Origin of the sequence: Kitasatospora sp. NPDC007106 (genome assembly GCF_040634455.1) — a bacterium.
In the GTDB taxonomy this organism is placed as follows: domain Bacteria; phylum Actinomycetota; class Actinomycetes; order Streptomycetales; family Streptomycetaceae; genus Kitasatospora; species Kitasatospora arboriphila.
Window position 1 is genome coordinate 1 of record NZ_JBEYFP010000016.1, and the last position, 40643, is coordinate 40643.

Annotated in this window: 40 protein-coding genes; 20 read left to right on the forward strand and 20 right to left on the reverse strand. The window is 73.2% G+C overall.

From position 1 onward, the window contains the following. Positions 1-471: 471 nt before the first annotated feature. A complete protein-coding gene (locus ABZ641_RS03510; RefSeq protein ID WP_344625739.1) occupies positions 472-1056 on the reverse strand; it encodes a (deoxy)nucleoside triphosphate pyrophosphohydrolase in 585 nt (194 codons plus the stop codon). 147 nt (positions 1057-1203) lie between these two features. Continuing rightward, positions 1204-2016, reverse strand: coding sequence for a methyltransferase domain-containing protein (locus ABZ641_RS03515; protein WP_359978867.1), 813 nt, complete (start codon positions 2014-2016; stop codon positions 1204-1206). A gap of 134 nt (positions 2017-2150) precedes the next feature. On the opposite strand from ABZ641_RS03515, the gene ABZ641_RS03520 reads away from it, so the two are divergent. From ABZ641_RS03520 to ABZ641_RS03540, 5 genes are all read left to right on the forward strand, one after another. After that, on the forward strand, positions 2151-2735 hold the full coding sequence (locus tag ABZ641_RS03520) for a pyridoxamine 5'-phosphate oxidase family protein (RefSeq protein WP_344625741.1): 585 nt from the start codon (positions 2151-2153) through the stop codon (positions 2733-2735). Positions 2736-3026: 291 nt separating this feature from the next. After that, complete coding sequence (locus tag ABZ641_RS03525) at positions 3027-3710, forward strand: dihydrofolate reductase family protein (protein ID WP_344625742.1); 684 nt, start codon at positions 3027-3029, stop codon at positions 3708-3710. Beyond that, complete coding sequence (locus tag ABZ641_RS03530) at positions 3707-4174, forward strand: deaminase (protein ID WP_344625743.1); 468 nt, start codon at positions 3707-3709, stop codon at positions 4172-4174. Before ABZ641_RS03525 ends, ABZ641_RS03530 begins: the two co-directional genes overlap by 4 nt. 88 nt (positions 4175-4262) lie before the next feature. Beyond that, entirely contained in the window at positions 4263-4919 is a 657-nt protein-coding gene (locus ABZ641_RS03535) for an HAD-IA family hydrolase (protein WP_344625744.1), read from the forward strand. A 334-nt stretch (positions 4920-5253) separates the two neighbouring features. Next, complete coding sequence (locus tag ABZ641_RS03540) at positions 5254-6624, forward strand: FAD-binding oxidoreductase (protein WP_344625745.1); 1371 nt, start codon at positions 5254-5256, stop codon at positions 6622-6624. Positions 6625-6651: 27 nt separating this feature from the next. Here ABZ641_RS03540 and ABZ641_RS03545 read toward each other — a convergent pair whose 3' ends face one another. Next, entirely contained in the window at positions 6652-7875 is a 1224-nt protein-coding gene (locus ABZ641_RS03545; RefSeq protein WP_359978872.1) for a serine hydrolase domain-containing protein, read from the reverse strand. A 429-nt stretch (positions 7876-8304) separates the two neighbouring features. Here ABZ641_RS03545 and ABZ641_RS03550 point away from each other — a divergent pair, with 429 nt between their 5' ends. Continuing rightward, entirely contained in the window at positions 8305-8574 is a 270-nt protein-coding gene (locus ABZ641_RS03550) for a type II toxin-antitoxin system Phd/YefM family antitoxin (RefSeq protein WP_359978874.1), read from the forward strand. Continuing rightward, positions 8567-8830, forward strand: coding sequence for a type II toxin-antitoxin system RelE/ParE family toxin (locus tag ABZ641_RS03555; protein WP_344625747.1), 264 nt, complete (start codon positions 8567-8569; stop codon positions 8828-8830). The genes ABZ641_RS03550 and ABZ641_RS03555 overlap by 8 nt, the downstream gene beginning before the upstream one ends. Positions 8831-8963: 133 nt before the next feature. Here ABZ641_RS03555 and ychF read toward each other — a convergent pair whose 3' ends face one another. Both ychF and ABZ641_RS03565 read right to left on the reverse strand, forming a co-directional pair. Continuing rightward, positions 8964-10037: a redox-regulated ATPase YchF gene (gene ychF / locus ABZ641_RS03560; protein ID WP_344625748.1), complete on the reverse strand. Its 1074-nt coding sequence runs from the start codon at positions 10035-10037 to the stop codon at positions 8964-8966. Positions 10038-10110: 73 nt separating this feature from the next. After that, complete coding sequence (locus ABZ641_RS03565; RefSeq protein ID WP_344625749.1) at positions 10111-10491, reverse strand: glyoxalase; 381 nt, start codon at positions 10489-10491, stop codon at positions 10111-10113. 181 nt (positions 10492-10672) lie between these two features. On the opposite strand from ABZ641_RS03565, the gene ABZ641_RS03570 reads away from it, so the two are divergent. Beyond that, entirely contained in the window at positions 10673-11236 is a 564-nt protein-coding gene (locus tag ABZ641_RS03570) for a DUF6542 domain-containing protein (RefSeq protein WP_359978879.1), read from the forward strand. A gap of 195 nt (positions 11237-11431) precedes the next feature. Here the strand turns inward: ABZ641_RS03570 and ppgK are convergent, their stop codons facing one another. Then, the gene (ppgK, locus tag ABZ641_RS03575; protein WP_344625836.1) at positions 11432-12178 is read right to left on the reverse strand and encodes a polyphosphate--glucose phosphotransferase; all 747 of its coding nucleotides are present in this window, start codon (positions 12176-12178) and stop codon (positions 11432-11434) included. Between the two features lie 202 nt (positions 12179-12380). Further along, positions 12381-13355: a 4-hydroxy-3-methylbut-2-enyl diphosphate reductase gene (locus ABZ641_RS03580; RefSeq protein ID WP_344625835.1), complete on the reverse strand. Its 975-nt coding sequence runs from the start codon at positions 13353-13355 to the stop codon at positions 12381-12383. A 174-nt stretch (positions 13356-13529) separates the two neighbouring features. Between ABZ641_RS03580 and xseA the strand changes: the two genes are divergently transcribed. Beyond that, positions 13530-14741, forward strand: a complete 1212-nt coding sequence (gene xseA, locus ABZ641_RS03585; protein ID WP_344625834.1) for an exodeoxyribonuclease VII large subunit — start codon at positions 13530-13532, stop codon at positions 14739-14741. A gap of 26 nt (positions 14742-14767) precedes the next feature. Here the strand turns inward: xseA and ABZ641_RS03590 are convergent, their stop codons facing one another. After that, positions 14768-15244 carry a hypothetical protein gene (locus tag ABZ641_RS03590; RefSeq protein WP_344625833.1) on the reverse strand — a complete coding sequence of 159 codons (477 nt, stop codon included), beginning with the start codon at positions 15242-15244 and terminating at the stop codon, positions 14768-14770. Positions 15245-15252: 8 nt separating this feature from the next. Further along, positions 15253-15732 carry a helix-turn-helix domain-containing protein gene (locus tag ABZ641_RS03595; protein WP_344625832.1) on the reverse strand — a complete coding sequence of 160 codons (480 nt, stop codon included), beginning with the start codon at positions 15730-15732 and terminating at the stop codon, positions 15253-15255. 186 nt (positions 15733-15918) lie between these two features. Here ABZ641_RS03595 and ABZ641_RS03600 point away from each other — a divergent pair, with 186 nt between their 5' ends. The 3 genes from ABZ641_RS03600 (at position 15919) to ABZ641_RS03610 (ending at position 17654) form a co-directional block, all read left to right on the forward strand. Beyond that, on the forward strand, positions 15919-16590 hold the full coding sequence (locus ABZ641_RS03600) for a sigma-70 family RNA polymerase sigma factor (RefSeq protein ID WP_359978884.1): 672 nt from the start codon (positions 15919-15921) through the stop codon (positions 16588-16590). 49 nt (positions 16591-16639) lie between these two features. Next, complete coding sequence (locus ABZ641_RS03605) at positions 16640-16894, forward strand: exodeoxyribonuclease VII small subunit (protein ID WP_359978886.1); 255 nt, start codon at positions 16640-16642, stop codon at positions 16892-16894. 166 nt (positions 16895-17060) lie between these two features. Next, positions 17061-17654 (forward strand): malonic semialdehyde reductase, encoded by a 594-nt coding sequence (locus ABZ641_RS03610; RefSeq protein WP_344625829.1) that lies wholly within the window; start codon positions 17061-17063, stop codon positions 17652-17654. A 104-nt stretch (positions 17655-17758) separates the two neighbouring features. Here ABZ641_RS03610 and ABZ641_RS03615 read toward each other — a convergent pair whose 3' ends face one another. Then, entirely contained in the window at positions 17759-18280 is a 522-nt protein-coding gene (locus ABZ641_RS03615; RefSeq protein WP_359978889.1) for a DUF4245 domain-containing protein, read from the reverse strand. Between the two features lie 216 nt (positions 18281-18496). Here ABZ641_RS03615 and glpX point away from each other — a divergent pair, with 216 nt between their 5' ends. Beyond that, a complete protein-coding gene (gene glpX, locus ABZ641_RS03620; RefSeq protein WP_344625827.1) occupies positions 18497-19537 on the forward strand; it encodes a class II fructose-bisphosphatase in 1041 nt (346 codons plus the stop codon). 57 nt (positions 19538-19594) lie between these two features. On the opposite strand, the gene ABZ641_RS03625 is transcribed toward glpX, so the two are convergent. Both ABZ641_RS03625 and ABZ641_RS03630 read right to left on the reverse strand, forming a co-directional pair. Further along, entirely contained in the window at positions 19595-19924 is a 330-nt protein-coding gene (locus ABZ641_RS03625) for a WhiB family transcriptional regulator (protein WP_344625840.1), read from the reverse strand. 314 nt (positions 19925-20238) lie between these two features. Continuing rightward, complete coding sequence (locus ABZ641_RS03630; protein ID WP_344625826.1) at positions 20239-20976, reverse strand: DUF1707 domain-containing protein; 738 nt, start codon at positions 20974-20976, stop codon at positions 20239-20241. Between the two features lie 160 nt (positions 20977-21136). Between ABZ641_RS03630 and ABZ641_RS03635 the strand changes: the two genes are divergently transcribed. Continuing rightward, a complete protein-coding gene (locus ABZ641_RS03635; protein ID WP_344625825.1) occupies positions 21137-22801 on the forward strand; it encodes a fumarate hydratase in 1665 nt (554 codons plus the stop codon). 62 nt (positions 22802-22863) lie between these two features. On the opposite strand, the gene ABZ641_RS03640 is transcribed toward ABZ641_RS03635, so the two are convergent. Then, complete coding sequence (locus ABZ641_RS03640) at positions 22864-23064, reverse strand: hypothetical protein (RefSeq protein WP_263103841.1); 201 nt, start codon at positions 23062-23064, stop codon at positions 22864-22866. Between the two features lie 208 nt (positions 23065-23272). Here ABZ641_RS03640 and ABZ641_RS03645 point away from each other — a divergent pair, with 208 nt between their 5' ends. From ABZ641_RS03645 to ABZ641_RS03655, 3 genes are all read left to right on the forward strand, one after another. Then, positions 23273-26248: a BTAD domain-containing putative transcriptional regulator gene (locus ABZ641_RS03645; protein WP_359978893.1), complete on the forward strand. Its 2976-nt coding sequence runs from the start codon at positions 23273-23275 to the stop codon at positions 26246-26248. A gap of 422 nt (positions 26249-26670) precedes the next feature. After that, positions 26671-27393 carry a class I SAM-dependent methyltransferase gene (locus ABZ641_RS03650; protein ID WP_344625822.1) on the forward strand — a complete coding sequence of 241 codons (723 nt, stop codon included), beginning with the start codon at positions 26671-26673 and terminating at the stop codon, positions 27391-27393. A 48-nt stretch (positions 27394-27441) separates the two neighbouring features. Next, positions 27442-29232 carry an ATP-binding SpoIIE family protein phosphatase gene (locus ABZ641_RS03655; protein ID WP_359978896.1) on the forward strand — a complete coding sequence of 597 codons (1791 nt, stop codon included), beginning with the start codon at positions 27442-27444 and terminating at the stop codon, positions 29230-29232. Positions 29233-29253: 21 nt separating this feature from the next. On the opposite strand, the gene ABZ641_RS03660 is transcribed toward ABZ641_RS03655, so the two are convergent. The 3 genes from ABZ641_RS03660 to ABZ641_RS03670 all read right to left on the reverse strand — a co-directional run bounded on the left by ABZ641_RS03660 (position 29254) and on the right by ABZ641_RS03670 (position 32015). Further along, complete coding sequence (locus tag ABZ641_RS03660; RefSeq protein WP_344625820.1) at positions 29254-29994, reverse strand: HNH endonuclease; 741 nt, start codon at positions 29992-29994, stop codon at positions 29254-29256. Continuing rightward, positions 29991-30974 carry an AAA family ATPase gene (locus ABZ641_RS03665; protein WP_359978899.1) on the reverse strand — a complete coding sequence of 328 codons (984 nt, stop codon included), beginning with the start codon at positions 30972-30974 and terminating at the stop codon, positions 29991-29993. Before ABZ641_RS03665 ends, ABZ641_RS03660 begins: the two co-directional genes overlap by 4 nt. An 87-nt stretch (positions 30975-31061) precedes the next feature. Then, complete coding sequence (locus ABZ641_RS03670) at positions 31062-32015, reverse strand: LysR substrate-binding domain-containing protein (protein ID WP_344625839.1); 954 nt, start codon at positions 32013-32015, stop codon at positions 31062-31064. Positions 32016-32155: 140 nt separating this feature from the next. On the opposite strand from ABZ641_RS03670, the gene ABZ641_RS03675 reads away from it, so the two are divergent. Further along, a complete protein-coding gene (locus tag ABZ641_RS03675) occupies positions 32156-32707 on the forward strand; it encodes a peroxiredoxin (protein ID WP_030273601.1) in 552 nt (183 codons plus the stop codon). Positions 32708-32710: 3 nt separating this feature from the next. After that, entirely contained in the window at positions 32711-33247 is a 537-nt protein-coding gene (locus tag ABZ641_RS03680) for an alkyl hydroperoxide reductase (protein WP_344625818.1), read from the forward strand. Positions 33248-33366: 119 nt separating this feature from the next. Here the strand turns inward: ABZ641_RS03680 and ABZ641_RS03685 are convergent, their stop codons facing one another. The 4 genes from ABZ641_RS03685 to ABZ641_RS03700 all read right to left on the reverse strand — a co-directional run bounded on the left by ABZ641_RS03685 (position 33367) and on the right by ABZ641_RS03700 (position 38537). After that, the gene (locus ABZ641_RS03685) at positions 33367-34668 is read right to left on the reverse strand and encodes an AI-2E family transporter (protein WP_344625838.1); all 1302 of its coding nucleotides are present in this window, start codon (positions 34666-34668) and stop codon (positions 33367-33369) included. Between the two features lie 415 nt (positions 34669-35083). Continuing rightward, positions 35084-35767: a lytic transglycosylase domain-containing protein gene (locus tag ABZ641_RS03690; RefSeq protein WP_344625817.1), complete on the reverse strand. Its 684-nt coding sequence runs from the start codon at positions 35765-35767 to the stop codon at positions 35084-35086. Positions 35768-36193: 426 nt separating this feature from the next. After that, positions 36194-37528 carry a PhoH family protein gene (locus ABZ641_RS03695; protein ID WP_359978903.1) on the reverse strand — a complete coding sequence of 445 codons (1335 nt, stop codon included), beginning with the start codon at positions 37526-37528 and terminating at the stop codon, positions 36194-36196. A 214-nt stretch (positions 37529-37742) separates the two neighbouring features. Beyond that, complete coding sequence (locus ABZ641_RS03700) at positions 37743-38537, reverse strand: isoprenyl transferase (RefSeq protein WP_344625815.1); 795 nt, start codon at positions 38535-38537, stop codon at positions 37743-37745. A 375-nt stretch (positions 38538-38912) separates the two neighbouring features. Here ABZ641_RS03700 and ABZ641_RS03705 point away from each other — a divergent pair, with 375 nt between their 5' ends. Further along, positions 38913-40505: a glycosyl hydrolase family 18 protein gene (locus ABZ641_RS03705; protein ID WP_359978906.1), complete on the forward strand. Its 1593-nt coding sequence runs from the start codon at positions 38913-38915 to the stop codon at positions 40503-40505. Positions 40506-40643: the final 138 nt, after the last annotated feature.

Sequence of the window (40643 nt, forward strand, 5' to 3'; positions counted from 1 at the left end):
CGGGCGCGGGCGGCGGCGCTGCCTGCTGCGGCGCCGGTGGTACGGCCGGGCACGCCGGGGGTGGCCGTGCGCTGCGATCCGCGCCGGGGGAGGCGACGGGCCCGCCGCTCTCCCCCGCCGTTTCCCGTGGTCGACACCGACGGCGCCTCCGGCTCGTGGGCTGGGCACCGCGGCCGGGGCCGGGTGCGGGAGGGGTCGGCGGGGCGCCGCCGCGCCCCGCCGGTCCCGATGAATTCTGCCGAACTGTGACATACCCCATGCAATGGGTTGATATCCCGGCAAGCGGGTCGACTTTCCGATTCGGCCGCGATCCGGCGGCTGCGGTTCGGCTGCGTGGAGCAATCGGCGGCGGGACGGCCCCACCGGTCCCGTACCCGGTCCGGGGGCGGCTCAGCCCCGGACCGGCCGGCTCCGGTCGGCGGGCCACGGCCGGCCGGGCCCCGGGGTGGCCACGGCCGGCCGGCTGCGGGCTCAGTCCTCGGCGAGCAGCGCGGCGACGTGCGGGAGGACCTCACGGTCGTGGGCGAGCCAGTCGACGTCGTCGAGTTCGCCCGGGCCGAGCCAGCGCAGCTCGGAGTGGTCGGCGAGCGGGCGGGGCTCGCCGGAGAGCAGTTCGGCGGCCCAGATCCGCAGTTCCAGGCCGGCCCGCACCGACCAGCTGCCGGGCAGCGGGCGCAGCGCGCGGGCCCGGATGCCGAGCTCCTCGGCGAGTTCGCGTTCCAGGGCCTGCTCCTGGGTCTCGCCGGGTTCGGCCTTGCCGCCGGGGAACTCCCAGTAACCGGCGACCTCGGGGGGCGAGTTGCGGCGGGCGGCGAGCACCCGGCCGCGGTGCACCAGGGCGCCGCCGACCACGTACCGGACCTCGGGCCGTTCCTGCTGCGGGGTGTCCGTCCGCTGCGGGGTGCGGGGTTCGACGGCCTCGACCCAGTACAGCTGCTTGTGGCCGCGGGCCTCGAACTCGGCGGCGAGCGCCTCGGCCTCGGCCCGGCCGAGCCCGGTGGCGACGAGGTAGCGGTTGCCGTTGTCGTCCTGCCGCATCACCCGGTGATCGTCCATGCCGCCACCGTAACGGGCCCGGCCCGGTGGGGGACAGGCCGGACCCGAGCGCCGACCGTAGGCCGCCATTGCTACCGGCCGGTACGGGAGTGGTTAACGGCGGGTAAGACGGTGGGCACCCACCGCGGCGGCGCCCACCGTCACCGCTCAGCGGCGGGCGAGCAGTTCGCCGTGCAGGACGGCGAACCAGCCGTCCGGGTCGGCGGCCCAGCGGCGCCAGCCGGCCGCGATCCGGGCCAGGTCGCCGGCGTCGGCCAGGCCCTCGGCGAGGGCGGTGGCGGCGGTGGCGGACCGCTCGGTGCGCTCGGCCCAGGTCTCGCCCCACCACTGCCGCCGCTCCGGGTCGGCGAAGGTCCAGCTGCCGGAGCCGGCGGTGAGGTCGGTGAACCCGGCGGCGCGGGCCCAGGCGGCCAGCCGGCGGCCGGCGTCGGGCTCGCCGCCGTTGGCCCGGGCGATCCGCCGGTACAGCGCGGACCACTCGGCCAGCTCCGGGAGCTCCGGGTACCAGGCCATCGCGGCGTAGTCGGCGTCGCGGACGGCGACCAGGCCGCCGGGTGCGGTGACCCGGCGCATCTCGCGCAGGGCGGCCACCGGGTCGGCGACGTGCTGGAGCACCTGGTGGGCGTGCACCACGTCGAACGCGCCGTCGGCGTACGGCAGCCGGTGCACGTCGGCGACCTCGAAGACCACCGTGCCGATCCCCCGTTCCGCGGCGTGCGCGGCGGCCTGCGCGAGCACCTCGGCGGAGGTGTCGACGGCGACCGTCCGGCCGTCGGGGCCGAGCCGTTCGGCCAGGTCGGCGGTGATCGTGCCCGGCCCGCAGCCGACGTCCAGCAGTCGCTGCCCGGGGCGGAGTTCCGGCAGCAGGTAGGCGGCGGAGTCCGCGGCGGTGCGGCTGCGGTGCGAGCGCAGTACGGACTCCTGGTGGCCGTGGGTGTAGGCGGCCCGACGGTTCGTCATGTTCGGCTCCTCTCGGCTCCTCACGATGCGCCGAGCGTAGACCCGTCTCGCTTGACGAGAAATATCGTCCCGCTATTCAAGATGATGGAGCGTCGGCGTGGCCACCGCAGGGGCCGTGCGACGACAATCGGAGCATGGGAAAGACGTACGAACGCATCGACGGCCGGCTGCGCGCCTTCATCGAGAGACAGCCGGTCTTCTTCACCGCCACCGCTCCGCTGGCCGGCGACGGGCACGTCAACCTGTCCCCCAAGGGCCGGGCCGGCACGCTCGCCGTCCTGGACGAACTCACCCTGGCCTACCTGGACTTCGGCGGCAGCACCGCCGAGACCCTGGCCCACGTGCGGGAGAACGGCCGGATCACGCTGATGTGGTGCGCCTTCGACGGCCCGCCGACCGTGGTGCGGGTGCACGGCCGCGGCGAGGCCGTCTTCCGCGACGACCCGCGCTTCGCCGAGCTGATCGGGCACTTCGACCCGGCGGCGGACGGCTCCGCGCTGCGGGCCGTGGTGCTGGTGCACGCCGAACGGGTCAGCGACTCCTGCGGGTTCGCCGTGCCGTTCATGGACTACCGCGGCGACCGGGAGCTGCACGCCCAGTACTTCGACCGCAAGACCGACGAGGAGTTCGGCGTCTACTGCGAGGGCAAGGAGTACGTCGGCACCAGCATCGACGGCCTGCCCGCGCTGCCGCTGCCGCTGCCGCCGCGGACCGGCTGAGGGCCCGCGGAGGCGGGGGCGGCGGCGACGGGGACGGAGGCGAGCACGAACGCGGCCGCGGCGAGCGCGAGCGGACGGTGACCGGACACGGGTGGTGGGCCCTTCGACGGGGTTGGGCGAGGACCGGACCAGGGTGGGGGCCGTACCCGAACTCCGGCCGTACGGCACCCGGCCGAACGGCGAACGGCACCGCTCGAAGAACGTACGCAGGATGCCGTGGACATGGCCGGTCACCTGGTCGTACGGGCGGTGACCGTACGGTGGAGCGGTAGCCGACAGATCGGAGACCCCGTGTCCCGCCGCCCGTACGTCCTGCTGAGCGCCGCCGTCTCGCTCGACGGCCACCTCGACGACGCGTCACCGGAGCGGCTGCTGCTCTCCAACCCGGCGGACTTCGACCGGGTGGACGAGGTCCGGGCCGGCTGCGACGCACTGCTCGTCGGCGGCACCACGCTGCGCCGCGACAACCCGCGACTGCTCGTCAACTCACCCGGGCGGCGGGCCCGGCGGGTCGCTGACGGCCGCCCGGAGTACCCGCTGAAGGTCACCCTGACCGCGAGCGGCGGCCTCTCGCCCGCGCTCAACTTCTGGCACACCGGCGGTGCCAAGGCCGTCTACACCACCGACGCCGCCGCCCCCGCACTGCGCGGCGCGCTCGACGGGCTCGCCGAGGTCGTCGCGCTCGGCGCCGAGGTCGGGCTCGGCGCCCTCCTCGACGACCTGGGCGGCCGCGGCGTGCAGCGGCTCATGGTCGAGGGCGGCGGCAGCATCCACACCCAGTTCCTCGCCCAGGGCCTCGCCGACGAACTCCAGCTCGCCGTCGCCCCGCTGCTGGTCGGCCAGCCCGGCGCCCCCCGCTTCCTCGGCCCGGCCGACTACCCGGGCGGACCCGCCCGGCGGATGCGGCTGCTGGAGGCACGTACGGTGGGCGACGTCGTCCTGCTCCGCTACGCCCCGAAGGAGTCCGCCCCGTGACCAGCGACGCCGTCCCCGGCACCGACCTGTACTGGCTCGCGCGCGCCGTGGAGCTCTCGCGCCGCTGCCCGCCCTCCGCGACGGCCTTCTCGGTCGGCGCGGTGGTCGTCGGCGCCGACGGCGAGGTGCTCGCCGAGGGCTACAGCCGCGAGGTGGACGAGAAGAACCACGCCGAGGAGGCCGCGCTCGCCAAGCTGCCGGCCGGCGACCCGCGGCTGCGCACGGCCACCGTGTACAGCTCGCTGGAGCCGTGCGGGCAGCGCGCCTCGCGGCCGCGCACCTGCGCCCAGCTGATCGTCGCGGCCGGGGTGCCGCGGGTGGTGGTCGCCTGGCGCGAGCCGGACCTCTTCGTGCAGGCCTGCCAGGGCACCGCGCTGCTGGAGGCGGCCGGTGTGGAGGTCGTGGAGCTGCCGGAGCTCGCCGGGCCGGCCCGCGAGGTCAACGCGCACCTGCTGGGCGGCTGATCCGGCCCGGGCCGTCCGTCCCGGCCCGCTTCGGCGGCACTTTTGTATCCTGGAGAGACAAACACCCGTTTCCGAGGAGCCGCCCCGCATGCCTGCCACGACGCTCACCACCCGCGCCCTGCTGCTCGACATGGACGGCACCCTGGTCAACTCGGACGCGGTAGTCGAGCGGTGCTGGCGCCGCTGGGCGGCCCGCCACGGCCTCGACGGCGACGCCGTCATGCGGGTCGTGCACGGGCGCCAGGGCCACCTGACCATGGCCGTGCTGCTGCCCGACCGCCCGGTGGAGATCAACCTCGCCGAGAACCGGCAGCTGCTGGCCGAGGAGACCGCCGACACCTACGGCGTCGTCCCCGTCCCCGGCGCCGAGGCCTTCCTCGCCGCGCTCCGCGGGCAACCGCACGCCCTGGTGACCTCCGCCGACGAGCCGCTGGCCCGTGCCCGGATGGGCGCCGCCGGACTCCCGCTGCCGCAGACCATGATCACCGCCGGCTCGGTCGGCGCCAGCAAGCCCGACCCGGAGGGCTTCCTCAAGGGCGCCGCCGCCCTCGGCTTCGCGCCCGCCGACTGCCTCGCCTTCGAGGACTCCGAGGCCGGCATCACCGCCGCCCTCGCCGCGGGCATGCCCGTGGTCGGCATCGGCCCGCGCGCCCTGCCGCACCCCGCCACCGTGCACGCCGAGGACCTGGAGCAGGTCGCGGTCGCCCCGCAGCCGGACGGCTCGCTGCGGATCACCGTCGGCTGAGCCCGGCCGCCCGGGGCGCCCTCCCCTGCAGCACCCGGGTGCCGTCCCGGTGCGTCACCTCCCGGCCCGTCACCGCCCGGTACGAGGCGGCCAGTTCCCCGGGGCCGACGCGATCCGGCCCGGCGGCGCTCGGCGACAGGGCGATTCCCCCTGACGATCCGCGGCCGTCGTCCGCACCTTGCTCCGGGCCTTGCTCCGGGCCTGCGGGTGCCTGCGCCCGCCGGGTGGGGCACGCCCGCGAGTCGTACCGTGGAGGGAGGCCGACCGGGATCGTCGACCCTCGCTCCGTGCCCGGTCCGGCCCAGGGGGTCGGCACGGTCAGGAGCTTCTTGTCATGGGCAGCAAGACGATCGAGGAACTGGCGGGCGCAGTCCACGGAAGTGTGGTCGCGCCCGGCGACGAGGACTACGACGAGGCCCGCACGGTCTACAACGCGATGATCGACCGCAGGCCGGCGGCCGTGGTGCGCTGCGCCAACGCCGGCGACGTGATGGCGGCGGTCGACTTCGCCAGGAACAACGGGATGCCGCTGGCCGTCCGCGGCGGCGCGCACAGCGTCCCCGGGTACGGCACCTGCGACGGCGGCGTGGTCGCCGACCTCACGGGCATGCGCGGCGTCCGGGTCGACCCCGTCCGCCGCACCGCCCGGGTCGAGGGCGGCGCCACGCTCGGCGACCTCAACGCCGCCACCTACCCCTTCGGGCTCGCCGTCACCGGCGGCATCATCTCGACCACCGGCGTCGGCGGCATCACCCTCGGCGGCGGAATCGGCTACCTCGCCCGCAAGTTGGGGCTCACCTGCGACAACCTGCTGTCCGCGGACGTGGTGACGGCCGACGGCCGGCTGCGGGTCGTCAACGAGAAGGAGGAGCCGGACCTCTTCTGGGCCCTGCGCGGCGGCAGCGGCAACTTCGGCGCGGTCACCTCCTTCGAGTTCGCGCTGAGCCCGGTAAAGGACGTCTTCGGCGGTCCGATGCTCTTCGAACTGGAACACGCCGAGGCCGTCCTGAAGCGCTACCGCGAATACATCGAGGAGGCCCCGGAGGACCTCGGCGTCTTCCCCGGCTTCCAGATCGCCCCGCCGCTGCCGTTCATCCCGGAGGACCGGCACGGCGACACCTTCGCCCTCGTGGTGGCCTGCTGGGCGGGCCCGATGGAGGAGGCCGAGGCGGCGATCCGGCCGATGCGCGAGGTCGCGCCGAGGGTCGCGGAGATGGTCGGCCCGATGCCGTACCCGGCGATCAACAGCGCCTTCGACCCGCTGGTGCCGCCGGGCCTGCAGCACTACTGGAAGGGCGTCTTCTCGACCGAGCTCACCGACGACGCGATCGCCGCCCACCTGGTGCACGGGCCGAAGGTGCCGGCCGTGAACTCCACGATGCACATCTACTCGATCAACGGGGCCTGCCATCGGATGGCACCCGGGGACACCGCCTTCGCCCACCGCGAGGCCACCTTCGCCACCGTGATCGCCGGCATGTGGCCCGACCCGGCCGAGAACGACGCCAACACCGCCTGGGTGCGCGACTACTACGCCGCCGTCGCCCCGCACTCCGAGGCCGGCGGGTACGTCAACTTCATGGCCGACGACGACCAGCACCGGGCCGCCGACAACTACGGCTCCAGCTATCCCCGGCTGGTGGAGGTCAAGCGGGCCTACGACCCCGGCAACCTGTTCCGGGTCAACCACAACATCAAGCCGTAGCCGGGTCGGCGGCCGGGGCCACGGCCGTCAGCCGAAGACGGCGCCGGCCAGCTGCATGATGACCGGGGTCTCGGCACCGTCCATGCCGGTCGGGTTGAGCGAGTAGACCACCGTCCGGGAGAGGTCCCGGGTGGCGAACACGCCGTTCGTCCAGCCCGGCCGGGAGCCGGTCTTGCCCCAGATCTCCACGCCGCCGACCTTCGTCCGCTCCAGGCCCATGCTCATGCAGGCCCGGCCGGCGTCCGGCCCGGTCTCGCAGTGGCTGCTGTGGCGGGTCGGCACGTCGGGGACGGTGAACAGCGCCTCCTGCTGGGCGGGCGGCAGCAGGCGGCCCCGGAACAGCGCGGTGACGAAGCGGTCCAGGTCGGCGGCGCTGGAGATCAGTCCGCCCTCCGCCCACGGCCAGGGGCTCTGCTCGGTCACGTCCACCTGCCGCGGGGTGCCGTCCGGGCCGGGCACGGTGAGCCGGGGGCGGGCGGCCGGGTGCCGCAGCGCGGGGTCGTCCGCGGCCGGCACCGAGGTGTCGTGCAGCCCGAGCGGGCGGACGATCCGCTGCTGCACCTCGTGCGCGTAGTCGTGCCCGGTGACCTGCTCGACCAGCAGGCCGGCCACGAAGGTGTTCATGCCGTTGTACTGCTGCGCGGTGCCGGGCGCGAAGGCCATCTCCTGACCGTCCATGGTGGCCACCACGCGCTCCGGCGACCAGGACTCGAAGCGGTGGTCGACGAACCACGCGGCCGTGCCGTCGCCCCACGGGCCGTCGGCGCCGTTCGGGAGCCCGCTGGTGTGGTTCAGCAGCTGCCCGACCGCGATCGGCGGGAAGGCGGCCGGCAGCAGGCCGGGCAGGTAGTGCTGGACGGGGGTGTCGAGGTCGAGGCGGTGCTCGGCGGCCAGCTGGAGCACCACCGTCGCGGTGAACACCTTGGAGATCGAGCCGATCCGGAACCGCCCGTCGGTGTCCGGGGCCCGGCCGGTGGCCGGGTCGCCGATGCCGCCCACCGCGTCCAGCCGGCCGGCCCGTCCGGAGACGTGCACCAGCGCCCCGGACACCTCGGCGGTCGGCAGCCCGGCGAGCACCCGGCGGACGGCCGCCCGGTCCAGCGGCGGCACCGCCGCGTCCTGCCGCACCACGGCCGCCGGCCCGGCGGCGGCCGAGGCGGGTCCGGCCGCGGTGCCCACCGCCAGTGCGGCGAGCACCGCCCCGGCGGCGGCGACGGCGGTCCAGCGGGTACGGCGCACAACAGCGGTCACGGCAGCATCTCCTGATGGTTCGTCGGCACGGGCCGGTCCACCCGGCCCCGCACAGGAGTCTGGCGAAACCGGCCCGCCGATCCATCGGGGACGAACCCCCACCCGCCCCCGATCCCCCACCCGGGACAACCCCGACCCCGGCCCGGGCGCCCCTCCGGGACGGAGGACCGGCGAAGGGGCCGGCCCCCGGAGGAGCCGGCCCCTTTCGAGCCGCATGTCCGCCGCGTACCGACGCGGCGCCGGACGGTCAGACGTCGAAGCGGAACATCCGGAACAGTGCTCTGACCTGCAAAGAAGAGGCCTCGACGGCTCGCATCCAGCACCGATCCAGCACGGTAGGGGTCCTTCAGCACACGCGACCGCGACGAGGCGGGTCGCCCACCACTGCGGGCGTTGTGTACACATGGGGCACTCGGTACGCTTGAGCGCATGACGCAGCCACTGCCCATAGAGTCCATCCGCGACGTGCGTGCACACTTGGCGGAGGTCGTGGAACGCGCCGACCGCGACGACGTGCCCACGGTGATTACGCGCCGGGGCAAGGAAGTCGCCGCCGTCGTCTCCATCCAGGTGCTGCGCAAGTACCAGGAGTGGGAAGAGCGCGAGATCAACCGGATCATCGATGAGCGCATGGCCAACCCCGCACCCGGCATCCCGATCGAGGACATCATGAGGGAGACGCTGGCGCGCAGTGAGTGAGCACCGAACCGTCTTCCGCCCCGAGGCGCAGACCGAACTCCGGAAGATCCCTCGCCAGATAGCACTGCGCATCCTCGCCAAGCTGACCGAACTGGAGACCGACCCTCTCGGTTTCAACACCACCGCGCTCGCATCCCAGCCCGAACGTCGCCGACTGCGGGTCGGTGACTACCGCGTCGTCTACACGATCGACAACGGGGAACTGGTGGTCTGGATTGTTCACGTGGGACATCGATCCACCGTTTACGAGACCTGATCGCAACTGACCCTGCGTCGGAATATCCAGTACCCATCCAGCGCGGCGACAACGAAGGGGTCGGACTCGACAGAGTCCGACCCCTTCTGATCTGCACGCTTGACCAATCACCTAACGTGCAGCATGCGCACGACTACACGTTGAAGCGGAACTCCACCACGTCGCCGTCCTGCATGACGTACTCCTTGCCCTCGATGCGGGCCTTGCCCTTGCTGCGGGCCTCGGCGATGGAGCCGGTCGCGACCAGGTCGTCGAAGGAGATGACCTCGGCCTTGATGAAGCCCTTCTGGAAGTCGGTGTGGATGACACCGGCGGCCTCGGGGGCGGTGGCGCCCTTCTTGATCGTCCAGGCCCGGGTCTCCTTGGGGCCGGCGGTCAGGTAGGTCTGCAGGCCGAGGGTCTCGAAGCCGACCCGGGCGAGGGTGGCGAGGCCGGGCTCGTCCTGGCCCATGGACTGGAGCAGCTCCAGCGCCTCCTCGTCGTCGAGCTCGATCAGCTCGGACTCGATCTTGGCGTTGAGGAAGATCGCCTCTGCGGGGGCGACCAGGGCGCGCTGGGCGTCCTTGAAGTCCTCGTCGGCGAGCTCGTCCTCGTCCACGTTGAAGACGTAGAGGAACGGCTTGGCGGTGAGCAGGTGCAGCTCGCGGATCGGGTGGGTGTCGAAGCCCGCCTCGAAGAGGGTCTTGCCGGTCTCCAGGATCGCCTTGGCGGCCTCGGCGGCGGCCAGCACCGACGCGGTGTCCTTCTTGAGGCGCGCCTCCTTCTGCAGGCGCGGCAGGGCCTTCTCCACGGTCTGCAGGTCGGCGAGGATCAGCTCGGTGTGGATGGTCTCGATGTCGTCCTTGGGCGAGACCTTGCCGTCGACGTGCACCACGTCCGGGTCGGTGAAGGCGCGGACGACCTGGCAGATCGCGTCCGACTCGCGGATGTTGGCGAGGAACTTGTTGCCCAGGCCCTCGCCCTCGCTCGCGCCGCGGACGATGCCCGCGATGTCGACGAAGTCGACGGTGGCCGGCAGGATGCGCGCCGAACCGAAGATCTCGGCGAGCTTCGCCAGCCGCGTGTCGGGGACACCGACGACGCCCACGTTGGGCTCGATGGTGGCGAACGGGTAGTTGGCCGCCAGCACGTCGTTCTTGGTCAGGGCGTTGAACAGGGTCGACTTGCCGACGTTCGGCAGGCCGACGATTCCGATCGTGAGCGACATGAAGCGATGTCCCGTGGGCTTGGAGGGCGTGGAGCGGCCGGAGGCGGCCGATCCCCCAGTCTACGGGGCGCGCTCAGCCCGTCCGGTCGGGCTCCAGGAACTCCAGCCCGTTGCCGAGCGCGTCGGCGCTGTGGAAACGGCGACGACCCGGGACGGAGTCGTCCCACCGGACGGGGTGGCCGTGCTCCTCCAGCCGGGCCGCGAGCGCGTCCAGGTCGTGCACCAGGATGCCCGGGTGGGCCTTGGGCGAGGGCGCGAAGTCGGGGACGACGCCGAGATGCACCTCCACTCCCCCGCTGCGGAACCAGCAGCCGCCGCGCGCCGCCAGCACCGGCGGCTTGGCCAGCTCGGTCATCCCGAGCACCCCGGCCCAGAACGCCCGGCAGGCCGGCTCCGCACCGGCCGGGATGTCGAGCTGCACGTGGTGCAGCCGCTCGAAGCCGAAGTCCGTCATCGCACCCCTCCACCGGTGACCGCCCTCGGTCACCCTGCTCCGGTTCGTCGCCGTCCGATCCCCGCCGGGCCCGGCGGCGGACCGCGTCGGTCGTGGACGACGCTACTCCTGCCGCGGACACGCCCGGCCCGGAATTCCGGCATTACACACTGTGGCGATGATCGGACCGTACGTTGGGTGGGTGGAGCAGCAGAGCATCCGTACCCAGCCCCCCGGGCCCCGGCGGCAGCCGCCGTCCGGCGCCGACCGGGCCGCCGTCCCGGGCCCCGCCGCGCCCGTCGACTCCCGGTTGCGCTCGGCCTCCGGCGGCGCGCCGGCCCGCCGTCCGCGCCTGCCGTGGGCGGGCCGCGGACGGGAGCGGACGGGGCGTCCGGCCCGGCTGACGGCGGTGGGCACCGGGGTGGCCGCGGTCGCCGGGACCCTGCTGGTCGCCGGGGTGGACCGGACGCTGTTCGGCGGCCTCGGCGTGCTGTTCGGCCTGGGCTACCTGGTGCTCTGCTTCCAGCTGGCCGTCCGGGTGCGCTACCCGGACCTGCCGGCGGCGCCGATCGCCGGGCCGATCGCGTTCGCGCTGGCGCTGGCGCTGCTGCAGCCGGCCACCACCTCCGGGCTGACCGGCCGGGTGGTCTCGCTGGCGAGCGGGCTGGCGGTACGGGCGGGCTGGCTGTTCGCCGGGACGGGCCTGGCGGCCGTGATCGTGGCAGCCCGGTTCGTGGCCCAACGCCGGATCCGCCGCACCCGTTAGCTCCGCCCGGGGCAGTCGTGTCAGGGGCGCGTGGGGGCACCGCCCGGCCGAAGGCTGGGGGAGAACTGCGCAGTCCGGGGGCGGGTGTCACAACAGCACGGGCCAAGCCGTGATGCCTACGGTGGCCCACATCCGAGTTGCGCAGTTCCCCCGCGCCCCTGATGGTGCACCCCCCGGTGGTGCAGCCGCCCGGCCCTAACTCGCGTGGGCCGCGGCGGCCATCGCGGCGCCGACGATGCCGGCGTTGTTGCGGAGTTCGGCGGGGAGGACCTCGGCGTCGCGCTTGCGCAGCAGCGGCAGGAACTTCTCGTGCTTGCGGCTGACACCGCCGCCGATGATCATCAGCTGCGGCGAGAACAGCATCTCGACCAGGTCGAGGTACTCGTCGACCCGCACCGCCCACTCGGCCCAGGACAGCCCGTGCCGTTCCCTGGCGGCCGAGGAGGCGCGCCGCTCGGCGTCCTTGCCGCGCAGTTCGAGGTGGCCGAGCTCGGTGTTGGGCACCAGGGCGCCGTCGACGAAGAGCGCGCTGCCGATGCCGGTGCCGAAGGTGAGCAGCAGGACGGTGCCGCCGCGGCCGCGGCCGGCCCCGTGGGTGACCTCGGCGATGCCGGCCGCGTCCGCGTCGTTGACGACGGTGGCGGGCAGGTCGAGGGCCTCGCGGAAGAGCCCCTCGGCGTCCATGCCGATCCAGTCCTTGTCGACGTTGGCGGCGGTGCGGGTGCGGCCGCGGACGACCACCCCGGGGAAGGTCAGGCCGACCGGCCCCTGGTGGCCGAAGTGCCGGACGACCTCGACGACCGCCTCGACCACCGCGTTCGGCGAGGACGGCTGCGGGGTGAGCACCTTGAAGCGCTCCTCGGCGAGCCCTCCCCCGGCCAGGTCGACCGGGGCGCCCTTGATGCCCGAGCCGCCGATGTCCACGCCGAATACCGTCGTCATTCCGCAGTTCCTCCCTCGAAGCGTCGTCCACAGCCTGTGCACAAACCACGGGCTGCGCACCAACCTACGGGGGCGGGGCCGCCCCCGCCCGCCGTGCCGTCCCTCCGGTACCCGGTGGCGGGCAGCACGAAGCCCGGGCGTCCGCGGTGTGCGGGCACCCGGGCTCGGGGCGGGCCGGGGCCTCAGGGCCCCGGTGCGCGGGTCAGAGCTTGCCGGCGGCCTCGGCGCGCAGGTCGCGGCGGAGCTCCTTCGGCAGCGAGAACTGCAGGTGCTCCTCGGCGGTCTTCACGGTCTCGACGTCGGCGTAGCCGCGCTCGGCGAGGAACTCCAGGACGCCGTCGACGAGGATCTCGGGCACCGAGGCGCCGCTGGTGAGGCCGACGGTGGTGACGCCCTCCAGCCAGGCCTCGTCGATCTCGTCGGCGAAGTCGACCAGGTGGGCGGCCTTGGCGCCGTACTCCAGACCGACCTCGACCAGGCGGACGGAGTTGGAGGAGTTCTTGGAGCCGACGACGATCAGCAGGTCGGTCTCGGGCGCAAGCTTCTTCACCGCGACCTGGCGGTTCTGCGTGGCGTAGCAGATGTCGTCGCTGGGCGGGCTGACCAGCAGCGGGAAGCGCTTCTGCAGCTCGCCGACGGTGGCCATGGTCTCGTCCACGGAGAGGGTGGTCTGGGAGAGCCAGACGACCTTGGACTCGTCGCGGACCTCGACGTTCGCGACGTCCTCGGCGCCGTCCACGAGGTGGATGCGGTCCGGGGCCTCGCCCATCGTGCCGATGACCTCCTCGTGGCCCTCGTGGCCGACGAGCAGGATGTCGTAGTCCTCCTCGGCGAAGCGCACGGCCTCCTTGTGCACCTTGGTGACCAGGGGGCAGGTGGCGTCGATGGTGGCGAGCTTGCCGGCCTTCGCCTCGTCGTGCACGGACGGGGCGACGCCGTGCGCGGAGAAGACCACGATCGCGCCCTCGGGCACCTCCTCCGTCTCGTCGACGAAGATCGCGCCCTTCTTCTCGAGGGTCTGCACGACGTACTTGTTGTGGACGATCTGCTTGCGGACGTAGATCGGGGCCCCGTACTGCTCCAGGGCCTTCTCCACGGCGATGACGGCGCGGTCGACGCCCGCGCAGTAGCCCCGGGGGGCGGCGAGCAGGACACGGCGCTGTGCAGTGGTGGACATGGCTCCATCGTACGGGCGCCCCGTCGCGGCGCCCGACGCGCAGGGGGCCGACGCGCGCGGGGGCGATGTGCGGGGGCCGATGTGCGGGGGGCCGATGCGTGGGGGGCCGATGCGTGGGGCCGGGCCGCGCCGGGCGCGGCGGCGGCGTCACCGGGCGGCGCTAGCCTCGTGGGCATGGCGAACAGCAGCTCCCCCGAGGCGCCCGTCCCGGTCGGCAGGGTGTCGGCGATGATCGGCGGTTGGATCGACCGGCTGGGCGAGGTCTGGGTGGAGGGGCAGATCGCGCAGCTGAGCAGGCGGCCCGGCGCGGGGATGGTGTTCCTGACGCTGCGCGACCCGGAGCGGGACGTCTCGCTCACCGTGACCTGCTTCCGTTCGGTCTTCGAACAGGTGGCGGAGGCCGTCCAGGAGGGCTCGCGGATCGTCGTCCACGCCAAGCCCGAGTGGTACACCGCACGCGGCACGCTCTCGCTGCGGGCGTCCGAGATCCGGCTGGTCGGGCTGGGCGAGCTGCTGGCCCGGCTGGAGCAGCTGAAGCGCAAGCTCGGCGCGGAGGGGCTGTTCGACGCGGAGCGCAAGCGGCCGCTGCCGTTCCTGCCGCACTGCGTGGGCCTGGTGACCGGCCGCGGCTCGGCGGCCGAGCGGGACGTCCTGGAGAACGCCCGGCGGCGCTGGCCGGCCGTCCGCTTCGAGGTGCGCAACGTGCTGGTGCAGGGCCCGAACGCGGCGGCGCAGGTGGCGGCCGCGGTGCGGGAGCTCGACGAGCACCCGGAGGTGGACGTCATCGTGGTGGCCCGCGGCGGCGGCAGCGTGGAGGACCTGCTGCCGTTCTCGTCCGAGGAGCTGGTGCGCACCGTGGCGGCGGCCCGCACCCCGGTGGTCAGTGCGATCGGCCACGAGCCGGACCAGCCGCTGCTGGACTTCGTCGCCGACTTCCGGGCGTCGACGCCGACCGACGCGGCGAAGCGGGTGGTGCCGGAGGTGGGCGAGGAGCTCGCCCGGGTGCGCCAGCTGCGGGACCGCGCCCGGCGCTGCGTGGTGGGCCGGGTCGAGCGGGAGCTGCACGGGCTGGAGGGGGTGCGCAGCCGTCCGGTGCTGGCCGCGCCGCACCGGCTGGTGGAGGACCGGGCGGCGGAGGTGACGGCGCTGGTGGAGCGGGAGCGGCGGGCGCTGGGGAACCGGCTGGACCATGCGCAGACGGACCTCGGGCACGCGCTGGCCCGGGTGGTGGCGCTGTCGCCGCTGGCCACCCTGCAACGCGGCTACGCGGTGCTGCAGCGGGCGGACGGGGCTGTGGTGACGGACCCGGCGCAGGTGGCGGCCGGGGACGAGTTGCACGCGCGGGTGGCGGAGGGCGGCTTCGGGGTGACCGTCGTACCGGAGTGAGCGCGGGCCGCGTCGCGCGACCGGACTCATTCGACCGGTGTGCGGGCGTGCGGGGGACGGCTCATGGTCTCCTGCACGAGGGTGTTCCACTCGCGGCTGAGGTCGGCGAGCTCGGCCTGGGCCCGGTCGGCCGCCTCGTGGGCGTGCCGCAGTTCCCGGTGCACGGCCTCCAGCAGGCGCAGCAGGGCGTCGGCGCCGAGCTGTCGGCCGTCGGCGAGCGGCGGTGCGGGGGGCGGCGGTATCCCGGGCGGCGCGGCCGGCGGCAGGGCGGCCGCGCGGGCGGCGACGAGTTCGGCCTGACGGGCCGTCCTGGCCTCGGTCTCGCGCATCCACCGCCTGGTCCTCGCCAGGGCGTACTCGGTGGTGGACAGCGCCGCCACGGCCAGGCAGCCGAGGAACGGGATCCAACGGGTGTCGTAGGTGCCGGCGACGATCAGTGCTGTTCCGCCGACCGCGCCCACCGCTCTGAGCGCGTCGGCCGCCACCGGAGAGAATCTCGGCATTACTGGCCTCACCTCTGCATGTGCACTGCCCCTCCCCCGCGGTTCTCGTCCGGCGGAAAAGAACCGCGCTCGCTTTCCTGCTGCAGGCCGATCGCCTGGGCGATGGAGGCGAGAAGGAATTTCCGGATCATGGGGTGGGTTACACCCCAGGCGTCCAACGCTTCCTCAGGGGTGATGGGTGAGCGTACTCCCCGGGGGAGATCGTTTGCGGATTCCTCGGAAATCACTCCGCCGCGCACCAGCAGCTCGTGCAGGTCCAGGTGGACGACCTGCGCGATTCTCTGGAATTGGGAGGGGCGGGGAAGGGTCTCGCCGCGCAGCATGCGCCCGACCGCGGAGGCGCTCATGCCGGTGTCCCTGGCGAGGGCGAGCCGTCCGCCGGAGCCCGGGGTGAGGTCGTAGCCCGCGCGCCGGGCGGCCTCGTGAACGACGGCACCGAAACGTTGGGCGGGGGTGGTCTCCGAGGCGGTGTCCTCAGTCGGCTGCATGGCGGGCAAGGCTAGCGCGTGTCATGTCCCAGATGCATCTACTTGCATGAGTGCAAGCCAATGACGATCAGTCAGGTCCCGCCAAATCTGGATGGCAGTGAGGCGAACTGACGGAATTTCGGAATCGCTTGCACGCATGCATGCCCGCTCGTATCGTTGCGGGACCTGCTCTCCGGGAGGTCCGGTATGGATGGGACGCCGCGTGGAACGCTGCGTGGAACACCGCACCTGATCGAGGCCGCCAAGGCCGGCGACCGGGACGCCTGGGCGGAGTTGTACCGCCGATATCGGGGGCCGGTCCTGGCCTTCCTCACGCGGCGCACCGGGAATCGCGCACTCGCCGAGGACCTGACCCAGGACACGTTCGTCCGCGCAATGGCGTGCATTGACGGGTTCCACTGGACGGGGAAGGACATGGGGGCGTGGATTTTCACCATCGCCCGGAACATCATGTTCGACCACGACAAACGGCGGGCCACCCGCAGCGAGTCGACGGTGGCCGCGGTCGCGGATTCCGATGCGGGAATCTGCGTCGAGGACCAGGTGGTCTCCCTCGTCGAGGCCGAGCGCGTTTTCGCCGCGCTCGCGACATTGACCGAGCACCAGCGGACGGCGCTCACGCTGCGCTACTGGGACGACCTCAGTTCGCGGGAGGTGGCGGACGCGATCGGCATCCGGGTGGGCGCCGTGAAGACCCTCACCTGGCGGGCCCGCAGCACCCTGCGCCGCACCCTCGTCGCCCCCGCCGCCGTCTCCGCCGAGCGCTGCGGCCCCGCGGAGCACCGCGCCCCGGCCGAGCGCTGCGCCGCGGCCGAGCGCCGCAGCCCGTCCGCCCGGCGGCCGGTCAGCCCGCGCTGACGGCGGGCGACCGCACCGGCCTGTCGTCCGCAGCCCCTACGCTGGCGGCATGGCAGATCAGCAGCAGGACGGTCAGACGGTCCGGGGTGCGGCCGACAGCGACGAGGCGCTCGGGTACGAGCAGGCCAGGGACGCGCTGCTGGAGGTCGTCCGGCAGCTGGAGACCGGCGGCACCTCGCTGGAGGAGTCGCTGGCGCTGTGGGAGCGCGGCGAGCGGCTGGCCAAGGTCTGCCAGCGCTGGCTGGACGGCGCCCGGGCCCGGCTGGACGCGGCGCTGGCCGCCGAGGAGTCCGCCGACGGGTGAGCCGCCGCCGGCGACGGCGGGCGACCCGGGACGCATCGCGCAGGTGTGACGGGGGTCACGCCCGCCTGCGGAATAGTTTAAGTTTCACCCAACGTTGGAGCCCGGTGAACGGTCCTCCCGGCCGTCTCGACCGCTTTCCCGTCTTCCGTTTGAGGTGGATTCCGCAATGACTCTGGCACTCGACGCCGCCGCCCAGGACCTGCTCTTCCGCGAGGCCCGTACCGCCAACACCTTCACCGACGAGCCGGTCAGCGACGAGCAGGTCCGGGCCATCTACGACCTGGTCAAGTTCGGCCCCACCGCGTTCAACCAGCAGCCGCTGCGCATCGTGCTCGTCCGCACCGACGAGGGCCGCGAGCGCCTGCTGCAGCACATGGCCGAGGGCAACCGCGCCAAGACCGCCACCGCCCCGCTGGTCGCCATCCTCGCGCAGGACAACGAGTTCCACGAGGAGCTCCCGACCCAGCTGCCGCACTTCCCGCAGGCGAAGGACATGTTCTTCTCCGAGCGCCCCGTCCGCGAGGCCTCCGCCACGCTGAACGGCGCCCTGCAGGCCGCGTACTTCATCATCGGCGTGCGCGCCGCCGGCCTGGCCGCCGGCCCGATGACCGGCTACGACGCCGCGGGCCTGAACAAGGAGTTCTTCGGCGACGGCGAGCACTCCGTGCTGGCCGTGGTCAACATCGGCAAGCCCGGCGAGGACGCCTGGTTCCCGCGCTCCCCGCGCCTGGAGTACGACGAGGTCGTCACCACCGTCTGATCCCGCTCCGGGTCGCGCACGGCCCGGGCAGGACGAAGGCCCCCGCGGTTCGCCGCGGGGGCCTTCGCCGTACGTCCTCGGGGCGCGCGCACCGGCGCCGCGCGCTACTTCAGCGCGGCGGCCAGCTGGGCCAGCTCGTCGTACGAGGCGGAGCCGGTGACGACCGTGGTGGCGGTGCCGGCCGGGGTGGCGAGGCCGCGGTACTTGGTGCCCTGGAAGCGCTGCCAGTCCTGGCCGGCCACCGGTGCGCTGCCGTCCGGCTTGCCGCCCGGCACCACGGTGCCGATCACGTCGTCACGGGTGGCGTTGGACTGCTCCACCGCGGCGTACTGGCCGGACGGGGTCACGAAGCCCAGGTGCCACACGGCGTTGCCCTTGCCGTCCTTGCGGTACTCGACCGAGGTCGCCCGCCACTGCTCGGAGAGCCCCTGCGGGCCGAGCACCGGGTAGGGCGCGGCGCGCTTCGCCGAGGCCAGCGCCGAACGGTAGTCGACGACGTGCACGCCGTCGCCGCCCTCGTGCGGGATGAAGAGGTATCCGAAGAAGCCCACGACACCGACCGCCAGCATCGACAGGATCATGTCCCGTACCGTCTGCCGGCCTCTCTTGCTGCTGCTGCCTGCCACCCGTCCATGGTGGACCATGCCCCCCGCGCCCCCGACCACCGGGTACCCCCCGGCGGGGTGAAGCCGGACGAACCGCCGCATACCGGCTGGTCGCGCCGGGTGTGCCACAGACACCCGTCCGGGTGCCGGATACGATCGCACCAACCCTCACCACGGCGTTCCGACCTGGCAGTAGTCGGGCGCTCACTGGCCGTCGCGTACAGAGAGGTAACGACGATGACCACGCAGTACCCGCACCACCTCCCCAGCTCACTGGAAGTCGCTCCGGAGGCCCCGGACCGCAACCTCGCCCTGGAACTCGTCCGCGTCACCGAGGCCGCCGCGCTCGCGGCGGGCCGCTGGGTCGGCCGCGGCGACAAGAACGGCGCCGACGGCGCGGCCGTGAAGGCCATGCGCACCCTCGTCTCCACCGTCTCGATGAACGGCGTCGTCGTCATCGGCGAGGGCGAGAAGGACGAGGCGCCCATGCTGTACAACGGCGAGCGGGTCGGCGACGGCACCGGCGCCGAGTGCGACGTCGCCGTGGACCCGGTCGACGGCACCACGCTCACCGCCAAGGGCATGCACAACGCGGTGGCCGTCCTCGCGGTCGCCGACCGCGGCACCATGTTCGACCCCAGCGCGGTCTTCTACATGGACAAGCTGGTCTGCGGCCCGGAGGCCGCGGACTTCGTCGACATCTCCGCACCGACGGCCGTCAACATCCGCCGGGTCGCCAAGGCCAAGGGCATCGCCGTCGAGGACGTCACCGTCGTGGTGCTGGACCGGCCCCGCCACCAGGGCCTGGTCAAGGAGATCCGCGAGGCCGGCGCCCGGATCAAGTTCATCTCCGACGGCGACGTGGCCGGCGCCATCATGGCCGCCCGCGAAGGCACCGGCGTCGACCTGCTGATGGGCGTCGGCGGCACCCCGGAGGGCATCATCGCGGCCTGCGCGATGAAGTGCATGGGCGGCGTCATCCAGGGCCGGCTGTGGCCGAAGGACGAGGCGGAGCGGCAGAAGGCGCTGGACGCCGGCCACGACCTCGACCGCGTCCTCACCACCGACGACCTGGTCTCCGGCGAGAACGTCTTCTTCGTCGCCACCGGCATCACCGACGGCGAGCTGCTGCGCGGCGTCCACTACCGCCAGGAGACCGCCACCACCAGCTCGCTGGTGATGCGTTCCAAGAGCGGCACGATCCGGCGCATCGACTCCACCCACAAGCTGTCCAAGCTGCGGGCCTACAGCGCCATCGACTTCGACCGCGCCAACTGACGCGGCACGTCGCGAACGGCGGCCCCGGGCGTCCGCGCCCGGGGCCGCCGCCGTGCGTCAGCCGGCTATCCGGCCCGTCGGCACCCGCCGCGCCTCGCGCAGCTCCGCCTCCCGACGCCGCCGCCGGGCCAGCACCACCCGCCGCTCGGCCGCGGTCAGCCCGCCCCACACCCCGTACGGCTCCGGCATCGCCAGCGCGTGCTCGCGGCACTCCAGCAGCACGGGGCACCGGGCGCAGACCTGCTTGGCCTGCTCCTCACGCGAGAGCCGGGCCGCCGTCGGCTCCTTGGACGGCGCGAAGAACAGCCCGGCCTCGTCGCGGCGGCAGGCCGCCCCGGTGTGCCACGGGTTGTCCTCCAGCGGGTCCGCAGGGGCCCCCACCGCCACCGGACTGCGGCGGACGGCGGCGGAGCCGGTGGCGCTGGACTCGATGGGATGCAGCACGGCTACTCCTGACGCGGTACGGGACTCGGGGAAGCTCGTCCCTGCCCGACTGCCCCGTGCCCACCCGCCGCGGCGCCGCCGCCGTACGGGATCACAGCCGTAACAGGAACCGATGTGCGTGGGGAACTACCCCCTCGCCCCCCGATTCATGCACACCGCACGCAACCGACTACTCCCTGCACTCGACACAACGACGAGTGCCCGCAGCGCAGTTGGCCGGGCGGCAGACTCCCGCCCGGCCCCGCACCCGGCGCCGCTCAGCGGTCGAGCTGCTTGCGTGCCCACTCCCGCAGCTTCTTCCCGCGGCGCGGCTTGGCCTCGCAGCCGCCGAAGATCGCCGCGCCCTTCACCCGCACCACCGGCGCGTACGGGTCGGCCGCGGTCTGCTCGCGCACCGAGAACCCGCCGAAGATGCCCACCCCGCCGCCGTGCAGGCTGACGTTCTCCGGCACCTTGATGTCCACCCCGCCGAAGATCGCGGTCACCTCGATGACCACCTCCGGCGACTCGAAGACCGCGTCGGTGAGGTCGATCTCCACCCCGCCGAAGACCGCGACGGCCTTCAGGTGCGGCCCGACCCGCCAGCGGCCCTTGCGCTCCGCCCCGCCGAACACCGCCACCATGGTCGGCGCCTCCTGGCGGGCCGGCGGCAGCGGCGCGCGCTGCTGCTGCAGCGGCGGCTTCACCATCGACAGCGGCGCACCCTCGGTGGCGGCCGGCAGGTCCCGGGTGAGCGGGACGAGGTCGCCGAAGGTCTTCGCGGCGTACGCGGCCTCGATCCGTTCCGAGTGCTCCTCCACCGTCAGCCGGCCCTCGGCGTACGCGTCGCGCAGCAGGTCGGCGACCCGCTCGCGGTCCGCGTCCGAGCACCGCAGATCGGCCTCGGCGACCGGCGCGGCGACCGCGGGCTGCGCCTGCGGGACGGGGGCCGGCTCCTGCTTGGTCATGGGTACGGGCTGCTGCCCCTGGTCGTCGGGCGACGGCGAAGTGTCCACGCCCAAAGCCTAGCCATCGGGATCACTCCGAACGAGAGTTCGCCGGAGAAAGGCGTGAGCCCCGTCACGCAGGCTCACCTGCGCTCCGCCGCCGCGCCGCCTGCACCTACATTGGAGGGTGCTTCGCAGACGCAGCCGACCTCGCTAAGGATCTCCCCCCATGGCCACCCCGGAATTCGAGTACCGCGACCTCCTCCCCCTCGGTGCCGACCCCACGCCGTACCGGAAGCTCACCTCCGAGGGCGTCTCCACCTTCGAGGCGGACGGCCGCACCTTCCTCAAGGTCGAGCCGGAGGCGCTGCGGCTGCTCACCGCCGAGGCGATGCACGACATCTCGCACTACCTGCGCCCGGACCACCTCGCCCAGCTGCGCCGCATCCTGGACGACCCGGAGGCGAGCCCCAACGACCGCTTCGTCGCGCTCGACCTGCTGAAGAACGTCAACATCTCGGCCGGCGGCATCCTCCCGATGTGCCAGGACACCGGCACCGCCATCGTCATGGGCAAGCGCGGCCAGAACGTCCTCACCTCCGGCCAGGACGAGTCCGCGATCGCCCGCGGCGTCTACGACGCGTACACCAAGCTGAACCTGCGCTACTCGCAGATGGCGCCGGTCACCATGTGGGACGAGAAGAACACCGGCAACAACCTGCCGGCCCAGATCGAGCTGTACGCCACCGACGGCGACGCCTACAAGTTCCTCTTCATGGCCAAGGGCGGCGGCTCCGCCAACAAGTCGTACCTGTACCAGGAGACCAAGGCGATCCTCAACGAGTCGTCGATGCTCTCCTTCCTGGAGCAGAAGATCCGCTCGCTGGGCACCGCGGCCTGCCCGCCGTACCACCTGGCGATCGTGGTCGGCGGCACCAGCGCCGAGTTCGCGCTCAAGACCGCCAAGTACGCCTCCGCGCACTACCTCGACAACCTGCCGACCTCCGGCGACGCGAAGACCGGCCACGGCTTCCGCGACCTGGAGCTGGAGCAGAAGGTCTTCGAGCTCACCCAGAAGATCGGCATCGGCGCGCAGTTCGGCGGCAAGTACTTCTGCCACGACGTCCGCGTGATCCGCCTGCCCCGCCACGGCGCCTCGCTGCCGGTCGCGATGGCCGTCTCCTGCTCCGCCGACCGCCAGGCGCTCGGCAAGATCACCGCCGAGGGCGTCTTCCTGGAGCAGCTGGAGACCGACCCGGCGAAGTACCTGCCGGACACCACCGACGCCCACCTCGACGACGAGGTCGTCAAGGTGGACCTCAACCAGCCGATGGCCGACATCCGGGCGCAGCTGTCCAAGTTCCCGGTGAAGACCCGTCTCTCGCTCAGCGGCACCCTGGTCGTCGCCCGCGACATCGCCCACGCCAAGATCAAGGAGCGCCTCGACGCCGGCGAGGGCATGCCGCAGTACATGAAGGACCACCCGGTGTACTACGCCGGCCCGGCGAAGACCCCCGAGGGCTACGCCTCCGGCTCCTTCGGCCCGACCACGGCCGGCCGGATGGACTCCTACGTCGACCAGTTCCAGGCGGCCGGCGGCTCCATGGTCATGCTCGCCAAGGGCAACCGCTCCAAGCAGGTCACCAAGGCGTGCAACGAGCACGGCGGCTTCTACCTCGGCTCGATCGGCGGCCCGGCCGCCCGCCTCGCCCAGGACTGCATCAAGAAGGTCGAGGTGCTGGAGTACCCCGAGCTCGGCATGGAGGCCGTCTGGCGCATCGAGGTCGAGGACTTCCCGGCGTTCATCGTCGTGGACGACAAGGGCAACGACTTCTTCGCCGAGGTCACGGACGGCCCGCTGATCACCAGCCTGCGGGTCCGCTCCGCGGAGTAGGCGCACGACGGCGCGCGCCCCGGTCCGCGAAGGGCCGGGGCGCGCGCCGTGCGTGCTTCAGGTCAGGGGCAGCTGGTCACGTTGCCGAGCGGCTCGAAGGTCTCGTCGGTCTTCGGGTCCGCCTTGACCGGCTGCTCGCCGGCCGGCTCCTCCGGCTGCTCGGCGAGGACCGAAAGCGCCTGCTCGATCGCGTTCGGGTCGACCGGAGCAGCGGTGTGCTCGGCGGCGACGGGCTCGGTCGGGGTGGTGGTCTCGTCGGCCATGGTGCGCCGCCTTTCAGGTCATCAGATATCGGCGCTCTGGATCGTCCCGGGCGCCAGCCCAGTATCGTAGGGGTCGTTAAATGTCTTATAAACGTCCCGTCCTGCGCACGGTTCGCGGATGTTTGCGCGCTTCCTCATAAGCTGACGCCCCGCCATTCGGCCGGGAGACGCCACAGGGAACCACCGACATACGCCTTCGGGGGAGGACATGGAGCTTCAGGGGACGGCGCCGGCCGATGCGCTGCGCTTCCAGGTGCTCGGCCCCGTCCAGGCCTGGCGCGGGGACGAGCAGCTCGCGCTGGGTTCGCCGCAGCAACAGGCGGTACTGGCGGCCCTGCTGCTCAACCGGGGCCGGCCGGTGACCACCGACGACCTGGTGGACGGCATCTGGGGCGACCGTACCCCGCCACAGGCCGTGGCCGCGCTCCGCACGTACATTTCACGCCTGCGGTCGGTCATCGAGCCCAACCGGGCCGTACGCAAACCGGCCGAGATCCTGGTCTCGGTCAGTGACGGCTACGCGCTGCGCATCCCGGACAGCTCGCTCGACCTCGCGGCCTTCGAAAGCCGGGTCGCGCGGGCCGCCGACGCCCGGGCCGACGGCGACTTCCGCACCTCCCACGAATCGCTGCTGGCGGCGCTCGCCCTGTGGCGCGGCAGACCGCTGCCGGGCATCCCCGGCCCCTATGCGGAGACCCAGCGCACCCGACTGTCCGAGCGGCAGCTCACCGTTGCGGAGGAGCGCTGCGCGACCGCGCTCGAGGTCGGTCTGCACGCCGAGGTGGTGTCGGAACTCAGCGCACTGGCCGCGGCACACCCGCTGCGCGAGCGGCTGCGCGAACTGCTGATGCTCGCCCTGTACCGGTGCGGCCGGCAGGCGGAGTCGCTCGGTGTCTACGCGGACACCCGCAAGTTGCTCATCGACGAGCTCGGTGTGGAGCCCGGCAGCGGACTCGCCGCCATGCACTCCCGGATCCTGGCCGGCGACCCGGCGCTGATGCCTGCCGTGGCGGCAGCCGTACCGCTCACCGACGAGGAGCCGTCGACCTTCGTCCCACCCGCCCAACTGCCCGCCGACGTCTCCGACTTCAGTGGCCGCAGCAAGATCGTGAGCGAGCTCCGGGACGTGCTGCGCGGCGGCTCCGGCCAGGCCGTGGTGGTCACCTCGCTGGCCGGCATCGGCGGCGTCGGCAAGACCACGCTCGCCGTGCACGTCGCGCACCGCCTGCGTCCGGACTTCCCGGACGGCCAGCTCTACGTGGACCTGCGCGGGGCTGGTGCCACCCCGGCCGACCCGGCCGTGGTGCTGGGCGATTTCCTGCACGCGCTCGGCGCCACCGACACTCCGGACTCCCTCGACCAGCGCTCGGCGCTCTACCGCTCGCTGCTGGCCGACAAGCGGATGCTGATCCTGCTGGACAACGCCAGGGACGCACGGCAGCTGACACCGCTGATCCCCGGCGTCTCGGGCAACGCGGTGATGGTGACCAGCCGCTCGCGGCTGGCCGAGATCCCCGGCGCCCACCTGGTGGACATCGAGGAACTCAGCCCCGACGAGGCGCTGGCCCTGTTCTCCGCGATCGTCGGCCATGACCGGGTGGCGGCCGAACCGGCGGCCGCGCTGGCCGTGGTGACCGCCTGCGGCTTCCTGCCGCTCGCCGTCCGCATCGCCGCCGCCCGGCTGGCGAGCCGCCCCCGCTGGAGCGTCTCCGATCTGGCCCGTCGGTTAGCCGACCAGCGCAACCGCCTCCAGGAGCTCCAGCTCGGCAACCTCGCGGTGGAGACCACCATCGGCCTCGGCTACGCCCAGTTGCAGCCGGACGAGGCCCGGGCCTTCCGGCTGCTCTCCGTGGTGGACTCGCCGGACCTGCCGCTGCCCGCCGTTGCTGCACTGCTCGGCACCGACGAGCGGACGGCGGAGGACCTGGCCGAGGCCTTGGTCGAGGCCAACATGCTGGAGTGCTTCACCCCGGGCCGCTACCGCTATCACGACCTGCTCCGGCTGTTCGCACAGCGGCAGAACGAGAAGCTCGGTGACTCCGGCACCCAGCAGGACGCCCTGTCCCGGCTGTTGGACCTCCTGCTCGCCAGCCTGCAGAACGCCGCCCGGGTCATCGAGCCGGACGACGAGCTGACGGAGCTGCTGCACACCCCGGCCACTGCGGGCCTGCTGATGGACGACAGTGCCTCGGCCCGGGAATGGCTGCGGGCCGAACTCTCCCTGGTGCTGAGCGCCGTGGAGCGGGCCGTTCGGGAGCCGGTGGAGCTGCTCCGACCCGGGGTCGACCTGGTGCTCGTCCTGCGCGCCCTGGTCGAGGACCCGACGCTCGGGCGGCGGATCGGCGAGGCGCTGCGGACGGCTGCGGCCAATGCGCAGCAGTACGAGGACACCGATGCCCTGGCACGGATCCACTACGCGCTGGGCCATCTCCAGCAGATGGCGGGCGAGCTCGGGGAGGCCGAGTCCTCGCTACGGCAGAGTCTTGCGCTCCAGGAGCCGGAGGCCTGCACCCACCTACGGATCTCGGCGGCCAACGAACTCGCCGTGGTGCTGATCCTGGCCGGGCGCCCTGCCGAGGCATTGCCGTTCTACCAGCAGGCCCACGAGATCAGCCGCAGCCTCGGCGCGGCGATCGGCGAGGCGCGGCTGCTGGCGAACATGGCACGGGCCTACGTGGGTCTCGACCGGCACGAGGAGGCCGTCGACTCCGCACGGGCCGCGGTCGCGGCCGCCCGGACCTCCGGCAACACGCCCTGTCTGGGCGACACGCTCTACCAGCTCGGCGTGGTGCTGCGGGCGACCGGCTCCACGGCGGAGGCGGCGGAGGTCCTCCGGGAGGCGCACCAGCTCTTCCAGTCCCAGCAGTACCGCTTCTGGGAGGGCTACTCGCTGGCCCGGCTGGCGGCCTGCCTGGTGGACGAGGCGCAGTACTCGGAGGCGGCCGCCGCGGCCGGGGAGTCGCTGTCGATCGCGCAGGAGATCGACGCCGCCTACTGCCAGGGCCTGGCCAATGCCGCGCTGGGCGAGGCGCTCCTGGAGCTGGGGCAGCCCGCTCGCGGGCTGGCCTGTCTCCAGGAGGCGCACTCGGTCTTCAGCCGGCTCGGTGTGCCCGAGGCCCAGCCCGTGCGGGACCTCATCGCGGTGCAGGAGCACACCGAGCCCTTCTCTCCCCCCGCGCCGTAGGCCGTCCGTCCCCCCGACGGGCGGCCCCTCCCCCTTGGGGCGCCGGCGCTCCCGCAGCCCCCCGGCTGCGGGAACGCTTTGACGCTTCCCCGGCGCTGAGAACACTCTGGCAGTTGCCGATTGACGTTCGATAAACGCCCAGATGCACGACGTTTCCGCAGGTCAGAACAGTTGTCCGGCGCACGCCGACAACTGCACCACCCTGGTCCGCTCCGGTGTGCCCCCGCGGCCCGGGCCCGTTTCGTCCGAAACGCGGCCAACTGCGTCCGACTGCGGCGAGTTGGCCGGAAAGGGGCCCCACGGCGCAGTGATCACGCTTATCCTCGAAGGCCAGCAGACACATCGACAAACCGACGCGGGGGCGGACACTGTGGCGGGCCTCGCCCGCCGGGGAGCCAGGTGGAGAGAGAGGTACCCAGGGCGTGACAACCGGACAGATCTCGGACCCGGCACACACCGGGCACCGGCGCCGTTCCGAACGGGCCCTGCAGGCCGTCGCCTTCGACGCGATCGGCCCGCGCTACGACGAGGTCTTCCCGGACCGCACCGGCCAGACCGCCTGCGGCGACTGGCTGCTCAACGAACTCGCCCTCGGCGCCCGGGTGCTGGACGTCGGCTGCGGCACCGGCGAGCCGACCGCCCGCCAACTCGCCGACGGCGGACTGCGGGTGACCGGCATCGACCTCTCGGACGGGATGCTGGCGACCGCCCGCCGGGCCGTGCCGGAGGCCGAACTGCACCGGATGGACATGTACGACCTGGCGACCCCGCGGGCCGCCGCGGCCTGGGGCGTGCCGCAGCTCGGCCCCGACGCGGCCGGCTCCTTCGCCGCCGCCACCGCGTTCTTCTCGCTCGTCCTGCTGCCGCGGGCGGAGATCGCCGCGGTCCTGGGCCGGGTCCGCACCCTGCTGCGGCCGGGCGGGCTGCTGGCGCTCGGCATGGTCGAGGCCGACCTCGACGACGCGCCGCTGCCGTTCCTCGGCCGCGAGCTGCGGATCAGCGGCTACCTGCGCGAGGAGCTGGCCCAGACGCTGGCCGCGGCCGGGTTCGAGGTCGAGGCCTGCACCGGCCACCCGTACGCGCCCGCGTCGACCGCCCTGCCGCCGGAGGAACAGCTCTTCCTGCGCTGTCGGCGCACCACCTGAGAGACCAGCCGGCCCGACCACCCTCGACATCTCAAGAACGGGCAGCCCGTGCGCGACCACTCCTCGCCCCAGGCAGGGCGGCCGACCGCCGCCGTGCCACTGGTCGGCGCCCAGCGCTCCGCACCGCCGCACCGGGACGAACGGCCCGGCCTCGCCGAACGGCTCGGGTACCTGGAGACGGCCACCCGGCGGATCAACGGCTCGCTGGACCTGCGCACCACCCTGCGCGACCTGGGCCGCTCGCTCGTCCCGGCCCTCGCGGACGCCGCCGTGGTGCACCTGCGCGACCCGCTGCCGCCGGTCGAACGCGACCCCGGTCCGCCCACCGCACTCCGCCTGCACCACGGCCACGGCACCCGGCTCGGCCGGCGCTCCCGGCTGTGCCGGCTGGCGCCCGGCGGCCCGCTCGCCCGGATGCTGGCGGGCCAGGCGCCGTACGGGCCCGCGGTGCTCGGCACCCCGGCCGCGGACCGGCTGCGCCCGCTGCTCACCGAGCTGTACGGCGCCCGCACGTTGGGCCGGCTCGCCGCCGGCACGGCCCTGCTGCTCCTGCCGCTGCGCGGACGCAAGGCCGTGCTCGGCCTGCTGCTGCTGATCCGCCGCCCGGGCAAGGCGGGCCCGGCCCGTTTCGAACCCGACGACACCGCGATGGCCCGCCACCTGGCCACCCAGGCCGGCCTCGCGGTGGACACCGCGCTGCGCTACGCCCGGGAGTTCGAGACCGCCCGCGAGCTGCAGCGCCGGATGCTGCCCGCGCACCTGCCGCAGCCGCACGGGGTACGGCTCGCCCACCGCTACCTGCCCGGCGAGCGCGGCGCCCAGGTCGGCGGCGACTGGTACGACTCGGTCGAACTGCCCGGCAACCGGGTGGCGCTGATCGTCGGCGACGTCATGGGCCACTCGCTGACCTCCGCCGCCGTCATGGGCCAGCTGCGCACCAGCGCGCAGACCCTGGCCGGCCTCGACCTGCCGCCGCACGAGGTGCTGTACCACCTCGACGAGCAGGCCCAGCACCTCGGCGCCGAACAGCACCTGGCCACCTGCGTCTACGCGGTGTACGACCCGATCGCCAACCGGGTGGTGGTGGCCAACGCCGGCCACGTGCCGCCGGTGCTGATCGGCCCGGACGGCACCGCGGAACTGCTCGACCTGCCGCCGGGCGCGCCGATCGGCGTGGGTGGCGTCGACTTCACCTCCACCGAACTCCCGGCGCCGCCCGGCTCCGCCCTGCTGCTGTTCACCGACGGCCTGGTGGAGAGCCGGCGCCGCCCGCTGACGACCGGCCTGGAGAAGCTGCGCGCCCGGCTCGCCGCCGCCCACCGGCACTCCCCCGAGCACGTCTGCCAGGAGGCGCTGCGGGTGCTGCCGCCGGGCGAGCGCGCCGACGACATCGCGCTGCTCGCCGCGGCCTTCGACGGCATCCCGGCCGAGGACGTCTCCTACTGGTACCTGCAGCCCCGGCACGAGACGCCCGGCCGGGCCAGGCGCCTCGCCGCGCACGCACTGCGCCGCTGGGGGCTGGAGGAGCTGTCGGAGACCACCGAGCTGATGGTCAGCGAGCTGGTCACCAACGCGATCCGGCACGCCACCCGGCCGGTGACGCTCCGCCTGGTGCGGACCTCGCGGCTGCGCTGCGAGGTCGGCGACGACAGCCCGGCCCTGCCGCGCGCTCGCCGGGCCGGGCCGGACGACGAGCACGGCCGGGGCCTGCAGATAGTCGCCCGGTGCGCCGACGACTGGGGTGCCACCCGGCTCGGCGCGGGCAAGGTGGTCTGGTTCGAGCAGCGCCTGCCGACCCGCTGCCGGGCCGTCCCCACCCGGGCCCGGGACACGGCGTAGCCCCCTGGGCCGGCGGGCGGTTCAGGGACGTTCGAACTCCGGGTGGGTGCGGACGAGTTCGCCGAGGGTGGCGGCCAGGTCGGGGCCGAGGACGGCGTCGGCCAGCGGCGGGGTGCGGCGCAGGGCGAGGACGGTGCGGAGCACGTCGGCGTGGTGCAGCAGCCGCAGGGAGTCCAGGTATTCGCGCTGCTCGGCGGTGCGGCCCGCGGCACCGGCGGTGCGCCAGGCGGTGAGCAGCGACTTGACCACGGTGAACATCATCCGGCGGCCGCGGACGAGCTCGGGGCGGGCGTTCAGGCCGAAGACGTCGATGGTGGCCTCGCCCTTGGCGGTGAGCGGGTCGTAGGCGCCGGACTCCAGGTACAGCACCAGGTGTTCGGCCGGGTCCTCGCGGGCCGGGTCGACCAGCAGGTGCTCGCCGGTGACGGGGTCGCAGGGGAACCGGTCGCGCTTCTGGTTGCTGTTGCAGTGGGCGCAGGCGAGCAGGTGGTTCTGCCAGTCGAAGGTCCGCAGCGGGTCGCGGGCGATCGGCTCGAAGTGGTCGATGTCGGTGCCGAGGTTGTCCCCGCAGTACATGCAGCGTTCCAGGCCGGGCGCCATCCGGCGGAGCATCAGGCGGAGTTGGGCCTTGGGCTGGCGGGCGGTGCGCCAGGCGGCGCGGCCGGCCGCGGTGGTCGGGCCGGCGGTGCGGATGGCGGCGGTGCGGCGGGCCAGTTCGGCGGCGAGGGCGGGGGCGAGCGGCGGCCGCTGCAGCGGGATCACGGCTGGTCGCCCAGCAGCCGGGCGGCGAGTTCGTCCGCGCGGGCGCCGAGGGAGCTGTTGAGCTTGGCGCCGAGGCGCCGGTAGGCGTCGAGTTCGGCGCTGGTGGCGCGGCCGCTGTAGAGCTTGCGCTCCAGCCGGATCAGCAGGCGGCGCTCGGCCTCGGCGGCGGCGGAGTAGGCGCTGGGCAGGCCGAAGAGTTCGGAGAGCGCGGTGTCGTCGCCGCTGCCGTACAGGACGCGCTGGTGCAGGTCCTCGTCGAGGACGCGGGGCGCCTCGTCGGTGCCGGGCGCGGCGAGGCGGACGAGGGTGCCGGGGTCGGCGGCCTGGCAGACGTACGGGCTGTGCGTGGCGACCAGGAACTGCGTCTGCGGGAAGCGGGTGGTGAGCCAGCCGCCGATCTGCTGCTGCCGGACGGGGTGCAGGTGGAGGTCGACGTCGTCGATCAGCGCGATGCCGGGGCGCGGCACGGTGGTCGTGCCGTTCGCGGCCTCGGTGCGGGCGTCCCCGGCGAGGGTGCAGACGATCGCCGCGAGGGCGGCGGTGCCGCTGCCGAGTGCGGTGAGCGGCCGGGCGGGTCCGTCCGGCGGTGCGACCAGGGCGCGGCCGGGGTCGGTGATGCGCCAGCCGTCGGGGAGCAGCCCTTCCGCGAGCAGGGCGGCGGCGGCCGCGGTGAGGGCGGTGGGCGGGGTGCGGTCGGCGCCGAGGTGGTGGGCGCGGGTGCGGCCGTGGCGGGCCGGTTCGCCGCTGCCGTCCCACCGGCCGAGGCCGGGCAGGTCGACGGTGCCGGGGGCGCCGCCGGCGGGCTCCGGGCTGCCGGGGGCGCCGAGGGTCCGGGCGAGGGCCTGCAGCAGGGTGGTCTTGCCGGAGCCGTTCGGCCCGGCGAGGACGGTCCAGCCGGGGCCGGGGTCGACGGCGAGGTCGGCCGTGCGCGGGCCGTCGAAGCACCCGAGGCCGGTCACCCTGATCCGCGACACGTACACGCGCCCACCCCCTTCGTTCGGATCTTCGAGGGAGGTATGCCCAACGCGGCGTGCCGCGATGCCGACGGCGGTGCGTCGACGGAGGAGCTACTCGACGATGCGGACGGGGAGGTCGCGCAGGACGTTCCTGAGGGCGGCGGCGAACCGGTCGTACTCGTCGGTGCGGGCGGAGCCGGGGCGGGTGGCGAGGCCGATCCGGCGGCCGGGGGCGGGGGCGGCGAAGCGGGCGGCGGCGAGCCGGTCGGAGCGGCCGGCCTCGACGTCGAGGGCGGTGACCGGCAGCAGGGTGGTGCCGAGTCCGCCGGCGACCAGTTGGACGAGGGTGGAGAGCCCGGCGATCCGGGTGGTGCCGGCGGCGGTGTCGGCGCCGACCTCGCGGCAGATGTCGAGGGCCTGGTCGCGCAGGCAGTGGCCCTCCTCGAGCAGCAGCACGTCGAGGTCGAGCAGGACGTCCCGCGGGACGTCGGTGCGGTCGGCGAGCTCGTGCCCGGGCGGGGTGACCAGGACGAAGTCCTCGTCGAAGAGCGGGATGTCCCGGGTGGGCGCGGCACCGCCGGCGGGCAGGGCGAGCAGCAGCACGTCGAGCCGCCCGGCGGCGAGCCCGTCGAGCAGCGAGGGGGTGCGCTCCTCGTGGACGTGCAGTTCCAGCTCGGGGTAGCTGTCGCGGACCAGCCGCAGCACGGTGGGCAGCAGGTACGGGGCGACGGTGGGGATCACGCCGAGGTGGAGCGGCCCGGTGAAGGGGCGGCGGGCGGCCTCGACCGCCTCGGTGAGGGAGTGCAGCGAGCCGAGGACGCGGCGCGCGTGCTCGGCGACGCGCTCGCCCAGCGGGGTGATGATGACGCGGCGCGTCGTACGCTCGACGAGCTGGGCGCCGAGGGCGTCCTCCAGGGCGGCGACGGCGCCGGACAGGGCGGGCTGGCTGGTTCCGGTGGCGGCGGCGGCCTCGCGGAAGTGCCGGTGCTCGGCGACGGCGACGAAGGCGCGCAGCTGGGCGACGCTGGGGGTGCGGGGCTTGCTGTGGTGCTGGGCAGTACTGATAGCTCTCTCCGATCAGATGCGACGATTCTAGCTATTTCCCCGATCAGTCCGTGGTGTGCGAGGGTGGGTGGCGTCCGAATACGTCGAACCATAGGCAATTCGGGTACTTTCCCTCATATCTCAAACCAGGAGAAGCGAACGTGCTCACGATCGGTGACAAGTTCCCCGAGTTCGAACTCAACGCCTGTGTCGACCTCGACGCCGCGAACGCCTTCGCCGAGATCAACCACAAGACCTACGAGGGCAAGTGGAAGATCGTCTTCTTCTGGCCGATGGACTTCACCTTCGTCTGCCCGACCGAGATCGCCGCGTTCGGCAAGCTGAACGAGGAGTTCGCCGACCGCGACGCGCAGGTCCTGGGCGTCTCCGGTGACTCCGAGTTCGTGCACCACGCCTGGCGCAAGGACCACAAGGACCTGCGCGACCTGCCGTTCCCGATGCTGGCCGACGTCAAGCACGACCTGATGCGCGCCTGCGGCGTCGAGGCCGCCGACGGCACCGCCCAGCGCGCGGTGTTCATCGTCGACCCGAACAACGAGATCCAGTTCGTCATGGTGACCGCCGGCTCCGTCGGCCGTAACCCCAAGGAGGTCCTGCGGGTGCTCGACGCGCTGCAGACCGACGAGCTGTGCCCCTGCAACTGGACCAAGGGCGAGGACACCCTCGACGCCCAGGCCCTCCTGGCGGGCTGACCCATGGCCCTCGACGACCTCAAGGCGGCCCTGCCCGAGTACGCCAAGGACCTCAAGCTCAACCTGAGCGCGGTCATCGGCAACTCGGACCTGCCCGAGCAGCAGCTCTGGGGCACCGTGCTGGCCTGCGCGATGGCCACCCGCTCCCCCGCCGTGCTGCGCGAGCTGGAGCCCGAGGCGAAGGCGAACCTCAAGCCGGAGGCGTACAACGCCGCCAAGGGCGCCGCCGCCGTGATGGGCATGAACAACGTCTACTACCGGACGCTGCACCTGCTCTCCGACAAGGAGTACGGCAGCATGCGGGCCGGCCTGCGGATGAACATCATCGGCACCCCGGGCGTCGAGAAGGCCGACTTCGAGCTGTGGTGCTTCGCGGTCTCCGCGATCAACGGCTGCGGCCAGTGCCTGGACTCGCACGAGGCCGTCCTCAAGAAGGCCGGTGTCGAGCGCGAGGTGATCCAGGCGTCGATCAAGATCGCTTCGGTGATCCAGGCGGTCGCCGCCACCCTCGACTCCGAGGCCGCGATCGCGTCCATCTGACGCACCGGCACGGAACAGGGGCGCGGAGAACTGCGCGGAACGGAAGACGGCTGAGCCCAGCCTCTCCCGCCGCGCGCAGTTCCCCGCGCCCCTTGTGCGTCTCCCGGGCGTTCGGCCCCCTACTTCTGGCGGGCGTTCTCCAGGGCTTCGAAGACCTCCAGGCCGGCGGCGTTGCGGCGGCGGAGGTGGGAGACGACGGTGTTGGTCACCGCGATCAGCGGGACGGCCACGATGGCGCCGCCGATGCCGCCGACGATCGAGCCCGCGGCCACGCCCAGCACCACGGCCAGCGGGTGGACGGCAACCGCGCGGCCGAGGATCAGCGGCTGCAGCAGGTGCCCCTCGATCTGCTGGACGGCGACCAGCACCACCAGCACCATCAGTGCGGTGAACGGGCCCACGGTCACCAGGGCGATCAGCACCGCGATGGTGCCGGTGACCAGGGCGCCGACCAGTGGCACGAAGGCGCCCAGGAAGATGATCACGGCCAGCGGCATGGCCATCGGCACGCCGAGCAGCTGGATGCCGATGCCGATGCAGAGCGCGTCGATGAAGGCGACGAAGACCGTCCCGCGCACGTAGGCGGTGAGGGTGGCCCAGGCCTTGGGGCCGGCGCCGGCCATCGCGTAGCGGGAGTGCCGGGGCAGGCAGCGCAGCGCCCAGGACCAGATCCGGGCGCCGTCGTACAGCAGGAAGAACGTGGTGAAGGCGGCGAGGACGACGCCGGTGAGCACCTCGACGGCGATGGTCACGCCGGTGAAGCCGGCCGAGGTGATCTGCTCGGAGTTGCTGCCGATGGCGGTGGAGATCTGCCGGGCGAAGTCGTTGATCTGCTGCTGCGTCAGGTGCAGCGGGCCGGTCACCAGCCACTCGCGGAGCTGGTTGACACCGTCCTGGACCTTGCCGGTGACGGACTCCAGGTTGCTCGTCACCTGCCAGACCACGAACCAGCCGACCAGGCCGATGCCGGCGAGGCCGCTGAGGAAGGTCCCGGCGGCGGCCAGCGAGCGGGGGACGCCGAGGCGCTTCAGCCAGGAGACGGTCGGTTCCAGCAGGGCGGAGATCAGCAGCGCCGCGAGCACGGCGAAGGCGACCAGCCGCAGCATGTCGACGACCCGGAACAGCACGTAGAGGGCGACGCCGAGCAGCAGCAGCCGCCAGGTGGACTCGGCGGCCACCCGCAGGCCCCACGGCACCGCCTCGACCGGGGTGGCCGGGCGGCCGGGGTTGTGGACCTCGCGGTGGACGGGGGGCAGCCGCTCGGGTTCGGCCCGCCGCGGCGGCGGGAGCCGGTCGGCCGGGCCGTCCTCGGCGTCCGCGGCGGCGAAGGCGTCGGCCTGGGCGGCCGCCCGGCGGCGGCGCTCCAGCGCGGCCCACACACCGGCGGCGACGGCGCCCGTCCTGGCGAGCGCCTTGAGCATCCTGCGGTCCCGCGTCCCGTCGGCTCTGTCCGCTGCCACGTCCGCGCCCTCCCCGTTCTTCCTGTCCGCCAGACGGTACCCGCCCGGGGTGCCCGCGGTCCCCTCCGCCCCGGTGCCCTTCCACCGGGGAGAAGGTGACGAATCAACGTGAAACGGATGGTTTCGGTCGTCCTCGATCGGGGAGGACTCCGAACACAGGACCAACTGCCGGCGGACCGGCCGGTGCCGGAGGTCCAGGACCCGCTCCGGCGCCCCGCGTCCGCATCGAGCCGCACCGCCCGTGAGCGCCCTGGTCAGCGCCGCCCGGGCGGCGCGGCCCGCCCTCGGGGCCGCGCCCCGCGGAGGGTTCCCGGCATGCGGAAGGCCCCCGACCGGAGCGGTCGGGGGCCTTCGACGCACAGCTGTGGCGGCAGGATCAGTACCAGTGGTGGGACTGCCAGAACGACCAGGCGTCACAGGGACTGCCGTAGCGGCTGTTCATGTAGTTGAGGCCCCACTTGATCTGGGTCGCCGGGTTGGTCTTCCAGTCGGCGCCGGCCGAGGCCATCTTGGAGCCCGGCAGGGCCTGCACCAGGCCGTACGCGCCGGAGGACGCGTTGGTGGCGGTGTAGTCCCAGCCGCTCTCGCGCTTCACGATCTCGCTGAAGCAGGAGAACTGGTTGGCGTCGCCGATGATCTGGGCGGCCATCGCCTGGACCGAGCCGGCCGGGACCGCGGCGAGGGCGGTCCGCGCGGCGGCGCGGTTGGCGGCCTCTTCGTCGGCCTTGCGCTTCGCCTCTTCGGCGGCCTTGGCGGCCTTCTCCGCGTCGGCCTTGGCCTGCGCGTCGGCGGCGGCCTTCTGGCGCGCGGCCTCCTCGGCGGCCTTCTTGGCGGCCGCGTCGGCGGACACCTGCTGGGCGCTCGCCTGGCGGGCGAAGTTGTCGCTGATGGTCTGCGCCTGGGCGCCGGAGGGCACATCGGCGAGCAGCGTGGCGCTCGCGACGTCGACCGTCTGCGTGGTCGTGCCCTCGCTGCCCGAGGCCGCGCCCACGACCGCACCGACAGCGGTGACGGCGGTGGCGGAGGCCACAGCAACTCCCCGGACCGAGATCCGAGTCACATGGTTTCCTTCCGGCGGCGACCGCGCGTGACCGTACGGACGCAACATGCCCCTTGCCGCTCGCCTCCGTCGGTGCTGGTCACGGGAGACACTGGCCCGACTGCCGGGCCGAGCGGGCTCGGAACGGCGTGGTGAACGGGCGGCGTACGACTCATCGGTGTTCAGTTGTGTGCCCGCCGACCGGAGTTGCCGGGCGTGATTCTGCCGTACGCGGGGCCTGACAGAACCCTCACCATGCCGCACCGGGACGTGTCTACGCAATTCCCGGTTGCGTGGCGGATCTCACAATCTTCGCGAGCTGGGCGTTTGCCCGAAAGGTCGTCGACGACCCGTCGGACCCGGTGACAGATCGAGGGGCCTGCCGGTATGCGGCAGGCCCCTTGACGGTCATTCATACTGATTTGTCCGCTTTTGTCACTGCCGTTCCTACGGCTGGATGTCCTCCAGCATCTCGGTGACCAGGGCGGCGATCGGCGAGCGCTCGGAGCGGGTCAGCGTGATGTGGGCGAACAGCGGATGCCCCTTCAGCTTCTCGACCACCGCGACCACGCCGTCGTACCGGCCGACCCGCAGGTTGTCGCGCTGGGCGACGTCGTGGGTGAGGACCACCCGCGAGCCCTGGCCGATCCGGGACAGCACCGTCAGCAGGACGTTCCGCTCCAGCGACTGCGCCTCGTCCACGATCACGAAGGCGTCGTGCAGCGACCGGCCGCGGATGTGGGTGAGCGGCAGGACCTCCAGCATTCCGCGGGAGATGACCTCCTCGATCACGTCCGGGGTGGTGACCGCGGAGAGGGTGTCGAAGACGGCCTGCGCCCACGGGCCCATCTTCTCGGCCTCGCTGCCCGGCAGGTAGCCGAGCTCCTGGCCGCCGACCGCGTACAGCGGGCGGAACACCATCACCTTGCGGTGCTGCTGGCGCTCCAGCACGGCCTCCAGGCCGGCGCACAGCGCCAGCGCCGACTTGCCGGTGCCGGCCCGGCCGCCCATCGAGACGATGCCGACCTCGGGGTCGAGCAGCAGGTCGAGGGCGACCCGCTGCTCGGCGCTGCGGCCGCGCAGGCCGAACGCCTCGCGGTCGCCGCGGACCAGGCGCACCCGCCCGTCGTGGGTGACCCGGCCCAGCGCCCGGCCGCGCTCCGACTGCAGGACGAGTCCGGTGTGCACCGGCAGTTCGGCGGCGCCGTCGACGTCCACCCCGGCGTCGTGCGGCGCGCCGAAGAGCGCGTCGACCTGGTCGCCGGGGATGTGCAGCTCCGTCATGCCCGTCCACCCGGAGGTGATCGCGAGCTCGGCCCGGTACTCCTCGGCGAGCAGGCCGACCGAGCTGGCCTTGATCCGCAGCGGGAGGTCCTTGGAGACGACGGTGACGTCGTACCCCTCGGCCTGCAGGTTCCGGGCGACCGCCAGGATGCGGGTGTCCGCCTCACCGCCGCCCGCACGGTAGCCGGCCGGCAGGATCGACGGGTCGGAGTGGTTCAGCTCGACCCGGATGGTGCCGCCGAGCTCGCCGACCGGGATCGGCTCGTCGAGCCGGCCGTGGCGGATCCGGTAGTCGTCGAGGAGGCGCAGCGCCTGGCGGGCGAAGTAGCCCAGCTCCGGGTGGTGCCGCTTGGCCTCCAGCTCGGTGACCACGACCACCGGCAGGACGACCTCGTGCTCCTCGAAGCGGCTCATGGCGAGCGGGTCCGCCAGGAGCACGCTGGTGTCGAGAACGTACGTGCGCCGGTCTGGTGTCCGGCGGCTCTTGGAACTGACCACTAGGCCTCCAGAGCGGATGACCCAGCGTCACCCGCGGCTCACCGGTCCCCGCGACCCCTGTGGCCGGGGTACCGGTCTGACCGGTATATGCCCCGGTGGTGGCCCCTGCATACCCCCGGGCGTGAACTCGGGGGTCACAACAGGAGCACGTTTTGGGGTCGTGGCCTGCGGGTATTTCGTTTGACCCGGCGTCAGTGCCGTCCGGTCGGGGGGCTCAGAGGCCCATGCGGCGGTTGCGCAGCTGGAAGTCGCGCAGCGCCCGCAGGAAGTCGACCTTGCGGAAGGCCGGCCAGTACGCCTCGCAGAAGTAGAACTCGCTGTGGGCGCTCTGCCAGAGCAGGAAGCCGGAGAGCCGCTGCTCGCCCGAGGTGCGGATGACCAGGTCGGGGTCGGGCTGGCCCTTGGTGTAGAGGTGCTCGGCGATGTGCTCGACGTCGAGGATCTCGGCGAGCTGCTCGATCGAGGTGCCGCGGTCGGCGTGCTCCTGGAGCAGCGAGCGGACGGCGTCGGCGATCTCGCGGCGGCCGCCGTAGCCGATCGCGACGTTGACGGTGACGCCCTCGATGTGGGCGGTGTCGTGGGCCGCCTCCTTGAGCACCTGGGAGGTGCGCGGGGGCAGCAGGTCGAGCGCGCCGACCGGGTTGATCCGCCAGCGGCGGGCCTCGGCGAGGCCGCGGACGGCGTCCTCGATGATGCCGAGCAGCGGGACGAGCTCCTCGGCGGGCCGGGAGAGGTTGTCGGTGGAGAGCATCCACAGGGTGACGACCTTGACGTGGGTCTCGTCGCACCAGCCGAGGAACTCGGCGATCTTGTCGGCGCCGCGCTGGTGGCCCTGGGCGGTGGTGCCGCCGGTGGCCTTCGCCCAGCGGCGGTTGCCGTCGAGGATCACGCCGATGTGGCGGGGGGTGTTGTCGAGGTGGACCTCGACCCGCCGGCCGTACAGCCGGTAGGCGTTGTCCAGCAGGGTGCGCAGACCCGGCGTGCGCTCGACGACATCGCGCAGACCCATGTTCCTCGGCCCCTCCGTGCTGGTTCGCCGCTCGCCCACCTGGTGCGGAATACCTGGCGCAGCCTACTCCGGCGGTGTGCGTGGAGGTAAAGCCGCAGGTACCGATGGGGTCACGGCTTCGCCCCGGGAGCGTCCCGGGGTGGAACGGGCCGCTCGGACACGATCCGGTCTCCGCTTCCTTAAGCCAGCCGTAAGACGGCGTAAAGCCGCCGTCCGCTTCTTGACGCCCGGCATTGGTCTAGTCCAGCTTGTGAGCGAGGGCACACCGGAGCCCTTCCCGTACCTCCGCGGTCCCAGCCGTCCCTCCCCCACGCGGAGCCGCCGCGCCCCCCACCGCGGCGGCTCCCCTCCTTCCTTCCTTCCAGGAGCCCGCCCATGGCCCGTCACCTCGCGCAGCCGTCCCACCGGCGGCGCCGCTCCAAGCTCCCGGCCGCAGTCGCCGCCGGCACCACGGCCCTCGCCCTGGCCGGCGCCGGCCTGGCGCTGACCGCCGGCGGGGCCGGCGCCGCCGTCGGCAACCTGGTCACCAACGGCGGTTTCGAGGCCGGCAACCTGTCCGGCTGGACCTGCACCGGCACCGCGAGCGCCGCCTCCTCCCCGGTGCACGCCGGCTCCTACGCGCTGACCGCCGCGCCGAGCAGCGCCGACACCGCCGAGTGCACCCAGACCGTCAGCGTGCTGCCGAACACCAGCTACACCCTGGCCGGCTTCGTGCAGGGCCCGTACGTCTACCTGGGCGCCCGCGGCACCGGCTCGACCGACCCCTCGACCTGGTCCAACCAGAGCAGCTGGAACCAGCTGTCCACCACCTTCACCACCGGCGCGAACACCAACAGCATCACGCTCTACGTGCACGGCTGGTACGGCCAGGGCGCCTACAACGCGGACGACATCACGCTGACCGGCCCGGGCGGCACCGCCACCCCGACCAGCACCCCGACCTCCGCGAAGCCGAGCACCTCCGCCTCGCCGACGTCCTCGCCGACCTCGTCCCCGACCTCCTCGCCGACGAGCTCGCCGACCTCCAGCCCGACGTCGAGCCCGACCTCCTCGCCGACGCCGCCCAACGGCAACCTGCCCAAGCACGTGCTGACCGGCTACTGGCAGAACTTCGACAACGGCGCGCCGGTGCAGAAGCTGCGCGACGTGCAGAGCGCGTACGACGTCATCGCGGTCTCCTTCGCCGACGCGACGGGCACGCCCGGCGCGATCAGCTTCACCCTGGACCCGGCGCTCTCGTCCAAGCTCGGCGGCTACACCGACGCCGACTTCAAGGCGGACATCGCCGCCAAGCACGCGGCCGGCAAGCGCGTCGTCCTCTCGGTCGGCGGCCAGAACGGCGCGATCAGCGTGGCCAACGCCTCCGCGGCGGCCAACTTCGCCAACACCGCCTACGCGCTGGTCCAGCAGTACGGCTTCGACGGCGTCGACATCGACCTGGAGAACGGCGTCGACCCGACGTACATGTCGCAGGCGCTGCACACCCTGCAGTCCAAGGTCGGCGCGAACTTCGTCCTGACCATGGCCCCGGAGACCATCGGGATGTACAGCACCGCCGGTGCCTACTTCCAGCTGGCGCTCAACACCAAGGACATCCTGACCGTCGTCAACACCCAGTTCTACAACTCGGGCGGCATGAACGGCTGCGACGGCAAGGTCTACACCCAGGGCACGGTCGACTTCATCACCGCCCAGGTCTGCACCCACATCCAGGGCGGCCTGCGGCCCGACCAGGTCGGCATCGGCGTCCCGGCGTCCAGCCAGGCGGCGGGCGGCGGCTACGTCAACTCCACCGTGGTCAACAACGCGCTGGACTGCCTCGCCACCGGCACCCACTGCGGCAGCTTCGTCCCGCCGGCGAAGTGGCCGACCATCCGCGGCGCGATGACCTGGTCCACCAACTGGGACCTCAAGAACGGCAACGACTTCTCCACCAACGTGGGCGCCCACGCCCACGCGATGCCGTAACCCGCACGGGGCGCGCCGCCTCCTGAGGGTGGGGGCCGGCGCGTCGCTCAGGAGCCCGCCGTACCCCAGCAGTACGGCGGCGCCGGGGGCGGCGGCCACCGCGAGGTCGCCGTCGGCGGGCCGGCCGGGACGGCCGCC

Excerpts from the sequence above, each read along its gene's own strand:
- ABZ641_RS03610 (WP_344625829.1), top strand. The coding sequence starts at position 17,061 with ATGACTCTGGCACTCGACGCCGCCGCCCAGGACCTGCTCTTCCGCGAG.
- ABZ641_RS03550 (WP_359978874.1), top strand. The coding sequence starts at position 8,305 with ATGACGCAGCCACTGCCCATAGAGTCCATCCGCGACGTGCGTGCACAC.
- ABZ641_RS03700 (WP_344625815.1), bottom strand. The coding sequence starts at position 38,537 with ATGGGTCTGCGCGATGTCGTCGAGCGCACGCCGGGTCTGCGCACCCTG.
- ABZ641_RS03580 (WP_344625835.1), bottom strand. The coding sequence starts at position 13,355 with ATGTCCACCACTGCACAGCGCCGTGTCCTGCTCGCCGCCCCCCGGGGC.
- glpX (WP_344625827.1), top strand. The coding sequence starts at position 18,497 with ATGACCACGCAGTACCCGCACCACCTCCCCAGCTCACTGGAAGTCGCT.
- ABZ641_RS03600 (WP_359978884.1), top strand. The coding sequence starts at position 15,919 with ATGGATGGGACGCCGCGTGGAACGCTGCGTGGAACACCGCACCTGATC.
- ABZ641_RS03540 (WP_344625745.1), top strand. The coding sequence starts at position 5,254 with ATGGGCAGCAAGACGATCGAGGAACTGGCGGGCGCAGTCCACGGAAGT.
- ABZ641_RS03685 (WP_344625838.1), bottom strand. The coding sequence starts at position 34,668 with ATGCTCAAGGCGCTCGCCAGGACGGGCGCCGTCGCCGCCGGTGTGTGG.
- ppgK (WP_344625836.1), bottom strand. The coding sequence starts at position 12,178 with ATGACGACGGTATTCGGCGTGGACATCGGCGGCTCGGGCATCAAGGGC.
- ABZ641_RS03590 (WP_344625833.1), bottom strand. The coding sequence starts at position 15,244 with ATGCCGAGATTCTCTCCGGTGGCGGCCGACGCGCTCAGAGCGGTGGGC.
- ABZ641_RS03515 (WP_359978867.1), bottom strand. The coding sequence starts at position 2,016 with ATGACGAACCGTCGGGCCGCCTACACCCACGGCCACCAGGAGTCCGTA.
- ABZ641_RS03680 (WP_344625818.1), top strand. The coding sequence starts at position 32,711 with ATGGCCCTCGACGACCTCAAGGCGGCCCTGCCCGAGTACGCCAAGGAC.
- xseA (WP_344625834.1), top strand. The coding sequence starts at position 13,530 with ATGGCGAACAGCAGCTCCCCCGAGGCGCCCGTCCCGGTCGGCAGGGTG.
- ABZ641_RS03535 (WP_344625744.1), top strand. The coding sequence starts at position 4,263 with ATGCCTGCCACGACGCTCACCACCCGCGCCCTGCTGCTCGACATGGAC.
- ABZ641_RS03640 (WP_263103841.1), bottom strand. The coding sequence starts at position 23,064 with ATGGCCGACGAGACCACCACCCCGACCGAGCCCGTCGCCGCCGAGCAC.
- ABZ641_RS03645 (WP_359978893.1), top strand. The coding sequence starts at position 23,273 with ATGGAGCTTCAGGGGACGGCGCCGGCCGATGCGCTGCGCTTCCAGGTG.
- ABZ641_RS03520 (WP_344625741.1), top strand. The coding sequence starts at position 2,151 with ATGGGAAAGACGTACGAACGCATCGACGGCCGGCTGCGCGCCTTCATC.
- ABZ641_RS03595 (WP_344625832.1), bottom strand. The coding sequence starts at position 15,732 with ATGCAGCCGACTGAGGACACCGCCTCGGAGACCACCCCCGCCCAACGT.
- ABZ641_RS03565 (WP_344625749.1), bottom strand. The coding sequence starts at position 10,491 with ATGACGGACTTCGGCTTCGAGCGGCTGCACCACGTGCAGCTCGACATC.
- ABZ641_RS03635 (WP_344625825.1), top strand. The coding sequence starts at position 21,137 with ATGGCCACCCCGGAATTCGAGTACCGCGACCTCCTCCCCCTCGGTGCC.
- ABZ641_RS03705 (WP_359978906.1), top strand. The coding sequence starts at position 38,913 with ATGGCCCGTCACCTCGCGCAGCCGTCCCACCGGCGGCGCCGCTCCAAG.
- ABZ641_RS03605 (WP_359978886.1), top strand. The coding sequence starts at position 16,640 with ATGGCAGATCAGCAGCAGGACGGTCAGACGGTCCGGGGTGCGGCCGAC.
- ABZ641_RS03510 (WP_344625739.1), bottom strand. The coding sequence starts at position 1,056 with ATGGACGATCACCGGGTGATGCGGCAGGACGACAACGGCAACCGCTAC.
- ychF (WP_344625748.1), bottom strand. The coding sequence starts at position 10,037 with ATGTCGCTCACGATCGGAATCGTCGGCCTGCCGAACGTCGGCAAGTCG.